Annotated in this window: 59 protein-coding genes and 1 tRNA gene (2 of these 60 running past the window's edge); 29 read left to right on the top strand and 31 right to left on the bottom strand. The window is 35.5% G+C overall.

The genetic code is table 11. From position 1 onward, the window contains the following. The 3 genes in view from egtB to IL45_RS11510 are tightly spaced (at most 6 nt apart) and all read left to right on the top strand, a layout consistent with a single transcriptional unit that may run on beyond the window. Positions 1–66, top strand: the 3' end of a protein-coding gene (gene egtB, locus IL45_RS11520) for an ergothioneine biosynthesis protein EgtB (protein WP_036584069.1). It extends 1101 nt beyond the left edge of the window; 66 of the gene's 1167 nt are visible here — the last part of the coding sequence; its start codon lies off the left edge, out of view; the stop codon is at positions 64–66. Then, positions 63–1028, top strand: a complete 966-nt coding sequence (locus tag IL45_RS11515; RefSeq protein ID WP_036584066.1) for an L-histidine N(alpha)-methyltransferase — start codon at positions 63–65, stop codon at positions 1026–1028. The genes egtB and IL45_RS11515 overlap by 4 nt, the downstream gene beginning before the upstream one ends. 6 nt (positions 1029–1034) lie before the next feature. Further along, complete coding sequence (locus IL45_RS11510; protein WP_036584064.1) at positions 1035–1316, top strand: DUF427 domain-containing protein; 282 nt, start codon at positions 1035–1037, stop codon at positions 1314–1316. 92 nt (positions 1317–1408) lie between these two features. On the opposite strand, the gene IL45_RS11505 is transcribed toward IL45_RS11510, so the two are convergent. After that, complete coding sequence (locus IL45_RS11505) at positions 1409–1921, bottom strand: lipocalin-like domain-containing protein (protein ID WP_160165402.1); 513 nt, start codon at positions 1919–1921, stop codon at positions 1409–1411. A gap of 271 nt (positions 1922–2192) precedes the next feature. Between IL45_RS11505 and rplM the strand changes: the two genes are divergently transcribed. The 12 genes from rplM to IL45_RS11445 all read left to right on the top strand — a co-directional run bounded on the left by rplM (position 2193) and on the right by IL45_RS11445 (position 16043). Next, positions 2193–2648, top strand: a complete 456-nt coding sequence (gene rplM, locus IL45_RS11500; protein ID WP_036584058.1) for a 50S ribosomal protein L13 — start codon at positions 2193–2195, stop codon at positions 2646–2648. A gap of 1 nt (position 2649) precedes the next feature. Then, entirely contained in the window at positions 2650–3036 is a 387-nt protein-coding gene (gene rpsI, locus IL45_RS11495) for a 30S ribosomal protein S9 (RefSeq protein ID WP_006796104.1), read from the top strand. Positions 3037–3233: 197 nt separating this feature from the next. Beyond that, positions 3234–4043: a 30S ribosomal protein S2 gene (gene rpsB, locus IL45_RS11490; protein ID WP_036584053.1), complete on the top strand. Its 810-nt coding sequence runs from the start codon at positions 3234–3236 to the stop codon at positions 4041–4043. 41 nt (positions 4044–4084) lie between these two features. Then, positions 4085–5047, top strand: a complete 963-nt coding sequence (gene tsf, locus IL45_RS11485) for a translation elongation factor Ts (protein ID WP_036584051.1) — start codon at positions 4085–4087, stop codon at positions 5045–5047. A gap of 123 nt (positions 5048–5170) precedes the next feature. After that, the gene (locus IL45_RS11480; RefSeq protein WP_036584049.1) at positions 5171–6055 is read left to right on the top strand and encodes a hypothetical protein; all 885 of its coding nucleotides are present in this window, start codon (positions 5171–5173) and stop codon (positions 6053–6055) included. 98 nt (positions 6056–6153) lie between these two features. After that, positions 6154–6861 (top strand): UMP kinase, encoded by a 708-nt coding sequence (gene pyrH, locus IL45_RS11475; protein WP_036584047.1) that lies wholly within the window; start codon positions 6154–6156, stop codon positions 6859–6861. Positions 6862–6905: 44 nt separating this feature from the next. Further along, positions 6906–7460, top strand: a complete 555-nt coding sequence (frr, locus tag IL45_RS11470; RefSeq protein ID WP_036584046.1) for a ribosome recycling factor — start codon at positions 6906–6908, stop codon at positions 7458–7460. A 149-nt stretch (positions 7461–7609) separates the two neighbouring features. Continuing rightward, positions 7610–9790, top strand: coding sequence for a DUF5686 family protein (locus IL45_RS11465; RefSeq protein ID WP_036584044.1), 2181 nt, complete (start codon positions 7610–7612; stop codon positions 9788–9790). 68 nt (positions 9791–9858) lie between these two features. After that, on the top strand, positions 9859–12255 hold the full coding sequence (locus IL45_RS11460; protein WP_036584041.1) for an efflux RND transporter permease subunit: 2397 nt from the start codon (positions 9859–9861) through the stop codon (positions 12253–12255). 103 nt (positions 12256–12358) lie between these two features. Next, a complete protein-coding gene (asnS, locus tag IL45_RS11455; protein ID WP_036584037.1) occupies positions 12359–13813 on the top strand; it encodes an asparagine--tRNA ligase in 1455 nt (484 codons plus the stop codon). Positions 13814–13973: 160 nt separating this feature from the next. After that, a complete protein-coding gene (gene rpoN / locus IL45_RS11450) occupies positions 13974–15431 on the top strand; it encodes an RNA polymerase factor sigma-54 (RefSeq protein ID WP_036584035.1) in 1458 nt (485 codons plus the stop codon). 9 nt (positions 15432–15440) lie between these two features. Further along, positions 15441–16043: a hypothetical protein gene (locus IL45_RS11445; protein WP_036584033.1), complete on the top strand. Its 603-nt coding sequence runs from the start codon at positions 15441–15443 to the stop codon at positions 16041–16043. Here the strand turns inward: IL45_RS11445 and IL45_RS11440 are convergent. From IL45_RS11440 to IL45_RS11400, 9 genes are all read right to left on the bottom strand, one after another. Then, positions 16038–16751: a porin family protein gene (locus IL45_RS11440; RefSeq protein ID WP_036584031.1), complete on the bottom strand. Its 714-nt coding sequence runs from the start codon at positions 16749–16751 to the stop codon at positions 16038–16040. The genes IL45_RS11445 and IL45_RS11440 overlap by 6 nt on opposite strands. An 85-nt stretch (positions 16752–16836) precedes the next feature. Continuing rightward, positions 16837–17325, bottom strand: a complete 489-nt coding sequence (locus tag IL45_RS11435; RefSeq protein WP_006796116.1) for an ExbD/TolR family protein — start codon at positions 17323–17325, stop codon at positions 16837–16839. Between the two features lies 1 nt (position 17326). Then, on the bottom strand, positions 17327–17953 hold the full coding sequence (locus tag IL45_RS11430) for an ExbD/TolR family protein (protein ID WP_036584028.1): 627 nt from the start codon (positions 17951–17953) through the stop codon (positions 17327–17329). 3 nt (positions 17954–17956) lie between these two features. Next, entirely contained in the window at positions 17957–18451 is a 495-nt protein-coding gene (locus tag IL45_RS11425) for a hypothetical protein (protein WP_036584025.1), read from the bottom strand. 26 nt (positions 18452–18477) lie between these two features. Further along, positions 18478–19269: a MotA/TolQ/ExbB proton channel family protein gene (locus IL45_RS11420; protein ID WP_006796119.1), complete on the bottom strand. Its 792-nt coding sequence runs from the start codon at positions 19267–19269 to the stop codon at positions 18478–18480. A gap of 275 nt (positions 19270–19544) precedes the next feature. Then, positions 19545–19629: transfer RNA gene (locus IL45_RS11415), tRNA-Ser, on the bottom strand. Positions 19630–19675: 46 nt separating this feature from the next. Then, on the bottom strand, positions 19676–20743 hold the full coding sequence (locus IL45_RS11410) for an asparaginase (protein WP_036584018.1): 1068 nt from the start codon (positions 20741–20743) through the stop codon (positions 19676–19678). Further along, positions 20733–21863 (bottom strand): 1-acyl-sn-glycerol-3-phosphate acyltransferase, encoded by a 1131-nt coding sequence (locus IL45_RS11405; RefSeq protein WP_036584015.1) that lies wholly within the window; start codon positions 21861–21863, stop codon positions 20733–20735. The genes IL45_RS11410 and IL45_RS11405 overlap by 11 nt, the downstream gene beginning before the upstream one ends. A 47-nt stretch (positions 21864–21910) precedes the next feature. Next, on the bottom strand, positions 21911–22678 hold the full coding sequence (locus IL45_RS11400; protein WP_200875713.1) for a TatD family hydrolase: 768 nt from the start codon (positions 22676–22678) through the stop codon (positions 21911–21913). A 72-nt stretch (positions 22679–22750) separates the two neighbouring features. On the opposite strand from IL45_RS11400, the gene IL45_RS11395 reads away from it, so the two are divergent. Then, complete coding sequence (locus IL45_RS11395) at positions 22751–23191, top strand: retropepsin-like aspartic protease (RefSeq protein ID WP_036584012.1); 441 nt, start codon at positions 22751–22753, stop codon at positions 23189–23191. Positions 23192–23246: 55 nt separating this feature from the next. Here IL45_RS11395 and IL45_RS11390 read toward each other — a convergent pair whose 3' ends face one another. Beyond that, positions 23247–24074, bottom strand: coding sequence for a DUF6252 family protein (locus IL45_RS11390; RefSeq protein ID WP_200875712.1), 828 nt, complete (start codon positions 24072–24074; stop codon positions 23247–23249). 124 nt (positions 24075–24198) lie between these two features. Here IL45_RS11390 and IL45_RS11385 point away from each other — a divergent pair, with 124 nt between their 5' ends. Genes IL45_RS11385 through IL45_RS11370 form a run of 4 tightly spaced genes read left to right on the top strand, consistent with a single transcriptional unit; the run spans position 24199 to position 27194 of the window. Next, on the top strand, positions 24199–24684 hold the full coding sequence (locus IL45_RS11385) for a 30S ribosomal protein S16 (protein ID WP_036584006.1): 486 nt from the start codon (positions 24199–24201) through the stop codon (positions 24682–24684). 9 nt (positions 24685–24693) lie between these two features. Then, complete coding sequence (gene rimM / locus IL45_RS11380; protein ID WP_036584004.1) at positions 24694–25224, top strand: ribosome maturation factor RimM; 531 nt, start codon at positions 24694–24696, stop codon at positions 25222–25224. 6 nt (positions 25225–25230) lie between these two features. Then, the gene (locus IL45_RS11375; protein WP_036584002.1) at positions 25231–25959 is read left to right on the top strand and encodes a tRNA1(Val) (adenine(37)-N6)-methyltransferase; all 729 of its coding nucleotides are present in this window, start codon (positions 25231–25233) and stop codon (positions 25957–25959) included. A 56-nt stretch (positions 25960–26015) separates the two neighbouring features. Next, positions 26016–27194, top strand: a complete 1179-nt coding sequence (locus tag IL45_RS11370) for an acyl-CoA dehydrogenase family protein (RefSeq protein WP_036583999.1) — start codon at positions 26016–26018, stop codon at positions 27192–27194. A 71-nt stretch (positions 27195–27265) separates the two neighbouring features. Here IL45_RS11370 and IL45_RS11365 read toward each other — a convergent pair whose 3' ends face one another. The 5 genes from IL45_RS11365 to trmB form a co-directional block, all read right to left on the bottom strand. Continuing rightward, positions 27266–27547, bottom strand: a complete 282-nt coding sequence (locus IL45_RS11365) for a NifU family protein (RefSeq protein WP_036583997.1) — start codon at positions 27545–27547, stop codon at positions 27266–27268. Positions 27548–27551: 4 nt separating this feature from the next. After that, on the bottom strand, positions 27552–28691 hold the full coding sequence (locus tag IL45_RS11360; protein ID WP_036583996.1) for an Mrp/NBP35 family ATP-binding protein: 1140 nt from the start codon (positions 28689–28691) through the stop codon (positions 27552–27554). A gap of 124 nt (positions 28692–28815) precedes the next feature. Beyond that, a complete protein-coding gene (locus IL45_RS11355; RefSeq protein WP_036583994.1) occupies positions 28816–29160 on the bottom strand; it encodes an MGMT family protein in 345 nt (114 codons plus the stop codon). Then, positions 29147–29776, bottom strand: a complete 630-nt coding sequence (locus IL45_RS11350; RefSeq protein WP_036583991.1) for a LysE family transporter — start codon at positions 29774–29776, stop codon at positions 29147–29149. Before IL45_RS11350 ends, IL45_RS11355 begins: the two co-directional genes overlap by 14 nt. After that, complete coding sequence (trmB, locus tag IL45_RS11345) at positions 29777–30445, bottom strand: tRNA (guanosine(46)-N7)-methyltransferase TrmB (RefSeq protein ID WP_036583988.1); 669 nt, start codon at positions 30443–30445, stop codon at positions 29777–29779. Between the two features lie 68 nt (positions 30446–30513). Here trmB and IL45_RS11340 point away from each other — a divergent pair, with 68 nt between their 5' ends. Continuing rightward, positions 30514–31626: a glycosyltransferase gene (locus tag IL45_RS11340; protein WP_036583986.1), complete on the top strand. Its 1113-nt coding sequence runs from the start codon at positions 30514–30516 to the stop codon at positions 31624–31626. Here the strand turns inward: IL45_RS11340 and IL45_RS11335 are convergent. Both IL45_RS11335 and IL45_RS11330 read right to left on the bottom strand, forming a co-directional pair. Further along, positions 31527–32621 carry a sensor histidine kinase gene (locus tag IL45_RS11335; protein ID WP_036583984.1) on the bottom strand — a complete coding sequence of 365 codons (1095 nt, stop codon included), beginning with the start codon at positions 32619–32621 and terminating at the stop codon, positions 31527–31529. The genes IL45_RS11340 and IL45_RS11335 overlap by 100 nt on opposite strands. After that, the gene (locus IL45_RS11330) at positions 32611–33297 is read right to left on the bottom strand and encodes a response regulator transcription factor (RefSeq protein WP_036583981.1); all 687 of its coding nucleotides are present in this window, start codon (positions 33295–33297) and stop codon (positions 32611–32613) included. The genes IL45_RS11335 and IL45_RS11330 overlap by 11 nt, the downstream gene beginning before the upstream one ends. A 223-nt stretch (positions 33298–33520) precedes the next feature. Between IL45_RS11330 and IL45_RS11325 the strand changes: the two genes are divergently transcribed. From IL45_RS11325 to IL45_RS11315, 3 genes are all read left to right on the top strand, one after another. Then, positions 33521–36121: a T9SS-dependent M36 family metallopeptidase gene (locus tag IL45_RS11325; RefSeq protein ID WP_036583978.1), complete on the top strand. Its 2601-nt coding sequence runs from the start codon at positions 33521–33523 to the stop codon at positions 36119–36121. A gap of 123 nt (positions 36122–36244) precedes the next feature. Continuing rightward, positions 36245–38161: a lamin tail domain-containing protein gene (locus IL45_RS11320; RefSeq protein ID WP_036583974.1), complete on the top strand. Its 1917-nt coding sequence runs from the start codon at positions 36245–36247 to the stop codon at positions 38159–38161. A gap of 85 nt (positions 38162–38246) precedes the next feature. Beyond that, positions 38247–39218 carry a LuxE/PaaK family acyltransferase gene (locus IL45_RS11315; RefSeq protein ID WP_036583971.1) on the top strand — a complete coding sequence of 324 codons (972 nt, stop codon included), beginning with the start codon at positions 38247–38249 and terminating at the stop codon, positions 39216–39218. A gap of 3 nt (positions 39219–39221) precedes the next feature. On the opposite strand, the gene tyrS is transcribed toward IL45_RS11315, so the two are convergent. Next, positions 39222–40520: a tyrosine--tRNA ligase gene (tyrS, locus tag IL45_RS11310; RefSeq protein WP_036583968.1), complete on the bottom strand. Its 1299-nt coding sequence runs from the start codon at positions 40518–40520 to the stop codon at positions 39222–39224. Positions 40521–40587: 67 nt separating this feature from the next. Between tyrS and IL45_RS11305 the strand changes: the two genes are divergently transcribed. Next, positions 40588–41604 carry an NAD-dependent epimerase/dehydratase family protein gene (locus tag IL45_RS11305; protein WP_235183342.1) on the top strand — a complete coding sequence of 339 codons (1017 nt, stop codon included), beginning with the start codon at positions 40588–40590 and terminating at the stop codon, positions 41602–41604. Positions 41605–41612: 8 nt separating this feature from the next. Here the strand turns inward: IL45_RS11305 and IL45_RS11300 are convergent, their stop codons facing one another. The 3 genes from IL45_RS11300 to IL45_RS11290 are packed head-to-tail and all read right to left on the bottom strand — an operon-like array spanning position 41613 to position 44094. After that, positions 41613–42032 (bottom strand): DUF4296 domain-containing protein, encoded by a 420-nt coding sequence (locus IL45_RS11300; RefSeq protein WP_036583963.1) that lies wholly within the window; start codon positions 42030–42032, stop codon positions 41613–41615. Further along, positions 42029–43369: a dihydroorotase gene (locus IL45_RS11295; RefSeq protein WP_036583961.1), complete on the bottom strand. Its 1341-nt coding sequence runs from the start codon at positions 43367–43369 to the stop codon at positions 42029–42031. The genes IL45_RS11300 and IL45_RS11295 overlap by 4 nt, the downstream gene beginning before the upstream one ends. Beyond that, positions 43366–44094, bottom strand: coding sequence for a polyprenol monophosphomannose synthase (locus tag IL45_RS11290; RefSeq protein WP_036583958.1), 729 nt, complete (start codon positions 44092–44094; stop codon positions 43366–43368). Before IL45_RS11290 ends, IL45_RS11295 begins: the two co-directional genes overlap by 4 nt. 74 nt (positions 44095–44168) lie before the next feature. On the opposite strand from IL45_RS11290, the gene IL45_RS11285 reads away from it, so the two are divergent. Further along, positions 44169–44822, top strand: coding sequence for a DUF4271 domain-containing protein (locus IL45_RS11285; RefSeq protein WP_036583955.1), 654 nt, complete (start codon positions 44169–44171; stop codon positions 44820–44822). 17 nt (positions 44823–44839) lie between these two features. Next, positions 44840–45580, top strand: coding sequence for a uroporphyrinogen-III synthase (locus IL45_RS11280; protein ID WP_036585301.1), 741 nt, complete (start codon positions 44840–44842; stop codon positions 45578–45580). An 87-nt stretch (positions 45581–45667) separates the two neighbouring features. Here the strand turns inward: IL45_RS11280 and pckA are convergent, their stop codons facing one another. Beyond that, the gene (gene pckA, locus IL45_RS11275; RefSeq protein WP_036583953.1) at positions 45668–47278 is read right to left on the bottom strand and encodes a phosphoenolpyruvate carboxykinase (ATP); all 1611 of its coding nucleotides are present in this window, start codon (positions 47276–47278) and stop codon (positions 45668–45670) included. 61 nt (positions 47279–47339) lie between these two features. Continuing rightward, a complete protein-coding gene (locus tag IL45_RS11270; protein ID WP_036583952.1) occupies positions 47340–47735 on the bottom strand; it encodes a DUF423 domain-containing protein in 396 nt (131 codons plus the stop codon). A gap of 53 nt (positions 47736–47788) precedes the next feature. On the opposite strand from IL45_RS11270, the gene IL45_RS11265 reads away from it, so the two are divergent. Then, positions 47789–49153 (top strand): saccharopine dehydrogenase family protein, encoded by a 1365-nt coding sequence (locus IL45_RS11265; RefSeq protein ID WP_036583949.1) that lies wholly within the window; start codon positions 47789–47791, stop codon positions 49151–49153. 66 nt (positions 49154–49219) lie between these two features. On the opposite strand, the gene IL45_RS11260 is transcribed toward IL45_RS11265, so the two are convergent. Continuing rightward, the gene (locus IL45_RS11260; RefSeq protein WP_036585298.1) at positions 49220–49906 is read right to left on the bottom strand and encodes a zinc metallopeptidase; all 687 of its coding nucleotides are present in this window, start codon (positions 49904–49906) and stop codon (positions 49220–49222) included. Between the two features lie 136 nt (positions 49907–50042). Here IL45_RS11260 and IL45_RS11255 point away from each other — a divergent pair, with 136 nt between their 5' ends. After that, the gene (locus tag IL45_RS11255) at positions 50043–50459 is read left to right on the top strand and encodes a group III truncated hemoglobin (protein WP_036583946.1); all 417 of its coding nucleotides are present in this window, start codon (positions 50043–50045) and stop codon (positions 50457–50459) included. Here IL45_RS11255 and IL45_RS11250 read toward each other — a convergent pair. From IL45_RS11250 to sov, 6 genes are all read right to left on the bottom strand, one after another. After that, positions 50434–52548 carry a hypothetical protein gene (locus tag IL45_RS11250; RefSeq protein WP_036583943.1) on the bottom strand — a complete coding sequence of 705 codons (2115 nt, stop codon included), beginning with the start codon at positions 52546–52548 and terminating at the stop codon, positions 50434–50436. The two genes, IL45_RS11255 and IL45_RS11250, sit on opposite strands and share 26 nt — an antisense overlap. 102 nt (positions 52549–52650) lie before the next feature. Then, positions 52651–53469: an energy transducer TonB gene (locus IL45_RS11245; RefSeq protein ID WP_036583940.1), complete on the bottom strand. Its 819-nt coding sequence runs from the start codon at positions 53467–53469 to the stop codon at positions 52651–52653. 102 nt (positions 53470–53571) lie between these two features. After that, the gene (locus IL45_RS11240; protein WP_036583938.1) at positions 53572–54300 is read right to left on the bottom strand and encodes an energy transducer TonB; all 729 of its coding nucleotides are present in this window, start codon (positions 54298–54300) and stop codon (positions 53572–53574) included. A 61-nt stretch (positions 54301–54361) separates the two neighbouring features. Further along, positions 54362–54778: a VanZ family protein gene (locus tag IL45_RS11235; RefSeq protein WP_036583937.1), complete on the bottom strand. Its 417-nt coding sequence runs from the start codon at positions 54776–54778 to the stop codon at positions 54362–54364. Beyond that, the gene (gcvH, locus tag IL45_RS11230) at positions 54771–55151 is read right to left on the bottom strand and encodes a glycine cleavage system protein GcvH (RefSeq protein ID WP_036583934.1); all 381 of its coding nucleotides are present in this window, start codon (positions 55149–55151) and stop codon (positions 54771–54773) included. Before gcvH ends, IL45_RS11235 begins: the two co-directional genes overlap by 8 nt. Before the next feature lie 62 nt (positions 55152–55213). Next, positions 55214–57671, bottom strand: partial view of a T9SS outer membrane translocon Sov/SprA gene (gene sov, locus IL45_RS11225; RefSeq protein WP_036583932.1) — the end only. It continues 4808 nt past the right edge of the window; 2458 of the gene's 7266 nt are visible here — the last part of the coding sequence; the start codon falls outside the window, past its right edge — the gene reads right to left on this strand; it ends in the stop codon at positions 55214–55216.

Below are 57671 nucleotides of genomic sequence, written 5' to 3'. Positions count from 1 at the left end.
AGAAACTTTTTTCATCCTAATTTAAGATGGCAATTTACGAGTTTGAGACTCGCACAATCTATATGACAAAGCAAGAAATATTTCAATTAGAATTTGAAAATCACGTAACAGAAGGGCTAAAAGCATTTCCTAAATTTTTAAGTTCCAAATACATTTATGATGACCGTGGTGATGAATTATTTCAACAAATCATGGCTCTTCCAGAATATTACCTTACCGAGGCAGAATACAATATTATCGATACTCATAAGGATAACTTAAGAAAGGTTTTTAACACTCATGGAGCGTTTGATCTGATCGAGTTAGGTGCTGGAGATGGTAAAAAAACTAAAGTATTATTAAAAGAACTAGTAACAAACAAAGTAGATTTTACATACATACCAATAGATATAAGTCAACACGCAATTGATGATTTAACTAACTCTCTAACCACATTATTACCAGATCTAGAAGTACAAGGAGAACAAGGAACATATTTTAAAGTCCTAGAAAGACTAGCCACATACAACAAAAGACCTAAAGTCATTATCGTTTTAGGATCTAACATAGGTAACCTTGACCATCCTCAAGCAATAGATTTTTTGATAAAAATCAAAGACGTAATGTCTGACCAAGATTTTCTTTTTATGGGGTTTGACCAAAAGAAAGATCCATTAACAATTCAGCATGCATATGCCGATTCTCAAGGAGTAACTCAAGAGTTTAATCGCAACTTATTACATCGTATCAACAAAGAAATGGACGGAGACTTTCCAGTCAATAACTTTGAACACTGGGAATCTTACGACCCAGAAACAGGCACTGCAAAAAGCTACCTGATAGCAACAGAACCTTGTGTTGTAGAAATTAAAAAGTTACAACTAAAGACGACTTTCAAAAAATGGGAAACCATACACTGTGAAATATCTCAAAAATATGATGACGATACCGTAGAGTGGTTAGCAAATAAATCAGGTTTAGAAATTGAAAAGATTTATGAAGATCATCAAAAGCTCTTCAAGGATTATTTATTTAAAATAAAAAAATAAAAGTTTATGAAAGCCATCTGGAATAATCAAATTATTGCCGAAAGTAACGATACTAAAGTTATTGAAAACAATCACTACTTCCCTAAAAACAGTATAAAAAATGAGTATTTTAAAAACAGCAACACTCAATCTAACTGTCCTTGGAAAGGACTAGCTAGTTATTACACTTTAGAGGTAAACGGAGAAACAAATAAGGATGCTGCATGGTATTATCCAGACACTAAACACGCTGCAAAAGAAATTGAAGGATATGTAGCTTTTTGGAAAGGCGTAACCATCTCTGAATAAAAGTAATTCTAACAAAAAGTCCATAATTAAGAAAATGTTTCTTGATTATGGACTTTTAAGTTAGTGACCTTCTCAGTCTACTAATGAAGATGTTAGATTTTGTTGTAAACGAAATCTAAACTCATAATACCACTAGCAGGAGTACCTGCCGCTCCACTAAAATATTGCGCAACGTCATTATCATCAACATTAAATGATAAGGTAGATGTGGTAAGTAGAACTTGTTGAGATTCTGTAGCTGTTCCTCCATTAACATTAACCGTGATTGTTAAAGTACCGTTTGCATAAGAATAAGTACCGCTTTCAACATTTGTATTACAAACTAAATTATTAGAAGCATCAAAACTAACCTCTGCAATTGTAGATGTAAAAGTACCATCTGCATTAAAGCTAATCGCCATGCTATCAAAACAATTAGTTTCATTAGTTAATTCCATATTTGTGATCATATCTTGATTTAAATCAACAGCAACATCGGCTGTAAGCGTACTTAACACATAATTACCAACAAGAGCTGCATTATTATTAATTGATTGATTTTCATCATTAGTACAAGCCGTGAAAGCAAATAATATAGCGATTAAGGGAAAAATTAATTTTTTCATCATTATTATTTTTGTTAAAGATAACAAATTATAATAATGTACTATTTTTGAAGCAATTAGCACAGCACAACCCTTGAATCTATTGACATCGAGACATCGTAGCGATATTACAAAACGTAATATTAAAATGAAAAAAGAAGAGCAAAACAATTAAAAGTGAAGAACAACTTTATTTTTTTTGAATCTCACTGCTTGTCAATCAAATATAAAATCATACATTTGCAGCCCGATTTTAACCATTGAAATCGTTACAATTTAAAACAGGTTCAAAGTGAATACGTTAAGTTACAAAACAGTTTCTGCTAATAGCGCTACAGTAAACAAAGAATGGGTACTTGTAGATGCAGCAGACCAGCCACTAGGTCGTATGTCTTCAATAGTTGCAAAACTATTAAGAGGAAAATATAAGACAAATTTCACTCCACACGTAGATTGTGGAGACAATGTAATTGTGATAAATGCTGACAAGGTGAAGCTTTCTGGTAATAAGTGGTCTGAGAAGACTTACATACGCCACACAGGTTATCCAGGTGGGCAGCGCAGCCTTACTGCTCAGGAGCTTTACGATAAAGACCCTACAAGAGTAGTTGAAAAAGCTGTGAAAGGAATGTTACCTAAAAACAAATTAGGAGCAGCAATATTCCGTAACTTAAAAGTGTACAGCGGCGCTGAACACGGTCAAGACGCACAACAACCTACGACTATCAACTTAAACGAGATCAAGTAAGATGGAAACATTACACAAAATAGGTAGAAGAAAAACTGCCGTAGCTCGTGTATACCTTAGCGATGGAGAAGGTAATATCACTATAAACAATAAAGACCTTAAAGACTACTTCACAACTGGTACTCTTCAATATAAAGTAAACCAACCGTTTGCTTTAACTGAAACTACTGGAACATATGACGTAAAAGTAAACGTATATGGTGGTGGAATCACTGGACAAGCAGAGGCTATACGTCTTGCACTTTCTAGAGCTCTAGTAGAGATCGACGAAGAGAATCGTCTAGTATTGAAACCTGAAGGCCTTATGACACGTGACCCAAGAATGGTTGAACGTAAGAAATTTGGTCAGAAGAAAGCAAGGAAGAAATTCCAATTCTCTAAGCGTTAATACTGCAAAGAAATTATCATCCCATTTGGTTTCACAATCAAATGGGATTTGTTCTTATATTTTTTTAATTTTTAATTTGCTGTCATCCCGATTGCCGTCGGGACCTAGTTTAGCATCTAAATGATTATGGCGATTTTCAATTCTATTGAAATGACCACTTAATCATTGCTATCTGACAGAACGTAAACTATCTAAACATGGCAAATAACACAGAAGTCAAGAATCTTCTTGACGCAGGTGTCCACTTCGGTCACCTTACACGCAAATGGGATCCAAATATGGCACCATATATTTATATGGAGCGTAACGGGATTCACATCATCAACCTTTACAAAACTAAAGCTAAGCTGAATGAGGCTAATGATGCTTTACGTAAAATCGCTGCATCTGGTCGTAAGATTCTTTTTGTTGCTACTAAAAAGCAAGCAAAAGACATCGTTGCACAACATGCAGGTGATGCTAACATGCCTTATATCACTGAAAGATGGCCAGGTGGAATGCTTACAAACTTTGTAACAATCCGTAAAGCTGTTAAGAAAATGGCTCTTGTAGATCGCATGAAGAAAGATGGTCGTTATGAAACTCTTTCTAAAAAAGAACGTTTACAAGTAGACCGTATGAGAGCTAAACTAGAAAAGAACTTAGGTTCTATTGTAGACATGACTCGTATGCCAGCAGCACTTTTCATCGTTGACACTGTACGTGAGCACATCGCTGTTAAAGAAGCATTGAAATTAGGTATTCCTATTTTTGCAATGGCTGATACTAACGCAAATCCTCGTGATATCGATTATGTTATACCATCAAATGATGATGCATCAAAATCTATCGATATTATAGTAAACTCTGCCGCCGAAGCTATTAAAGCTGGTCTTGAAGATCGTAAGAACGAAAAGAACAACGAGGCAGCAAAAGCTGAAAAGGCTGAGAAGGATGCTAAAGCAGCAAAAGCTGAAAAGACTGCAAAAGCAGCAAAAGAGGCTGTAAAAACTGAAGAAGAAGAATAAATCATAATCTCTGGGAATCCAGAATCTAAAATATTTTCAACATGGCAAAAATAACCGCTGCTGAAGTAGGAAAATTAAGAAAGACCACTGGTGCTGGTATGATGGACTGTAAAAAAGCCCTTGTAGAAGCTGAAGGTGATTTTGAAAAAGCAATTGAAATCCTAAGAAAAAAAGGTCAAAAAGTAGCTGCAAAGCGTGCTGACCGTGACTCTTCCGAAGGTGTAGTAGTTGCAAAAGTAAATGAAAGCAACACTAGAGGTGTTATGATTTCACTTAACTGTGAGACTGACTTTGTTGCAAAAAACGATGATTACGTTGCACTAGCTAATAAAATTGCTGATGTTGCTCTTAACACTAATACTAAAGAAGAATTGCTTGCTGCAAGCTTTGATGGTATGACCGTGGCTGAGAAACTTATCGAGCAAACAGGTGTAATAGGTGAAAAATTAGAAATAGGTGGTTTTGAAGCATTTGAAGCTCCATTTGTAGGTGCATATGTACACGGTGGAAAAATTGGTGCTTTAACTGGACTTTCTACAGCATCTGACAATTCAAGTGAAGTAGCAAAATCGGTTTCTATGCAAGTAGCTTCTATGGGAGCAACGACACTTTCTTACAAAGATTTTGATGCTGATTTTGTACAATCAGAAACTGAAGCTCGTATCGCTGCTATCGAAAAAGATAACATCGAGCGCGGACGTTTAGGAAAGGCGTTGAAAAATATCCCTCTTTTCATTTCAAGATCTCAAGTTACCGACACTGCTCTAGCTGAGGCTAAAGTACGTTTTGAAGAAGAATTAAAAGCTGAAGGTAAACCAGAAGCTATTTGGGATCGTATTATCCCTGGTAAACTTGAACGTTTTATCTCTGACAACGTTTCTTTAGATAAAGAACTTGCTTTGTTAGATCAAGATTTCATTATGGACGACAGCAAAACTGTTGCACAATATGTAGAGTCTAAAGGTGCTAGCGTTGTAGGATTCAAAAGAGTTTCTATCGCTTAATAAGCTTTCAATAGAATTTTAAAAATCCCATCTAAGATTTACTTAGATGGGATTTTTTTTGTTTATAATTTTGCTTTCGCGAAAGCGAAACTGTTATATCTATCTTATTTTTACCTTTGTATTATGCTCAAATACCTGATTCCACTACTAATAATAGCTGTTACTGGCTGCGCTAATCTGTCTAAGCCCGACACTACATCTTTTACATTTAAAAAGGTAAGTGAATTACCACCATCAATCAATGAAAGCTCTGGATTGATTATAATAGACGGTAAATTAATCACTCATAATGACTCTGGTAATATGCCCATGTTGTATCAATTAGATACTACAGGTATTATTACAGACTATATTAAATACAACTATCTTGCAAATCACGACTGGGAAGCAATCGCTCAGTCAAACAACGCAATACATATTGCCGATATCGGAAATAATCTAGGTGACAGAAAAGATTTAAAAATCTATAATATCATAAAAAACGGCATTTGGCAAGAAGATATTGATATAGACATATCTACCATTACATATTCAACACAAACGGATTTTAAACAACGTAATCAACAACATTCTTATGATGCAGAAGCTATAATCATCATAAATGAAGTGATGTATTTATTTTCAAAAGACTGGATCAATTTTACTACTTCAATTTACAGCTTACCACTTTATCAAGATACGTCTTTAAATAGCCATCAATCAATAAATACAAAGGGCCTCGTTACTGATGCTGCTTTTAATAATAATGACACAGTATTGTTATGTGGTTACAATCAAAGCCTTCAACCTTTTATAGCTCAATTAAAATTTAAAGATGGTAATTTCACTCTAATTAAGAAAGTAGATTTACCTATCGAAGGTGCGCAAATTGAAGCAATAGCCTATTACGGCAAAAATCAGAAAGACCAAGATGTTTATTACCTTACTAGCGAAGCTGTAAATGTTAGACTAGGAGATGATGAAGCAAAAGTTGCCGGAGAACTTTATAAATTGATCTGGCCCGAATAAAGAGAATAGATTACTAAACAAGAATAACACGAAGATTAAAATCGCACTCTGAATCAAAAAGGAATTCCTTTATATTTGCACAACCTCAGACACACCTTATGAAATACAATCGCATCCTTCTTAAATTAAGCGGAGAAGCATTAATGGGAAATAGACAATATGGTATTGATCCAGAACGTCTTTCAGAATATGCTCAAGAAATTAAAAAAGCTATTGACAAAGGGATAGAAGTAGCTATCGTTATAGGTGGTGGTAATATCTTTAGAGGTGTTGCTGGCGCTAGTGCAGGAATGGATCGTGTACAAGGAGACCATATGGGAATGCTTGCTACTGTTATTAATGGCCTTGCCTTGCAAAGCGCGCTTGAAGATGCTGGCATACCTACTAGATTACAATCTGCAATTAAGATTAATGAAGTAGCAGAACCTTTTATACGTCGTAAGGCGATGAGACATCTAGAAAAAGGTCGAGTAGTCATCTTTGGAGGAGGAACAGGTAACCCTTATTTTACGACAGATAGCGCAGCTGTATTAAGAGCCATAGAAATTGAAGCAGACGTTATTCTAAAAGGTACACGTGTAGATGGTATTTACACAGCAGACCCAGAAAAAGATGATAATGCTACTAAATTTGACTTCATAAGCTTTGATGATGTTTTACGTAAAGGATTAAAAGTAATGGACACCACAGCATTTACATTAAGTCAAGAGAATGAATTGCCGATCATCGTTTTCGACATGAACAAGAAAGGTAATTTGATGAAAGTTTTAAGTGGTGAAAATATAGGAACGAGAGTACAATTATAAATAGTGGCAATATATTTGCTAACCGTTAAGTATAAATTTGAGCTATGAACGAAGAATTAGAACTAGTTATAGATGCTTGTAAAGAAGGAATGGATTCTGCCATTGTACATCTTGAAAAGCAATTATTAAATATCCGTGCTGGTAAAGCTAGTCCAGCAATGCTAGGTAGTGTATTTGTAGACTATTATGGTAGCCAGACACCTTTAGGACAAGTAGCAAATGTTGCTGCTCCAGATGCCAGAACCATCACCGTCACTCCATGGGAGAAAGGCATGATTACAGAAATTGAAAAAGGTATCATGTATGCTAACCTAGGTTTAAATCCTATGAATAATGGAGAAAGCGTTATTATCAACGTACCAGCATTAACTGAAGAAAGACGTATAGATCTTGCAAAGCAATCTAAAAGTGAAGGTGAAGATGCCAAAATTGGTGTTCGTAACGATCGTAAAACTGCCATGAATGATTTGAAAAAGCTTGGTTTATCAGAAGATTTATTAAAAACATCTGAAGAAGAGGTACAAGAACTTACTAATGCTTATATCGCTAAGATTGATAAAATCGTAACGGTAAAAGAAGCAGAAATCATGAAAGTATAAACACATACTTTTTGTATTAAAACGCCAGCTATTTCGCTGGCGTTTTTTTTGATTGATAAATTTCTAAATAAGTAATAAGATTCTTTATTAGGGCATATGCTTCTTGTATTTTTATCGTTACTTAGTTAAGTATTATATTAATGTTCTCAATGAGGTACTGGCCTTTCATTTCTTTTCTTTTTTTAAGCATCGTTGTTCAAGCACAAAAAGATGTGACGCCTGCATTAGAAATAATTAAAACTTGTATTGAGAATAAGGATGTAAACAACCCTTTAGAGACTTTAAACACCTTTCAGTATGATAGCTATGAAAACCTTAAGATAGCAGGTAATCCCGAAGCTATTACGGGTTCCGGCTATAAAAAGACAGAACTAAGGAGAACATTACTTAAAACAGGAGTTTTTTTATCTGAAAAAACATCTGACATCGTAAACGATCAATCCCAAGGTTTTAAAGAACTTATCACGGCGGCTTTTATGCCTGGTTTTGAAACACCGGTTTACCCTATCTATAACATCAATTTTCAATCACGCAATTTATATCAAGACACCTATGTTGTTTTTGACCAGCATTATATCAATCCTATTTCTAATAATGGGCTCAATAGTTATAATTATGAAACGATAGGTGACACTTTAATTGAAAATAGAAAAATTAATATTATAGGATTTGCCCCTATTGAAACATCTATCTCTACCCTATCAGGCACTCTTTATATAGACCAAGAAACTAAAGCCATTGCAAAAGCTCATTATAATATCTATAAGGACTTAAGAGTTGAGACCAAACATGATTTTGTTTATGACTCCTTACACCATCTATGGTATTGTTCCTATAGTGAGTTATTCATAAAAAAGACAAATAACATTAAAGAAATTGAGCTTTTTGGTGGTCGTTTTGAGGTAGGAACACGCAAGCAAAAAGATATTGATAGTGAGACCGATGAGCTTTATCTCATAATGAAAAGGTATCAAAAAAACTTTAAAACTAACCGCAAGGTTAATTTTGGTCAAAAAGGAGTTTCCATTGAAATCCCAGAAACCTCCATTGATAAACCACTCAATTATTGGGACACATATCGCAATGAAGAACCTTTTACAACTCAAGAACTCGCTAACTTCATGCAGCTAGACAGCATCGTAATGGCTGAGAAAGTAACACGGAAACTTGAAGTCATAGAAAAGTTTAAGGTAGGTTATTATCCGGTAGGCTTCTTTGATATAGACCTTAAATACCTTATAAAATTTAATGAATACGAAGCCTTCAGAATAGGTGTAGGTGGCACGACCAACGATAAATTTTCTGAGAAATGGCGAGTGAGTGGCTACGGCGCCTTTGGGACCAAAGACAAGGTATTTAAACATAATATTACTTTGGGTTATAGAATTAGTGAAGAAAACAACACATGGATTAGCGCCTATAAAACAGATGATATTAATGAGTTTGCAGGAGCTAGATTTCTAACTGACGCTAGAGTTTACTCACTATTTGAACCACGACTCATTAACATCCCTACATTTTATCTATACAAAGAATACGGTGTATCATTACAACAACGCTTATTTCCATCTGTGATTAGTGAGTTCTCGCTTTCGCGAAAGCGTATTTCACAAACCACAAATTATGTGTTTGCACCTGATGGTAATCCATTTATCAACTATGTGTTAGCTGAGGCAACAATTGCTGCCCGTTGGAGTCCAAAAAGTGAATTCATGAAAACACCTAAAGGATACCAAGAAACAACAAAAGGATATCCAATTTTAAGTGGGCAAGTCACTAAGGGAATTCAAGGATTATTAGACAGCGACTTTAATTATTTAAAATTTTCTGGTAAAGCGTCTTATACCATCAATAGAATAAACGGTTCTAAAACAGCATTTTTATTAGAAGGTCATTATGCAAGTGGTGACGTACCGTTAAGTCATTTATTTCATGCTTATCCCAACGCACCTACTAAAGATGAAGTACTACAACGGTTCTCTGTAGCAGGCAGAAATAGTTTTGAGACCATGTACTTTAATGAGTTTTTCTCTGATCGTATCGCGACGCTACAAATGCGTCATAATTTTGCGCCATTTCATATAACTTCTTGGCTCAACCCAGAATTAGTAATTACCTCGCGATATGCTATTGGCGACTTCAATGATATAGGAGATCACCTTAATATCGATTTTAAGAGACTTAATAAAGGTTATACAGAATCTGGTTTTGAATTAAATAAATTAATTTACGGTTTTGGAATTAGCGCGACCTATCGATACGGCGCCTATCATTTGCCTCAATTTTCTGACAACCTAGCGCTTAAATTTACTTTCTACCTAGAAATTTAAAATTCATACTCTCAAAAATCTGTATAAACTATCTTTAAAACCTACCTTTGCAGCCCTGTTAAAGGACTATGCAAAAGTTATTTAGTTTTTCGTTTTGGAATGGCATCGCAAGAATCATTTTGCGTAATCGAGAGATTCTTTTAGGCCTTATAATTCTGGCCACCATCGGTCTTGCTACCCAATGGAGTAATATGCGATTTACCCATTCTGAGGCAAATCTGTTACCTGACAACCATCCTGTAAATCAAGAATACAGGCAGTTTCTAGAAAAATTTGGTGAAGAAGGAAACTTAATTATTCTAGGTATAAAAAATAGTGACCTTCTCACGTATGAAGATTTTAACGCTTGGAACTCACTTGCCGACTCTATTGAAAAATATGATGAAGTAGAACTTGTTCTATCTACATCTAACCTTCCAGTACTTAAAAAATCTGATGACGCCTCTAAGTTTATTATAGAGCAGTTATCTAAAGCTCCTTTAACATCTAAAGAAGAGCTCTCAGCATATAAAACAAAGCTATTTGGAGAGTTGCCATTTTATCGCAACCTTATATTCAGTGAAAAAGACTCAGTTCTTAGAACAGCGATTTACATCAAAAAGGATATCGTAAATAGCTCTATCAGAAAAGAGTTTGTACTTGAGAAATTCAATCCACTTATTGAGGATTATAAAGAAAATCACGGTCTATCAGAATTAAGAGTTTCTGGAATGCCATATATCAGGACGTTAAACTCACAGAATATAGTTGATGAGATAAGTATGTTTTTACTAGCAGCACTACTTATTACATCAGCAATTTTCTTTTTCTTCTTTAGATCATGGAGAGCTACCTTTATATCTATAGTCACTGTGATTATAGGTGTGATGTGGGCTTTCGGTTTTCTAGGATTGCTTAACTATGAGATTACTGTATTGACCGCTCTCATACCGCCATTAATTATTGTTATAGGAATCCCTAACTGTATTTTCTTAATTAATAAATACCAACAAGAAATTAAAGAACATGGGAACCAAGCTAAATCACTTCAACGTGTGATTACCAAAGTAGGTAATGCGACCTTAATGACTAATCTTACTACAGCTAGTGGATTTGCTACATTTATCTTTACCGACAGTACACTACTGAGTGAATTCGGAATCGTAGCCTCTATATGTATCGTTTCCATTTTTCTTTTAAGCTTAATGATAATCCCTATCATATACAGCTATCTACCAGTTCCTAAAGATAGACATCTAGAGCATTTAAGAAAGCGCTGGATAGGTACATTTGTAGACTGGACAGAGCGCATGGTAAAGGAAAATCGTATTGCTATATACATTACCAGCTTGATTGTATTAGTTATTTCTATAATAGGAATGTATCAAATAAGAGTTTCTGGTAGCCTTATAGAAGACATGCCCAAGTCTATGCAATTTTATAAAGACATTAAATTCTTTGAAGAAAGTTTTGACGGTATCATGCCGCTAGAAATAGTGGTAAATACTAAAAGCAAAAAAGGAGTTTCTAAGGCCAAGACACTTAAAAAACTAGATGAACTTGAGGCTCATATTATTGAAACACCAGAGCTGTCTAGACCTATGTCTATCGTAAGTATAGTAAAATATACTAAACAGGCATTTTATGGTGGTGACCCAGAATTTTATGACCTACCAACTACCTATGAACGCGTTGGTATTTCTACACTATTGGATGATAGCGGTGGTGATGCCATGCTTATGAAAAGCTATGTAGATAGTACAGGCCAATATGCACGCATAACGACGTTTATGAAAGACATGGGAACAGATCGCATGGAACGTGTAGAAGAGGATTTACGTGATGAAATTGCTAAGGTTTTCCCTGAGGAGAAGTATGAAGTTTTATTAACAGGTAAAGCACTCGTGTTTCAAAAAGGAACGAATTACCTGATTAATAATTTAATCATATCACTTACCCTTGCCATTATCCTTATTGCTCTCTTTATGGCATGGATGTTTAAGTCTGTGCGCATGATTCTAGTCTCGCTAGTACCTAATATTTTACCATTAATTATTACAGCTGGCTTAATGGGCTACCTAGGTGTCCCTATAAAACCATCAACTATTTTAGTATTCTCGATAGCCTTTGGTATATCTGTAGATGACACCATTCACTTCTTGGCAAAATATAGACAAGAATTAATAGCCAATAAGTGGCGTGTTAAGAAATCAGTTTATGCAGCTTTAAGAGAAACGGGTGTCAGCATGTTTTACACTTCTATTGTATTGTTCTTTGGATTTTCAACATTTACAATTTCTAGCTTTGGCGGCACAGTGGCGCTAGGTGCATTAGTCAGTGCCACATTATTATTTGCAATGCTTTCTAACCTATTATTACTTCCTAGTATGCTTTTATCACTAGAACGTAGTATTGCAAATGAGCGCACCTTTAAGAAACTACCTATACCTATCATCCATAAAGATGGTGATGATGAGCAAGAGTAATTAATATTTTGCTTTCGCGTAAGCATTATCACAACAATCCCTTTGATAATCATTGGCATTCCATGTCATAAAAATTATATTTGCTGTTCTTAAAAAATCGAGAATGCAACATCAAAGAATTGCCGCATTATTGCAAGCAGAACCTAGCATGCAGGAGATTACTGTAAAAGGTTGGGTACGTAGTTTTAGAAACGATCGATTCATCGCATTAAACGACGGATCTACCATTCATAATTTACAGTGTGTTATTGAGCCAGATAACTTTGAACGCACTCTTCTAGACCAAGTTAATGTAGCGGCAGCGGTTGCCGTAACTGGTACTCTAGTAGAAAGCGCAGGAAGCGGCCAGCGTGTTGAACTACAAGCAAAAAATGTTACCATATTAGGTACAGCAGATCCAGAAGAAGTTGCAAAAACAATTCTATCTCCTAAACGTCACAAACTTGAAACACTACGTGAGCAGGCACATTTAAGAGTGCGTACTAACACCTTTGGCGCAGTGATGAGAGTGCGTGCTGCATTATCTTTTGCAGTCCACAAGTACTTTCAAGAAAATGGATTTTATCAAGCACACACACCTATAATTACCGGTAGTGATGCAGAAGGAGCCGGCGAAATGTTCCGATTATCAACTTTAGACCCAAAGAATCCACCGCTCGATGAGGACGGAAACATAGACTACAAACAAGATTTCTTTGAAAAAGAATCTAACCTTACTGTTTCTGGTCAACTAGAAGCTGAGACATATGCTATGGGATTAGGACAGGTATATACTTTTGGCCCTACTTTTAGAGCAGAAAACTCAAACACCTCTAGACACCTTGCAGAATTTTGGATGATAGAGCCTGAGGTTGCATTTAACGATCTGGATGCAAACATGGATCTATCAGAAGACTTTATCAAATCAGTAGTAAAATATGCACTGGACAACTGTAAAGACGATTTAGATTTCCTTGAAAACAGGTTAATACAAGAAGACAAAAGTAAACCACAAGCTGAACGTAGCCCTATGGAGTTGCGCAAGAAACTAGAGTTTATTCTTAAAAATAATTTTAAACGAGTTTCCTATACCGAAGCTATTGATATTTTAAAAAGTTCTAAGCCCAATAAGAAAAAGAAGTTTAAATATCTTATTGAAGAATGGGGCGCAGATTTACAAAGTGAACACGAGCGTTACCTTGTTGAAAAGCATTTTGAATGCCCAGTAATTTTATTTGATTATCCTGCAGACATTAAAGCATTTTACATGAGATTAAATGACCCAGATAGTGAAGGTCGTGAAACGGTGAGAGCTATGGATATTTTATTCCCAGGTATAGGTGAAATAATAGGTGGATCACAACGTGAAGAACGTTATGAGGTACTTAAAGATAAAATGGACACCATGGGCATTCCTGAAGAAGAACTATGGTGGTATTTAGAAACACGAAAGTTCGGTAGTGTTACACATAGTGGTTTTGGTCTTGGATTTGAAAGATTAGTAATGTTTGTTACAGGAATGAGCAACATTAGAGATGTAATACCTTATCCTAGAACACCTGGAAATGCAGAGTTTTAAATAATTATCGCATAACATTTACTAAGTCCCAAAACCATACTCTGGTTTTGGGACTTTATTTTTAATTAAGTACCCTACACCAGTATTAGTTTATATTTAATAAACAAACTGCCTTTATAAATAAGGCTTTTGTTATTTTTACTAGGTAATTAATAATCCCATGCTTAGACAGTCGTTAAATTTCAAGCTATCACAAAAGCTTTCTCCTCAACAAATCCAGTTGATGAAGTTGATTCAATTGCCTACACAGGCATTTGAACAACGTGTTAAACAAGAGTTAGAAGAGAATCCTGCCCTAGATGATAGTAAAGACAGTCTAGATGACGATTATGATGAGTTCTCTAATCAAGATGAATATGGGGACGAGAACGACACTATTGAAGCAGATATCAACGTCGATGAATACCTAAGTGATGATGATATACCAGAATACAGAACTCAAGCAAATAATTACAGTGCAGATGACGATGAGAAAAGTATTCCATATGCCTCTGGGACATCATTTACACAATCTTTAACTGATCAATTAAATACAAGAAGATTAAGCGAGCAACACTATGGAATAGCTCAATTTTTAGTAGGTAGCATAGATAATAGTGGATACATCCGTAGATCCATGGAAGACATCGCAGACGACCTCGCTTTTACCATGAACATCTACACAGATGTCTTAGAAGTTGAACAAGTTCTAAAAGTGGTACAACAGCTAGATCCTGCTGGTGTAGGAGCTCGTGATTTACAAGAGTGTTTATTAATTCAGCTTTCGCGAAAGCGTAATAATGAAAGCACTGAGCTAGCGATGAAGTTAGTAGGTGAATCATTTGACGCATTTAGTAAAAAGCATTATAAAAAAATACTAGAAAAATACCATATTGATGAAGATGAGCTGCGTGATGCTATAGAAGAAATAGAACACTTGAACCCTAAACCTGGTAGTGCCTATGCTGGTGGTAGCACCAGAATGGTGGAACAAGTAGTTCCTGATTTTACAATTCGTATTAAAGATGGTGAATTAGAACTTACTTTGAATGGTCGTAACGCGCCAGAATTGCATGTCTCTAGAGATTACTCTAACATGTTAAAAGGTTACAAAGAGGCTAAAGAAAAAAGTAAATCCCAAAAGGATGCCGTTATGTTCATTAAACAAAAGTTAGATGGCGCAAAATGGTTCATTGAGGCTATTAAACAACGTCAGGAAACACTTTTTATGACTATGTCCTCTATTATGTATTATCAGAAAGAATATTTCTTAACAGGTGATGAACGTAATTTAAGACCGATGATTCTTAAAGATATTGCAGACGAAATAGGAATGGATGTGTCAACCGTGTCACGAGTAGCAAATTCTAAATATGTAGACACACCGTACGGTACTAAATTGATTAAAGAATTCTTTTCTGAATCCATGACCAATTCTGATGGTGAAGAAGTATCTACTAGAGAAATTAAAAAAATACTAGAAACCGTTATAGGTGAAGAAAGTAAGAGAAAGCCATTGACCGATCAAAAACTAGCAGAACTGCTTAAAGAAAAGGGATATCCTATAGCAAGGCGTACTGTTGCAAAATATAGAGAGCAATTAGACATTCCTGTCGCACGCTTACGCAAGGAAATTTAAAAGAAAGTCATGAAAGGTTTTTTGAGGTTCTGGAGTTATCTAGTTAACCCATTATTTGTCCCAGCAGTTGTTGCTTTATGGTACTTTTTAAATGTGTCCTTCACCGACGGTACGATTATAGAATTGAAAATGTATTTAATTCTAGTATTAACGGCTGTTCTTCCGATGCTAATATTTGCCATTTTAAAGCTGTTAGGAGTAGTTAAAAGCATTCACCTACCAAATATTAGAGAACGACGTACACCGCTAGCCACATATGCTATCTTATTGCTTATTTTAATAAGAGGTGGCTTTAATGACTTCACTGATTTACCTCTTTACTATTTTTTTGTTGGTGTACTCATTGCAACGATTGTAGCCTTTGTTATGACTATAGCACATTATAAATTGAGCTTACATATGATGGCGATGGGTGGAGTAATAGGATTTAGCATCATGCTGCACGCGAGCATTGAGACACCATCAGTACTATCAATAGCAATTCTATTTATACTTTCTGGATTAACAGCAACATCTAGATTATCCATGAAGGCACATAAAGGTCATGAATTACTCTTTGGTTTCATTACTGGACTGATTGCACAAATAACGACAGGCATATACTTCTTATAATAAATAAAATTCTATCCCAAATTTTATAGGCTGCAAGTTGACAGACTCTCCATTAATCTGGGCTGATTTATCGAATAACGTATTTAAATTGTATTGAACAAAAGCGTTAAAACTACCATTCCCCAAAGTAAGAGTTGCGGAGTACCTAAACTTGTTAAGTTCTGGAATACTAGTTTGTACTACAGTGTTATTAGCTTGTTCAAATCGCGCTTTATAATAATAAATATAACCTAGTTTAATACCAGTGTAAATACGCCAGAAATTATACTTAGTTGCTGTAGAAGTTCTCCATCTATATTGAATAGGCATTTCAATTAAATTAGTATTCAATCTATTTGATTTATAATCAACATCGGAATCCAAGATGGAGTATATGGAATTACCATCCTCATCTTCACCTATAAACAGGTTTGAATTATAAGTGTTAGTAGAGAAGCCCAGCCCAACGCCTATCGCTTTATTACGACGTTTATTAAGAGGCATATCTCTGATAAAGCCTAAATGTAAACCTCCGGAAAATCCATTTTGTGTAAAATCTGCCGGTTCATTATTGATAAGATTAAAAGATAAGCCTATGTAGAACTGATCTTCTCTATACAGAGAATCGACAACAGTAGGAATAGCGTTTTCCTTTCTATCATCCTCACTACTTTGTGCATTTCCAGAAAAGGTCATTAAAAGACCTAATAGAATCATAAGTTGTTTCATGTAGTAAAGATATGAATTTGAAACGTCGCTAATAAAAAAAGCCGTTTCAATAAGAAACGGCTTCTAGATATGAATAAGAGAATTATTATCTTCTCTTTATGTTATTCATTGGATCACCTTGATTAGAAGTGTAAGTAATTTTAAGTGCTTGCGCTTTTCTTAATTCTTGCTTCACATCAGTAAGAACACCTACTTTTGCATTTCTATCAACCTTTAAAGATACCATCATCTGATCTTGTAAATTTTCTGGCATTGCAGATCTTTTAGTGTTAACGTAATTATACACATCATCAACACGAGAAATTTTATCACCTAATTGCACCACATCACTAGTACCGAAGGTTTTCTGATAATTAACACCTGGCTTACCTATATAAATATTAACCAGTTTATTTTTATCTTCTAACTTCTCCACTTGATTTGCGGCAGGTAATTGATTTTCTACAAGCATCTCATCATCTCTCATCACGGTTGCAACCATGAAGAAAAATAAAAGCATGAATACGATATCTGGTAAAGATGCTGTCGATACTGGTGGTAAATCACCACTCTTTTTCTTATTAAACTTTGACATATTATCCTGCTACTTGTGGTTCTGCCTCAGAAAGATTTCTTGGATAAAGCTCTCTTATGACGTCTAATCTTTTCTCTAACTCTAAATACTCAGGTGTCTCCTTATCTGCCTCTTGTGTATCCTTATATCTAGCATACATAGATTCATAAGTCTCACCATAACGTTGCGTTGCCGCGCGGTTTCTAAGTATCGTATAAGCCCTTACCAACTCATTAGTTACAGTTATGTAATAATTATAAGTTGCTTGTCTATCATTAACTAAAGAAACAATGGCTTTTTTAGGATTATCAGATGAATCAGGACTTCTTTCGCCCTCACAATAAGCACATCCACTTTTACCTTCACCACCACCGTTATCTATAAACGCTACTGCGGCATCAGTTAAATCCTTCAACTCCATTAACTCTTCTTCAACTAATAGTTGATTGTCCTTATTCACCAAAACCTGAAAAATATTTTTCTTCTTAACTGGTGGTGGTGGAGTCTTCTCATCAACTTCTGGCGGCAGCTTACTTACAATCCCACTATCAACTTCAATAGTAGTAGTTACTAGGAAGAAAATCAAAAGTAGGAAGGCAATATCTGCCATTGATCCTGCATTTACCTCAGGTGCTGCTCTTCTAGCCATAATTTATCTATTTAATAATTTGCTTACTCCAGTCCACAAAATTGAACCTACTGCAAGAACAGCGACGATATAGAAAGTATAGATAGAAGCTCCTACTAATTTAGAAGTGTCTGCCGTTAATGGTTCACCTTCATCTAACATCACTAATTGTCCAGTTCCAGGATCAGTTACTGCATCATCTGCAAAACCGAAATATGCTATTAAACAAATAGCAACAAGTATACCAACTGATATTAAAGAACGCTTTAATACAGCTGGGCTACTAAAAATCCCTTTCAAAACAAAGAATAAAACTAGACCGACAGTAATAGCCATTACCGCATATGCTAGATACATCATAGGTGCCAGTGTCGCATTTTGCAACGCACCATCATTTGTTAAATCTGCTGCTTCTGCTTGGATAGCCTCATCTCCTACCGAAATCGTATAGAGAAAGAAACCAGCTGCGATAACACACAGCAAAAGCGCTAGATATTTAAATACTTTATGTAATACCATGATTTAAATCTGGTTTAAAGGGTTAATTACAGCTTTCCATTCTTGTAGTCTACAAGAATATCAATAAGTGTTATAGAAGCATCCTCCATGTCGTTTACAATACTATCGATTTTTGCAACGATGTAATTATAAAAGATTTGAAGTATAATCGCTACGATAAGACCAAATACAGTTGTTAATAGTGCTACTTTAATACCACCAGCCACAAGTGCAGGCTCCATAGCTCCAGCAGACTGGATATTATCAAAAGCATCAATCATACCTAATACCGTACCCATGAAACCAAGCATCGGTGCTAGTGCGATAAATAAAGAAACCCAAGAAACATTTTTCTCTAACTGTCCCATTTGAACACCACCGTAAGCTACAACAGCTTTCTCTGCCGCTTCAACACTTTCGTCTGCTCTATCAAGACCTTGATAGTAAATAGAAGCAACAGGTCCTTTTGTATTTCTACAAACCTCTTTAGCCGCTTCAACACCACCACTCTTAAGAGCGTCTTCTACTTGTGCTGCTAATTTCTTAGAGTTAGTAGTAGAAAGATTTAAATAAATAATTCTTTCGATAGCGATTGCTAAACCTAAAATAAGACATATCAATACAAATGACATGAATACTGGACCACCTTCTATAAAACGCTTTTTAAGCTCTTGGTGGAATGTGATCTCTTCAGTAACGTTAGCCGAAGCATCGTCATCCTGAGAAATAATAGTTGTAATTGCGCTAGTTGTAGTTGCAGTTGTGCTAGCATTTGCAGTTGTAGATAGACCTAACATCATTACTACAGCCATGAACAAAATTGAAAGTGATCGTTTCATTTTAAGATTTATTGATTTATTTGAATTTTCGAGTCAAGGGGTAAATATATAATTTATCTCTCAAAAAACAGAACTTCTATTATTATACCAATGTTAATTATTATTAATTAACAAGCCTAACTTCTGAATAACAGCAAAATAACGGCTTTTGAAGTAACGAAATCTTTCTCCATAAGACTTGAATTATAGAGAAAACAAGCATAAATACTCCGATATAATTAATAAGACGGTACAATAAAAAACCCTTCAAGCCATGAAGACAAGAAGGGTTTTTGCAGAGAGGAAGGGATTCGAACCCTCGAAACGTTGCCGTTTACACGCTTTCCAGGCGTGCGCCTTCGACCACTCGGCCACCTCTCTAATTGACGACAAGATTACAAAAAATTAACCTTATCATAAGAATATTTTAAACACTTATCTCTCCTCTTAATGAAGTTTCAAAATATTTTTTAAAATCACCAGTTTCTGGCATATATGCTAACAAATACATCATTTTAGCAAGCGCAGCCTCTGTAGTAATATCATAACCTGACACCATGCCTAATTTTTTTAAGGCTACACTGGTTTCATATTTCCCCATATCAACTGCACCGCCACGGCATTGCGTTACATTAACGATTCTAACATCCTTCGTCAAGGCTTGCTTTAATGCGTCTATAAACCAACTTGAAGTAGGAGCATTACCGCTACCATAAGTTTCTAGAATTATACCGCGCAAACTTTCTATTTCACATATAGCCTTAACCACCTCTTTGGTAATTCCAGGAAATAACTTCAGCACCACAACTTTAGAGTCCATTTCGGGTCTATATATCATTTTAAGCGGACTCAATTCTAAGGAATCTTTTTTTGCCATCGATACGCGATCAAAACCACCTTTCCATAACAACTGTCTATCAATATTTAAATGAACACCACTTATGGCTAGCGGCGGATAATTAGGAGAGCTAAAAGCTTCAAAATGCTCTGCATTCATTTTAGCTGTTCGATTTGCTCGATATAATTGGTATTCAAAATACACGCACACCTCTTTTATTATAGGCTCATCATTATCCCATTCACTCGCCAACTGAATACTCGTAATCAGATTTTCCTTGGCATCTGTTCGCAAATCTCCTATAGGAAGTTGTGATCCCGTTAATATCACTGGCTTAGTAAGATTTTCAAACATAAAACTCAATGCGCTACCAGTATGCGACATAGTATCACTACCATGCAACACTACAAAACCGTGATAGTCATCATATTTTGCATTAATTATATCACCCAGAATCTTCCAGTAACCCAAATCCATATCAGAAGAATCAATAGGTTCATCAAAAGAAGTAGTTTCTATCTGACAATCCAATTGCTTAAGTTCTGGTATATGGAATAGTAGCTCAGTAAAGTCAAAAGATTTTAAAGCACCTGTTTCTGGATCTTTAATCATCCCAATAGTACCACCAGTGTATATAAGAAGTATTCTAGGCTTCATCTACAACCGCCAGTTTTTCCTTATTAAAGACAGGTCTAGCATACATCATTAGAAAACTTTCTACGGCTTTCTCATCTTCAACATTAACTCTGAGTCGCAAACGGCGTTCAAAATAAGCTAGATCTTGATCCGTATAATACTCGCCATATTTCTTTTTGTTTGACACTAAATCATAAGCTACGTAATTAGTAGGCCATAATTTATAATTAGATTGTATAGTATCATCCAGCTGACTTACTATTTGTTGTAAAACTTGATTAGTGCCTGCAGCCGTATCATTTGAGAAGATTAGAGGTTTTCCAGCTGCAATGTGTATATGTTTTTTTTGCCCTAAAGCTCCTTTTAAAATACTATTGAAGTCCTCATTCTCTGACTTGATATACTCCTCTTCAGCAGCTTTCGCTAATAATTCTGGCACTTTTAATATATCAGTAGGATCATATTCATAAGAAATACTTACCGGCACTATTTTAAGATCATTAAGATACTCATGCACTGGCATATTACCAGACGCAAGGCCAATCATTTTAAGCACCCCTTGTTCGGTTACATCATTACCATCTTTAGTCCTTCCTTGCCTTTGCGCAATCCATACACTTCTATTCTCTTCTTGGAGTAATGTCCTGATGTATTCACTTAGCTTTTTACTACTTAACAAGGTTTCTCGTGGACCTACACCTCTTTTAACAATAAAATTACGTGTCAATTTACTTAACGCATTAACAAATGGTCGTTGCACGAGATTATCACCAATGGCACTGGCTGTTCTAATTAAATCATGATCAAACAGTTTCACATTAAGCAAACAAGTATCTAATATAATATCTCTATGATTTGAAATATACAGATAAGACTGATCTTTTTCTAAATTCTCAAATCCTGAAGTTGTTAATCCCGCAGAACTTTCTTTTAAAATTCTCATTACAGATTCCCTAATCACATCTCGTTGAAAATCATTAATCGATTTACAATTCAACACGATTTCCTTGACCTCTTCATAAGGCATGTCTGGAAAAGTATATTGAAATAGAGTTTTAATCATTGGGTGACGCACTGCACTTTGAAGCGCAATATTCACCTCGGCATCATTAAAAAATCTTATGTCATCAAATTGGGCCAATATATTTCTAGTTAAGTTAGGGGCTGTAAATGTAAGTATCTCAACACTTACACTCCGAAGATTTTAGTAGAATTTAAGGTTGTTACCTCGGCAATGTGCTCTATACCGGTATCGTAAACCTCTGCCAATTTCTGTGCTACAAGCGCTATATAAGCACTTTCATTACGTTTACCTCTATAAGGAACTGGCGCGAGATAAGGTGCGTCCGTTTCTAAAACGATGTGTTTTAAATCAATTTCACTTAAAAATTTATCAATCTTTCCATTTTTAAAAGTGGCAACACCACCTATGCCTAAACTCATATTTAAATCCACAGCTAGTTGAGCCTGCTTAAATGAGCCCGTGAAACAATGAAATATACCATTTAAGGAAGTGCCGCGATAAGATTCAAGCACCTCAAAAACCTCATCAAACGCATCTCTACAGTGGATTGCAATGGGAAGTTCACGCTTAATAGACCAGTCAATCTGAGTTTTAAACGCCTCAATTTGTTGAGACTTAAACTCATCACTCCAGTATAAGTCCAAACCTATTTCACCAATCGCAACAAATTGTTCTTTATCCAGCATCTCATGAACATGCGCTAGCTCTTCTAGATAGTTCTCTTTAACATGCGTCGGATGTAAACCAGCCATCAAATGTACATAGCTAGGATAATCCTTTTTCAATTTCAGCATCGCTGGTGTATAAGTAGAGTCAATAGCCGGTACAAAAAAACGTTCCACACCAGCATCAATTGCTCGTTGCATCATCTCTTTTCGGTCTTCATCAAATGCTTCGCTATATAAATGTGTATGTGTATCTGTTAAAATCATTTTACAAAAATAAAGATTTGTTTGAAGTACGCTTTCGCGAAAGCGTATTTATATTTACCACAAACTCAACTCATGTTTTCACTTAAAAAAACACTAGAAAGTCGTGGATACTTATCACACACTATCCGACTATCTGAAAAAAGTGGCCATATTATAACCAAAGCATCTATTAACGGACATACAGGACGTTTTATAATAGATACTGGCGCCAGTGCAACTTGCTTAAATCAAGATTTATCAGAAAGATATCAATTGCAATCTGAAAAAATGAATCAAGAAATAGGTACCGCAAGCGGATCCTTAATTCCACAAATCGCACATAACAACATTATGCAATTAGGGGAATGGATTGATAACGATTGCAGTCTACTAACCATGGATATGAGTTTTATTAATCAGGCTTTAAAAGCCGAAGGAATGCGTAGCATTAACGGCTTACTTGGTGCAGACTTTTTAATAAAATCTAAAGCTATTATAGATTATTCTGGTAAAAAAATCTATCTAAAAAATTAACTCCATAAAAAAAGCCTCTTAGTTCAAGAGGCTTTTTTTATTTAAAGATTTTTACTTAATAAAACACAGTAAAAGCTCCGTTTGTAATATTGAAATCATTAGGCGGTCCTGTCATAAAAGAGAACGTACCTGTTACTGAACCAGCAACCGCATCTACCGCTGTAATATCTAATGTACCAGATATTGCCGGTGTAGGTGTACCACCAGATATATAATTTGCCGTATACATGCCTGAACTAGCAAATGTATAAGAACCTACCGTGATAGTCTCGGGAAAAGTTAACACAATTGAATTAGCTCCATTTGATGCATTTACCACAATAGAACCACCTGCATTAATAGGGGAAATAACAGTAGGTGTAAAAGCTACTCCATCAACATCAGCAGCAAGACTACTAGCAGTAGCACTACTTCCAGGCCCTATAGGACTACCAAATGGTACTTGAAAGATAACACCTTGACGCATGTATAATGAATCTGCATTCATAGGTAAATAGCTCACAAAAGAAAAAGTACCTGTTAAAGTTCCAGCAGGTGTACCAGCAGATAATACTACCTGACCAGTACCAGCTCCTTCATTTGTTGAATAAACGTCTGTATTATTAAATGTGTAGACAGCCTCGTTTGGTGATCCAGAACCTAGCGGATAGGTACCTGCATTTGCAGACTCTAGATTAAATTGAAGTTGTTCAATTCTATTCAAACCAGTGATTGTCACTGAGCCATCTGCGTTTGCCACAGCAGTCATTTGAGTAGACTTAAAAAAATCACCGTTGCGTACGGCCTGGATTGCTGGGATGTTATCATCCTCTAAATTGTCTTCACAAGCGGTAAATGCAAATAGCGCAAGTGAATAAATAAAAAGCTGTTTAATCAATCTCATTCTTAAAAATGTGTTTGAGCAAATGTAAATAAAAATAAAAGATATGCTGCTCATTATTAAAATAAGTATATTTTTGCACACTCAAATTAATAACTAGGGTCGGGCACCCACAAATTTTAATGATATGCCAGTAAAAATTAGATTACAGAGACACGGAAAGAAAGGTAAACCATTCTATTGGATCGTTGCAGCAGATGCACGTTCAAAGAGAGATGGTAAATATCTAGACAAAATAGGTACTTACAACCCTAACACTAACCCTGCGACAATCAACCTTGATGTTGACGGAGCTGTAAAATGGTTAGAAAATGGAGCACAACCTACAGATACTGCTCGTGCAATTTTAGGTTATAAAGGAGTAATGCTTAAAAAACACCTTAAAGGTGGTGTTAAAAAAGGAGCATTTACTGAAGAGCAAATGGAAGAAAAATTCAACGCTTGGACCTCTGAAAAAGAAGCTAAGATTGCTGCAAAAGCTGGTGGACTTCAAAAAGATGCTGATGCAGCTGCTGCTAAAGCACTTGATGCAGAAAAAGCTATCAATGAAGCTCGTATCGCTGCAAATGCACCTGTAGTAGAAACTGCAGACGCATCTAGCGAAGAAGAATAAATTATAGTCATGCGTAAGAAGGATTGTTTCTACGTAGGTACTATAGTAAATAAATTTAGCTTTAAAGGTGAGTTGCTTGTCAAATTAGACACTGACGAACCTGAGCTATTTACAGAAATGGAATCAGTTTTTATCGAAATCGGTAAAAACTTGGTTCCATTTTTTATTGAATCTAGTCAACTACACAAATCGCTCCTATTAAGGGTTAGGTTTGAGGACATCGATGATGAAGCTGCTGCAGACGCATTAATGAAACACGACTTGTTCCTACCACTTACAGCTTTACCACCATTAAAAGGAAATAAATTCTATTTTCATGAAATCATCAATTACAAAATGGTTGATGTAAACTATGGAGAAGTAGGGATTATTACCGGAGTTAATGACACTACATCTCAAGCCTTATTTGAGGTGGAACAAAATGGGATAGAAATATTAATCCCGATGAACGATGACTTCATAAAAGAAGTAAATCGTGAGACTCAAACCATTACCGTTGAAACGCCTGATGGTCTTATAGAAATGTACCTTACAGAATAATACTATATGAGCATTTTTAAATTCAAAGAATTTGAAGTAGCTCAAGATCGTTGTGCTCAAAAAATAGGTACAGATGGCGTACTTTTAGGAGCATGGGCCAGCGAAGACAGCACTCCAGATCCCGATCGTATATTAGACATAGGAGCTGGAACTGGTGTTATTTCTTTAATGATGGCACAACGTTTTCATAGCGCACAGATAGAAGCTGTAGAACTAGATGAAGACGCTTTTGAGCAAGCCGCTACTAACTTTGAAAACAGCCCATGGGGTGATCGATTGTTCTGTTTTCATGCTTCGTTTCAAGAGTTTTTTGAAGAAATAGATGAGACTTACGATTTAATCATAAGCAATCCACCATTTTTTAACTCTAGTAATATTACAACAGACACCGATATTAAAAAAAATCGAGAGCAAGCACGTTTTGATGATGCCCTACCCTTTGAGGAACTCATCTATGGAGTTTATAAGTTACTAGATGAGGATGGGATTTTTGCATGTGTTATACCTATCGACAGAGAGCGTCATTTCTTAGGTATTGCGGCACATTACAAACTCTTTCCAGCTCGAATCACACATGTTAAAGGGACAGAATCTAGCCCAATCAAGAGAAGCTTATTAGAATTACGCTTTTGCGAAAGCGAGATAAAACCAGACCTACTCACTATTGAAATAAGTAGACACCTTTACACTACAGACTATATTAACCTAGTCAGAGATTTCTATTTAAAAATGTAAGCAACACTTTGAGCATCTGACTTAAGAAAAGTATATTTACGAAAACGATTGAAACGATGAAACCAGACTTATTTGAAGCACCAGATTATTATAACCTGGACGACCTTTTAACTGAGGAACATATAATGATACGTGATGCTGCCCGTGCATGGGTCAAGCGTGACGTTTCCCCTATCATTGAACAGGCAGCACAAGATGCAAAGTTTCCTAAAAGTATTATTCCAGGACTTGCTTCCATTGGTGCATTCGGACCTTATATACCAGAAGAGTATGGTGGAGCTGGATTGGATCAGATTTCATATGGTTTAATCATGCAAGAAATAGAACGCGGTGATAGTGGAGTGCGCTCTACTGCATCTGTTCAATCTTCTTTAGTAATGTATCCTATATGGAAATATGGTACTGAAGAGCAAAAACAAAAATTTCTACCTAAATTAGCTAGTGGTGAGTTTATGGGGTCCTTTGGCTTAACAGAGCCAGATCATGGATCTAATCCTAGCGGAATGGTTACTCGTTTTAAAGATGCTGGTGATCATGTCATACTTAACGGTGCAAAACTATGGATATCTAACAGTCCATTTTGCGATGTTGCTGTTGTATGGGCAAAGGATGAAAATGATCGTATTCATGGCCTTTTAGTAGAACGTGGAATGGAAGGATTTACAACACCAGAAACCCATAATAAATGGTCTTTAAGAGCAAGTGCTACAGGAGAATTAATTTTTCAAGATGTAAAAGTTCCTAAATCAAATATTTTACCAGGGCGCAGTGGACTAGGCGCACCATTAAGTTGTCTAGATAGTGCCCGTTTTGGGATTGCATGGGGCGCGATAGGTGCAGCTATGGATTGCTATGACACAGCACTAAGATATTCAAAAGAACGCATACAGTTTGGCAAACCAATCGCTGGTTTCCAATTACAGCAAAAGAAGCTCGCAGAAATGATTACTGAAATCACTAAAGCCCAATTGCTAGCTTGGCGATTAGGTGTACTGCGTGAGCAAGGAAAGGCGACTAGTGCTCAAATCTCTATGGCTAAACGTAATAATGTAGAAATAGCCATCAACATAGCTAGAGAAGCAAGACAAATGTTAGGTGGTATGGGAATTACTGGCGAGTATAGCATTATGCGTCACTCTATGAACCTAGAAAGTGTTATAACTTATGAAGGTACTCACGACATTCATTTATTAATAACAGGTTTAGATATTACTGGAGAAAACGCCTTTTCTTAATTACTAATAGACAAATTACATCATAAAAAAAGCCGATTCATACGAATCGGCTTTTTTATGCTTGATAGAGTTTACAACTCTATATTATCACGATATTCTTCTTTTAAATCCTGACCAGAAATGTCTATTACACTTTCTATTTGAGGAGCGTGTTTCTTAACGGTGAGTTCCACACCAGACTTTAAAGTCATCTGATTTACATGACAACCGACACAAGTTCCCAACAAGCGTACTGTGACATATTTATCATCTTTAATATCTACGAGCTCGATATCACCAGCGTCGCGTTGTAAAAAAGGTCTGATTTCTTCTAGCCCAGCTTCAACAGCGGCCTTAAGTTCGGTTCCTGTCATAATTTTATTTATTTACTGCACTACAACCTGCCATAGTTGTTATTTCTATCGCTCTCGTAGGTGGTAAAGCACTGTTGCGTCGCACAGTTTGCTCTACAACGTTTTTAGTGATCTCTGTAAAAGCAGATTCTATTTCAGTTCCTTCTTGCATAGCCGCCGGACGACCTACATCACCTGCTTCTCTTATACTTTGTAATAAAGGTAACTCTCCTAAGAATGGTACTTTAAGATCTTCTGCTAGGTGCCTTGCTCCATCTTTACCAAAAATATGATATTTATTCTCTGGTAATTCTGGTGGTGTGAAATAAGCCATATTCTCAATGATCCCTAATACAGGTACATTTATGCTTTCTTGTTGAAACATTGCAACACCTTTACGAGCATCTGCAAGAGCAACAGTCTGTGGAGTACTAACAACAACAGCACCTGTTAATGGTAATGATTGCATTATTGATAAGTGAATATCTCCCGTACCTGGCGGTAAATCGACTACTAGAAAATCTAAATTACCCCATGCAGCATCAAAAATCATCTGATTTAAAGCCTTTGCAGCCATAGGTCCTCGCCATACGACCGCCTGATCTGGTTGTGTAAAGAATCCTATGGAAAGGATCTTAACCCCATAACTCTCCACGGGCTTCATTTTAGATTTACCATCTACATTAACCGATAGTGGCTTTTCATTTACTACATCAAACATTATGGTAGCACTAGGACCATAGATATCTGCATCTAGTAATCCTACTTTAAAGCCCATTTTTGCAAGTGACACTGCTAGATTTGCAGTTACGGTAGATTTCCCTACACCACCTTTTCCAGAGGCCACAGCGATAATATTATCAATACCAGGAATCGCTTTTCCTTTAATTTCTGGAGCCTTGTTTTCAGTAACAGGTGCTTCTACTTTAAGATTTACTTTAATCTGAGCTTTTTCATAAACCTCTTTATGAATAGCTTGTAGAATAGAAACCTCTGTCTTTTTTTTAGCTTGTAAGCTAGGATTATCAATAGTGACATCTACCACTACCTCATCTCCAAAAACGAGTACGTTTTTAATGGCACCACTTTCTACCATATTTTGTCCATGACCAGGAACCGATATGGTTTCTAGCGCCTTCATTACTTGTTGTTTTTCTATTTTCATAGCTTCTTTAGAATACTACAAAGATAAGCAGCAAGACACTTAATTAAAAGCAATCTAAATAAGAAACTGATAATCTGTTGTTAAGAATTACGCTTTCGCGAAAGCGAAGTCAAAATAACCTCTATTATTCTTTAAAATCAGGTAACTCTAGATTAGGATCCCAATAGATTTCTTTGAAATTTTGAATTTGATCCTCGATTACAGTGATCCCTTCACTTTCTAAAAGTTGTTGCATAAGATTAGTGCCCTGAAAATGGTGCTTACCCGTTAATAAACCATTGCGATTTACAACGCGTTGCGCTGGTATGCCTGGCACATTGTGACTAGCATTCATAGCATACCCTACTGTCCTACTACTGCGCGGCGCACCAATATATCGTGCTATGGCGCCATAACTAGTGACACGACCATAAGGAATTAGTCTTACTACCTTAAAAACACGATCATAAAAATCATTAGAAGATTTCATAAATACGTATTAAAGTGAATAAGGCAATGACCATGGTTAAAGCGGAAAGTAGATAATTGATTTTACTAGCAAATGTATGACTGTCAAAACCAAATTTCTTAACATATTTGATGTATGCAAACAGCATCATAAAAGTCCCCATAGAAGCACCTAGTATAAACAAATGAGCCATGGGATATTCAAAGGTAAATAGACCGCGACCTGCAAGGAACGAGCTAAAACCTATGTAAAAAGGAATCGGGAAAATATTTAATGCTGACAAAATAATACCTTGACTAAAAAGCTTTACATCTGATTTATCTACTGGTTGTATTTCTGGAGAATTATCCAGTCTAGCTTTTATAAAAAAGAAAATAGATAAGGCTATAAAAACGGCAATCGCAAATTTTTCAAGAGTAATTAAAATCTCTGGATTATCATTAAGCAATTTAGAAAAAAACACTCCTACATAAACCTGCGCAATTACAACAACAGCGGCACCTAAGGCAAATACGACTGCGGCTCGTCTACTTTGTTTTACACTTATTTTAGCAGCTGTTAAATTCAATAATCCTGGAGGAATGACTCCTACAAAACCGACACAAAAACCAAAAATAAAATGTAAAAACGTAATCATTTATCGCAGTCTAAATTTAAGGTAAGTTATGGCTTTACCTTGCTCAAGATACTGCTTTTCATAAAAAGTCTGGGTACTTACTACTTCTTCAGGCGCTTCAGTGTGTGTATAGATGTCATGATGCGCAAAGACAATATCTTCACCTAGTCCTTGCAATAAACCCAATGTATAACCATGCATAAACTCAGAATCTGTTTTGAGATTAATAAATCCACCTTCTACAAGAATGTTTTTATACTTAGATAAAAATTCTGGATTAGTCATGCGGTGCTTAGTGCGCTTATATTTTATTTGTGGATCTGGAAAAGTAATCCATATTTCATCTATCTCATTCTTTCCAAAAGCATACTCAACTAGTTCTATTTGAGTTCTCAAAAAAGCGACATTAGTGAGTCCTTCCTCAATAGCTGTTTTTGCACCACGCCAGAAACGAGCACCTTTTATATCTACACCTATAAAATTACGGTTAGGGTATTTGCGTGCTAGGTCAATGGTATATTCTCCTTTACCACAACCTAATTCTAAGGTTATAGGATTATCGTTTTTAAAAAATGTAGCCCATTTACCTTTCCACTCAAAAGCAGTAGTCATCTCTTCCCGAGTAGGTTGAATAACGTTATCGAATGTTTCGTTTTCGTTAAATCGCTTTAATTTATTCTTAGATCCCAATACAATTATTTAATAGATGGATAATTAATCCTTAAACCCTTATGGTTTAAAGACACTTATATTTGAATATGCAAATATCTAAAAACATTCTGGTTGCACCACTAAATTGGGGATTAGGTCATGCAACTCGTTGTATTCCTATCATCAATGCTATTATCAGAAATGGTGACAACCCTATCATAGCAAGCGATGGAATGGCTTTAGAACTATTAAAAAAAGAATTTCCGAGATTAAAATTTATTGAATTACCTAGTTATGAGATTTCGTATCCAGAAAAAGGACAATTCTTAAAACTTAAATTACTTAAGGACTCTCCTAAAATCTGGAATGCTATACGTAAAGAACACTTGATGCTAGCTGAGTTAATTGCGCATCATCAATTAGACGGTGTTATATCGGACAATAGATTAGGCTTGTATAGTAAAATTATTCCTAGTGTGATTATCACACATCAATTGCAAGTATTATCGGGCTCAACGACTTGGTTAAGCACCCAACTACACTTGCATTATATAAAAAAGTTTGATTATTGTTGGATACCCGATGTAGATGGTATACAGAATTTATCTGGATTATTATCTCAACATACCGATGACGATATTTTTAAAGTTTATCTGGGACCATTAAGTAGGTTTGAACGCAATCCTAAATCACAGATAAAATACGATTTAATGGTTCTTCTCTCTGGTCCAGAACCTCAACGTAGTATTTTAGAACGTAAATTATTAAGCGAAGTGAAACGTTTTAGTGGCGAGGTACTTTTTATTGCAGGTAACGTAAGTGGAAAACAACAAATGGAAAAGAAAGGTGATATCACCTATTATAATTATTTATCTACCGAAGGATTACAAAAGGCTCTAGATCGCAGTGATATCATCTTAAGTCGCAGTGGTTACACTACCATTATGGATCTACATAAACTAGGGAAAAAAGCTTTCTTTATACCTACACCTGGACAGTTTGAACAAGAGTATCTCGCTCAATCATTAGATGATCAAGGCATTGTTCCTTTTGCCAGTCAAGAAGATTTTAAAATTGAGATGTTAGAAAAAATAAAACTTTATAAAGGATTAGATTCTATCTACTCTTCAACTACTACTTCAATATCTGATATATTATCAGAGACTTTTTCTAACGTAAACGAAAACTCCGAACCGATACCAGGCTCACTATCCACATAGATGCTCTCATTATGGGCTTCTATAATGTGTTTTACTATAGCTAGACCTAAACCAGATCCACCTTCACGACGAGAACCACTTTGATCTACTCTAAAGAATCGCTCAAATAATCGTGGTATAAATTCTGCCTTAATTCCCTCGCCATTGTCTGTAACTCTAACGATCACTTTATTATTTATAAGATCTTCAATGGCTATCTCTGTTGTACCGTTTTGCTTACCGTATTTGATAGAATTAACAACTAGATTGGCAATCACTTGTTGTATGCGTTCTTGATCTGCAAAAACTATAATAGGATCTGTATAATCCATATCAAAGGTTAGAGAAATGTTCTTTTTTGCGGCCTTCATCTCAAATTGATCAAAGACTTGTTGCACTAATTCTACAATATCAAAATCTATCACCTCTAGAGACATGTCGCCTACCTCTAGCTTTGTAATCATGTCCATATCTTTAACGATATAGGTTAGTCGTTCCACACCTTTTTGTGCTCTTTGTAAATACTTTTTACGTATGGCTTTATCTTTATGAGCTCCGTCAATAAGTGTGTCAATATAGCCTTGTACTGTAAAAAGTGGCGTTTTAAGTTCGTGAGAGATATTACCTAAGAATTCTTTTCTATAAGCTTCTCTAACTTTCAAAGTTTCAATTTCTATCTTTTTATCTTTTGCAAATCGCTCTACCTGCTCTGTTAATGTACGCATATCTGTCGCAATCTCTCGATCTGTAAAACTGCTGGTTTCTAAAAGACTTACATCCTCATAAATCTTTTTAATACGACGATATATAAATCGCTGTACACGATATTGTATTATAAAAAAGGAACTAGAAAAAAGAAGCAAAACCATGATCAGTTCATGCCACCATTTTTTAAACTCAAGATCAAAAATAAGATGGAACAATAGCAATAATAGACCAAAAACTATTGTAATAAATAGAGATGATCTAATTGCAAATCGATAGCTGCGTTTAGTATTAGAAGAGTTATTTGACATATTTATAGCCTACACCTTTTACGGTTTTAAAGCTATCGTCACCTAGTTTTTCTCTTAGTTTTCTGATATGAACATCAATAGTTCTACCACCTACAATAACTTCATTACCCCATACCACATCGAGAATCTCTTCTCTTTTAAAAACCTTTCCAGGCTTTGAAGTAAGTAATGAAAGTAGTTCAAATTCTTTGCGTGGCAAAATAATTTCTTCTTTCTTAAAGATGATTTTATATTGATCTTTATCGATAACTAGGTCACCTATCTTAACAATATTACCTTCATCACCTTTAGGCATCGTATTGCGACGCAATAAAGATTTTACTTTAGAAACTAATACGCGTGGCTTGATAGGTTTTGCAATATAATCATCTGCACCAGCATCAAAACCGGCGATCATTGAATAATCCTCACCACGTGCAGTTAAGAACGTAATAATAGTATGATCTAATTCTGGAATTTTACGGATTTGCTCGCAAGCTTCAATACCATCCATGATAGGCATCATAACGTCTAGAATGATCAAGTCTGGCTTTTTCTTCTTGGCCTTTTGAACACCTTCTTTTCCATTCTCAGCTGTAAAAACTTGATAACCTTCGTTTTTCAAATTATAGCTTACGATTTCTAGAATATCTGGCTCATCATCTACCAATAAAATCTTTGCAATAGCGTCTTTCATCTTAGTGTAAAGTAAGCTGCTAAGTTAATAAGTTTATCAGCAATTAAAATTAATTGATTGTTAGCTTTAAGTTAAGCGATATTAAATCTATGCTCTTTTTTGAGAGCCGCTTTCGCGAAAGCGAAATTTCATAAACCAGTTACATGAACAAAGTCTTGTGATAGAATTATGAGATTCAAGACGTATATTGGGACTTTAATACTACGCAGATTATCAATTATATATGAGAATTTTAATATCCCTATTTATAACAATCACTTGCTTACAGGCCACTGCACAAGAATATACCAGTATAGCGAAAGAATTTTTAAATCAAAACAAAAGCACTTATCTTTTTGAAGTTCAAGATATTAACGAACTAAAAGTCACTACAAGCTCTTTTTCAAAAAGTCTGAATGCTCAGACCGTTTATATATCTCAATACTATCAAGGGATTGAAATTGCAAATAGCTCTTCTATGTTCTTAATTAAAGATAATGAGGTGATTAGTAGCTCCATTTCATTTGAAAAGAACATTATTAGTAAAATAAACTCGACCAATAACGCTATTGAACCAATAACTGCAATTCATCAAGCTGCTAGCTCGATGGAATTAAATTTTAACACCAATACGTATGCTACTGGAACCGATCAAAACGGCATATTACATTTCTCAAATAGCTCTTTATCATCAAAACCGATCAAGCTTAATCCTATTTATATTAAAACTGAAAATATATTAAGACTCACCTGGCAAGTCTACATAGAAACTAATGATAATCAACACATGTATTTATTATACATTGACAGTATATCTGGTGAATTAATTAAGGAAATTGATTTAGTAATTAGTTGTAACTTCAGTCATGATGAAGAAAATCAACATCAACCACGTCATAGCAGCTATTTTACAGAGACGTTTAGTACACAAACAGCTACTACTTTCATGGACAATTCTCAATATAACGTTTATGCTCTTCCATTAGAAAGTCCTAATCATGGGAATGAATCTATAGTAAATAGTCCTGCAGATCCAGTTGCATCACCTTTTGGATGGCATGACACTAATGCTGTTGTAGGACCTGATTTCACTATTACAAGAGGAAATAATGTATTTGCTCAAGACGACTTTGATGGCGATGGATCCACTATAGGTGCATCACCAGATGGTGGGATTACACTAGACTTTAGTTTCCCACAGCAGCTGGACGTTCCTGCTAGAGATAATATTAATGGATCAACTGTTAACCTATTCTATATGAATAACATGATGCATGATATTTGGTATCAGTACGGATTTGATGAAGCCAGTGGAAATTTCCAATCTAATAACTATGGTAATGGTGGTCTAGAAGGAGACTTTGTCGTTGCAGATGCTCAGGATGGTAGCGGATTTAATAACGCAACCTTTGGTACTCCTGGAGATGGTGGTAATCCTAGAATGAATATGTTTTTATGGAACGCGCCTACCACTGGTGGAGTAAACCCTTTAACGATAAACAACAGTAACCTCGCTGGCAGTTATGATGGTGAGCCAGCAGCTTTCGGCAATAGTTTACCGAGTCCTAATAGTCCTTTAGTATCAGATTTAGCCTTGGTTATAGACGATAATTCCGGAGGTGTATCTACAGACATTAGCGATGCTTGTGATGTTATTACAAACGGCCCATCATTAAATGGAAAAATTGTAGTAATGCGTCGTGGTAATTGCCAATTTGGGACTAAAGTTCTTGCTGCGCAAAATCAAGGAGCTATTGCCGTGATTGTAGTCAATAATGCTGCGACTGCACCTATCGCGATGGCACCAGGGAATGACGGAAATCTAGTCACTATTCCATCAATTATGATTAGTCAAAATGATGGTAATTCTTTAATTGCAGCATTACAAGGTGGCACGACTATCAACGCTAGTTTGAACAATACGGGTCTTTTTAGAAAAGATGGTAGTTTAGATAATGGAATTGTAGCACATGAATATGGGCATGGTATTTCAACACGATTGACAGGTGGTCCTGCAAACCCTAGTTGCTTAAGTAATAATGAACAAATGGGTGAAGGCTGGAGTGACTGGTTCAGTCTTATCATTACTATAGAACCAGGAGATTTAGGTACCGATATAAGAGGTATAGGAACCTATTCTACAAATCAATCTGTAACTGGACCTGGAATTAGAAATTTTCCTTATAGCACTGATTTTAATATCAATCCAGTAACATTTGGCGACACTAACAATGCAAACTTTTCCGCACCACATGGGATTGGCTCTATATGGGCTAGTATGCTATGGGATCTATCCTGGAGATTTATAAGTGATTATGGATATGATCCTGATCTGTTTAATGGAACTGGCGGAAACAATATTGCAATGCAACTAATTATGGACGGCATGAAACTACAGCCTTGTAATCCTGGCTTTGTAGATGGTAGAGACGCCATTCTACAGGCAGACATGATTGCAAATGGCGGTGTTAACAGTGATAGAATATGGGAAGTTTTTGCAGCCAGAGGTTTAGGTTTTAGCGCTACACAAGGAGACAGCAACAACCGATTTGATCAAATTGAAGCATTTGATACACCAGCACCTCTAAGCAATGATAATGAATCCATTAACTCTTTCAATATCTTCCCTAATCCTACTAACGGACTAGTCTCAATTGCTTCATTGAATCAAGTCAACAATGGTCTTCTTACCATATATGACTTCAATGGAAGAATTGTTTTCAATAAAACATCAAACTTTAATGAAATAGTAAAAGTTGATTTAAGCTCTTTGAAAGCAGGAATATACTTAATCTCAATATCTGGAGAGGACATTAATCACGTAGAGAAAATCGTCGTAAAATAGACAAAATCCGTTGTGTTAAATGGTTGATTAATTTATTACATCTGATGTTATGTTAACATTAAATCCCTTAAAGTCAAGACTGCAGGATTATGAATAATGTATATTTGCAAAAAACAATCAGAGATGAAACAAATTTACTTTACGGTTGCAATGTTCTTCGTTGCAGCAATTTCTTTCGCACAACAACCTATAATCACTTCTATAGTTGATGGTACTTGTACAGGTGGAACACCAAAACTTATCGAAATTTATGCAAATGGAACTGTAGATTTCACACAGTTTACATTAGAGAAATCTGCAAATGGGGGTGCTTTTGGTACTCCATTTGATTTGACACCTTTTGGAACTCGAACAAATTCTTTCGTTTATGTATACTCAGGAACTGAAGCTTTATTAAATAGCGAATTCCCTGGCATTGTTGCTGCAGACTATCAAGCAGCTGGAACAGCAAACAACAATGGAGATGATGCTGTACGTATTATTGAAAGCGCTACAATGACTGTTATTGATACTTACGGAACTCAAGTAGACGGAACTGGAGAAACTTGGGAATATTTAGATTCTTATGCAAAAAGAGTAGATGGTACAGGTCCTGATGCTACTTTTAATCAAGCAAATTGGGTGACAAGCACTCCTAATACTTTAGATGGTCAGTGTGGATCTACAACATTTGAATCAATAATTGGAACAGGCTCTTACTCTTCAACTCCTAACACTAACCCTACAGTAACCATTACCGCTCCTGGAAATGGTAGTAGCCTACAAGGAGGAACAACTAGTGTAGATGTTACATGGACAGCGCTTAACTTACCTGCAGGTGGAACTTTTACGGTAACTGTAAATGGAACGGCAACTGCGAATGCTACATCGCCTTTTGCAGTAGCAGTAAGTGATGGTATGGCTTATGCTGTAACAGTTGACATGTTAGATGGCGCAACCGTACTTGCTACAGACGCTACTAGCTTTGACGTTTCTTTCCCATGTGATTTACAATTAGCGACTATAACTGAAACTTGTCAGACTTCAACATCTGGTGTAGATTTATATGATGTAACTATCGATTATACCGGCGGTGGTACTTCTACTTATACAATAGATACGGCAGGAAATGGAACTATTGCTGGAGACAATCCATCAACGGTTGCAGCTGGTCAAATTATGATTACTGGTGTTACTGAAGGTGTTGACTTTACAGTTACAGTAACAGGTGACCCAGCAAATAGCGCTTGTAATTTATCTCGTAATATTTCAAGCCCAGCTTGTTTAGCAAACGTTACATGTGCAAATCCTGGTGATATTATTTTAACAGAGATCATGCAAAACCCAAATGCGTCCCAGGATAATGAAGGTGAGTATTTTGAGGTTTACAATACGACAAGCGCACCTATCGATATGTTAGGTTATGAAATAGTTGATCTTACTAATTCTGGAGAAAACTTTACGATTGTTACATCTGTCATAGTTCCTGCAAATGGATATGCTGTTTTTGTAGCGAATGCAAACACAACATTAAACGGTGGAATTACACCTGATTATGTTTATGATGGAACTTCTACTTTCTTAGGAAATGGATTAGATGAACTATCGATTCAGTGCGGCGGAACAGTAATCGATGAAGTATCTTGGGATAACGGCGCTACATTCCCTGACGGTAATGGCGCTAGTATGGAACTTGCAGTATCAAAGTATAATGCGACAGACAATGATCTAGGTGTTAACTGGGGACTTGCAACAAGTACTTTTGGCGCAGGTGACTTAGGCACACCAGGTGCTGTAAACGACTTTACATTATCAAATGAGCAGTTTACTAAAAACAGCTTTAAATTATTCCCTAATCCAGTTTCTGGTAATGAAATCAATATCTCTGTAGAGAATGGTAATCCTGTAGATGTCATTATTTACTCTGCATTAGGACAGCAAGTTATTTCTCAAAAAGCAGTAACTAACTCTATCAATGTATCTTCATTAAATGCTGGTCTTTACATTGTAAAGATTTCTCAAAATGGAAATTCACAAACTAGAAAGTTAGTCGTTCAATAAGAATTACAAAACTTTTATAAATCAAGCGCCGCAGTGTTACTGCGGCGCTTTTTTATTTACTTTTGAAATCAATAAACACTTCCTATTGTTTCAGTCAGTTTTTAATATAACATCATCATCTAATTTTGAAGAATTGGCACTAGCCATCTTTAAACATCAATTAGATCACAACGCTGTATATCATAAATACTGTCATTTAATAGGTAGAACGACACCACAATCGGTAGATGAAATCCCATATCTTCCAATTTCGTTTTTCAAGAGCCACCATATTGTTAGTAATACTAATAAGTCAGAAATTACTTTTACCAGTAGCGGAACCACAGGCATGACCACATCTAAACATCATATCACTGATACTGGTGTATATGATTTAAGTTTGGATAAAAGCTTTGACATCACTTATGGTAATCATGAAGATTATGCTGTACTCGCCTTACTACCGCATTACTTAGAGCGCAGTGGATCTTCTTTGGTTTATATGGCACAACGCTGGATAGAAAAGAGTAAACATCCATCTAGCGGCTTCTATCTTAATAATATAGATGAACTTGCACAAGTGCTTAAAACCTTACAGCAAAATAATCAAAAGGTCATTCTTATAGGAGTCACCTTTGCGCTACTTCAACTAGCAGAAAAGTTCCCTCAAGAATTATCTCAAACCATCATCATTGAGACTGGTGGAATGAAAGGCATGCGTAAGGAAATCATTAAACAGGAGCTGCATGATATTTTAAAGTCCGCTTTCGCGAAAGCAAGCATACAAAGTGAATACGGCATGACAGAGCTATTATCACAAGCCTATGCTAGCGATGGTATTAATTTTACCACGCCACCATGGATGAAAGTGACTACTCGAGACACTAATGATCCATTGAGTTTATTAAAATCCTCAAAAACTGGTGGACTTAACATAATAGATCTAGCTAACTATAATTCCTGTTCCTTTATTGCTACACAAGATCTAGGTAAAGTATTACCCGATGGCACTTTTCAAGTTCTAGGAAGGTTTGATCAGTCTGATATAAGAGGCTGCAATTTGATGGCTGTGGAATAACTTTTACTTCACTAACACTAAAAAGTAATTACGTTTACCACGTTGAAGCAACAACATATTCTCTGCAATTAAATTATCAGTGGTAATTACTGTCTCCGCGTTTATTTTATTCTTATTGATAGAAAGACTATTTTCTTTAAGAGCACGACGTACCTCACTGTTTGACGGCAAGAAACTTGTTAAGTCTGCCATGAGAGTTACAGGATCTACACCATCCTTTAAAGCATCTTTAGCAATTTCGGCTTGTGGAACACCTTCAAAAATATCGAGTAAAGTTTCTTGATTAAATTCACTCCACTGCTCTGGAGTTACCGTTTTACTAAATAATATTTGCGAAGCTTTAAGAGCGGTATCATAAGCCTCACGACCATGCACCATAACTGTCACTTCTTCTGCAAGACGTTTTTGCAAAACTCTATAGCCAGGATCTTTTGCATGCTCTTCAATTAAAGACTCACAAGTTTCTTTATCCAAGAATGTGAAAATTTTAATCCAATTTATTGCATCTTCATCAGTAGCATTAATCCAGAATTGAAAGAACTTATAAACCGATGTTTTATCTGTATCCAACCAAACATTTCCAGACTCTGTTTTACCAAATTTAGTTCCGTCTGCCTTGGTAACTAATGGTGTCGTTAAGGCATACGCTTTACCACCTAATTTACGACGCACTAATTCTGTACCAGTTGTTATATTTCCCCATTGATCGCTACCACCTATTTGTAGCTTACAACCCATATTTTCATAAAGATGAACATAGTCATAACCTTGAAAAAGTTGATATGTAAACTCTGTAAAGCTCATTCCTTCGCCTTCACCTTGAACACGTTTCTTTACAGAATCTTTAGCCATCATGTAGTTAACAGTTATGTGTTTCCCTACATCCCTAGCAAAATCTATAAGGCTAAAGTTTTTCATCCAGTCATAGTTATTCACTAGAACAGCTTTGGTCGCATCATCTCCTTTTTCAAAATCGATAAATCTGGATAATACAGACTGTACACCAGCAATATTTTTATCTAATATATCTTGAGTCAACAAATTGCGTTCATCACTTTTACCAGATGGATCGCCTATCATACCTGTAGCACCACCTACTAAAGCAATAGGTCTATGACCTGCACGTTGCAAATGCATCAATAAAATGATTTGCACCATACTACCTATATGTAAAGAATCTGCAGTAGGATCAAAACCTATATATCCTGTAACAACTTCTTTTTCAAGTAATTCTTCAGTTCCTGGCATGATATCATGTATCATACCTCTCCATCTTAGTTCTTCTGCAAAATTGTAAGCCATCTCAAAATATTTAAGCTGCAAATATATAGGCTTTACCGCACTTTTAAGAGTATTTAAAGCGCGGTTTATGTACTTTTACCATATGATTTTAGTAACTGGCGGCACTGGACTAGTAGGTGGACATTTGTTATATCGCTTTTGCGAAAGCGGAACTCCAACAAGAGCGATATATCGAGATCTTAAGAGTATCGATAAAACACGTGCTATATTTAATTCTTATGGTGCTAACAAAGATCAGTTAGTTGACGAGATTGAATGGGTACAAGGTGATATTCTAGAAATACCAAGCCTAGAAGAAGCCATGGATGGCATTACACAGGTTTATCACTGCGCAGCTATTGTAGATGGCGCTCCTTTCTGGCAAATGAAGAAGGCTAATGTAACAGGAACTTCTAATGTTATCAATACCGCGCAAGCTCATCAAATAGAGAAACTATGCTATGTAAGTAGTATAGCAACGCTGGGCGAACCAGTAGGACAACGAGCTATAAATGAAGAAGACTTTTTTAATCTAGACGCAAAAAACAGCAACTATGCCATTTCAAAATATGGTGGCGAGATGGAAGTATGGCGTGCTACTCAAGAAGGGATGAATGTTATTATAGTTAATCCTGGTGTTATTATAGGTGAAGGAAATTGGGAAAGTGGATCTGGAAAATTATTCTCTCAAACTTATAGGAAACAACCTTTTTATACCGATGGATCCAGTGGTTTTGTAGACGTAAGAGATGTTACCAACGCGATGATACAACTTATGAATTCTGATATCGTAAATGAACGTTTTATTATCGTTCAATCATCGATTCATTATAAAGAAATTTTAAGTAAAATAAGTCATAGCTTAAAAAAGAAAGCACCTAAGATCATGGTCCCTAAATGGATATTATATCTCATATCTGCAACAATGAAGATAGGCCACTGGATAGGTTTTAATAGAGGCCTAGAACGTGCTACCGTTCAATCATTAACCTCTCACAGTAAGTATGATGGTTTAAAGATTAAAGAGCATGTAGATTTTAACTACACACCAATTGATAAAAGCATCCAGCGAGTAAGCGATTACTACTTAAAAACTTTAAAATAAGAAGAAGCTTATTTTACAGACTCTAGAACTTTATCAATCTTATTTTTTGATATAGAGTCTAATTGGGGAACAGCTTTATTGATATTATTTTGTCTTGCTGTCACGCTATCTTTAATGACTAGTAATTTTTTATCAACTAAGTCTAAAACTTCAATAAAATCCTCTACCCTATCTGCGTAATAATTAAAATTGTTCTTAAATGAGATACTGTCAATACCGTGTTTTTGATAAACGTATTGATCCGGTATAATTCCCAAATCGACAAAAGATTTACGATTAGAAGTCATAGAACCTTCAATTAAATAAACATCTGTCATTATAGAAGCCATTTTTTCAGTATCAAAAAAAGGATCTGGCTTTGGTGTTCTTTCTATACCAGAGCAAGCTCCTATTATCAATAAACTTAAAATCGCTAACAACTTTCTCATCGTTGAAAAGTAAGCGCTTGAGCATTTTTCACCTGATTTACCTTGAAATTTTGATATGCTAGGTGACCATTTACAAACGTATGAGTGATACGACTATTAAAGGTAACACCTTCAAAAGGTGACCACCCACATTTTGCCAATATATTATCTTTAGTTACCGTCCATGGATTATTGGGATCAACAAGTACAAGATCTGCTTTGAAGCCTTCTCTAATAAAACCACGATCTGCAATACCAAACAACAATGCTGGATTATGGCACATTTTTTCTACTACTTTTTCAATCGATATTTTCTCTTTTGCAACAAACTGCATCATAGCCGGTAAAGCATGTTGCACTAATGGTCCACCACTAGGACACTTTAAATAAGAATTAGATTTCTCATCAATAGTATGAGGCGCATGATCTGTGGCAATTACATCGATACGATCATCTAGTAATGCCTCCCATATTTCTTCACGATCCTTTGCTGTTTTCACAGCTGGATTCCATTTAATTAATGAACCTTTTGCAGCATAATCTTCATCACTAAACCACAGATGATGTATACAGACTTCTGATGTGATTTGCTTATCCTTAATAGCCTTTTTATTATTAAAAAGATTTGTTTCTTTCCCTGTTGAAAGATGGAATACATGAATCCTACCACCCGTTTCTTTGGCTAATTCAACTGCTCCAGAACTACTTAGATAACAAGCTTCTTCACTTCTTATAATAGGATGTTGCTCCATAGGGATATCATCTCCATAGGTATCAATAGCCTGCTGTAAATTAGCTTTGATGGTTGCTTCATCTTCACAATGTAGTGCTATTCTCAACTTTACGTTAGAAAATATTTTTTTAAGCACTTCTTTATCATCAACCAGCATATTACCAGTAGACGATCCTAAAAACAGCTTTAACGCAGGCACTTTAGTTACATCTACCTTAAGAATTTCGTCTAGATTATCATTCGTCCCACCAAACATGAAAGCATAATTGGCATAACTATCTTTAGCAGCTATAGCCATTTTATTTTCCCATTCTTTAATGGTTGTCGTTTGTGGAGAGGTATTAGGCATTTCCATGTAGGTGGTAATTCCTCCGGCGACCGCAGCTGCACTTTCAGATTCAATATTTCCCTTATGAGTCAATCCAGGCTCTCTAAAATGAACCTGATCATCTATAACACCTGGTAATAAGTATTTACCTTCTGCATCGATAATAATTGTATTACCATCTTTGGCACTTATACTTTCAGAAATCTCTTTTATAACATCACCTTCAATAAGAAGATCACCATTTCTAGTGATTCCATCAGTAACAATCTTGGCATTTTTAATTAACGTCTTTCTCATATATCTAGTTTCCCTAATAAACTACTTATCTTCATTTTTAAAACCCCAAAAACGGCTTCACTTATAATACCGCCGCTCATCTTAGAATGACCTCTAGAGCGGTCTGTAAAAATTACTGGCACCTCAACAATCTGAGCTCTAAGTAACCACGCTTTAAACTTCATTTCTATTTGAAATGCGTAGCCTACAAATTTAATCTTATTCAAATTAAATTTTCTTAATAAACTAGCTTTATAACATACAAATCCTGCTGTAGTATCGTGAATTTGCATTCTAGTAATCCATCTAACATATTTTGAAGCTCCATAAGACAGTAAAATACGTGACATAGGCCAGTTTACCACATTAACACCTTTTACATATCTACTTCCTATAGCAAGATCTGCACCAAGCTCACAGGCGGTGTAAAGTTTAAATAGATCTGCAGGGTTATGTGAAAAATCTGCATCCATTTCAAATATGTAATCATAATCTCTAACTAGAGCCCATTTAAAACCATGTATATAAGCAGTACCTAGGCCTTGTTTCCCAGCTCTTTTTTCTAAAAAAAGTCTATCAGAAAAACCTGACTGATAATCCTCTACAATCGCAGATGTACCATCTGGTGAATTATCATCTACAATTAATACATGTACATCTTGATAAAGAGAGAACACAGACTCAATTATCATGGATATATTTTCCTTTTCGTTATAAGTAGGAATTATTACAATTGATTTCTTCATAGAGTTGGTAAAAATAACGAAATAAATAGCCTAGCTGTACTAACGAAAAACAAAAGAACTTATTTTTACAACCTATGGAACTGAGAGAATCATATATAAATAACTGGGCTACCATAGTTATCGCATTTTGTCTGTTACTATTAGTAATTGCAAAGTGGATTTACAAAAGTGAATTTTATCACTTACTAAGTGCTGCGATAAGTAATCGATACATTAAAGTCTCTAGGAACGAGAACCCAAATCATGGTCTCAGAATCATTACAGTGACCGTATACACTATTGGTTTGGCTTTATGGATTACAAAACTATCCTTTACTGAAGGTCAATCATTATTAGATTTTAAGACATTTACACTCATCTTAACTGGACTAACCATATTTATTCTTGCAAAGCGATATTTCTCTATGATGATTGCGTCTTTAATGAAGTTTGATGAGATATTAGAATTAATCGAATACCATCGAAATACTTATAGAGCCGTCTTAGGTATATTACTAATTATTGTTAATCTATTAATTTATTACACCTTTCATGATTCTATAGTAGCGGTACGATTGATAAGCTTTGTAAGTATTTTCATGTTTGTTATTTATAATTTTATAATCCTTTATACCTATTCAAAGTCACTACTTCAACACTCTTTTTATTTTATTTTGTATCTTTGCGCGCTTGAAACAGCACCCTATCTACTTTTATATAAGTATATTATGCTGTCTAGAGCCTACTAATAAAGAAAAGAATGCCTATGAAAGTGAAGACAATTTTAGTTTCCCAACCTGAACCTAAAATGGAAAATTCACCCTATCAGACTTTAGTAGATCGTACTAAGGTTAAGATAGATTTCCGTTCGTTTATACATGTAGAAGGTGTTCCTTCTAAAGAAGTACGCGAGCAAAAAATAGACATTAGCAAGTTCACTGCCATTGTTTTAACTAGCCGTAATAGTGTCGACCATTTCTTCAGAGTTGCCGAAGAAATGAGATATAAAATTCCAGACTCGTTGAAATACTTCTGCCAAAGTGAAGCTGTTGCTTATTATTTGCAAAAATATGTAGTGTACCGCAAGCGTAAAATTTATGTTGGTAAACGTACCTTCAAAGAACTAGTTCCTCTTATTAAAAAGCATAAAAACGAAAAGTTTTTAATCCCAAGTTCTGACAAACTTCAAGATGAAGTACCAGAACAAATGGATGCTTTAGGAGTAGTGTGGACCTCGGGAACTTTTTTCCGTACCGTAATAAGTGATCTTTCTGATCTAGCAGACGTGAAATACGATATTTTAGTATTCTTCAGTCCTAGTGGAATAGAATCATTGTTTAAGAATTTTCCTGAATTTACTCAGGATAAAACACGAATCGCTGTTTTTGGAAATACTACTATGAAAACTGCCGAGGACATGGGACTACGTATCGATATACAAGCTCCTACACCTGAGTCTCCTTCAATGACTATGGCTATTGAAAATTACATTAAAGAAGATAAATAACATTACGCTTTCGCGAAAGCGTAATGTTTAAACACAAAAAAGTCCCTTAGATAAAGGGACTTTTTTTATATAATAAAGTTGATACAATTAATACTTCAGTGGTGCTCCTGCCATTATTTCTGAAGAAGCATAATCTTCAAATTGTTTGAAGTTATCTCTAAATGCATTAGTCAACTTTGATGCGGTTTCATAATAACCTTCATCATTTTTCCATGTTGCTCTAGGACTTAAAACATCTGTAGGGACATTTGGACAAGTACGTGGTTGTGCAACACCAAAAACAGAATGCACGTGATAATTGTCCTTATTTGCAGCCTCTAGACTACCGTCCATTGCTGCTGTAATCATCGCTCGAGTATATTTCAACTTCATTCGCGAACCAACACCATATGGTCCACCGGTCCATCCTGTATTTACTAACCATACATTAACACCTGTTTCTTTCATTTTCGCACTCAACATCTCAGCATACTTTGTAGGGTGAAGAGGCATAAATGGGGCTCCAAAACAAGCAGAGAAGCTAGGAACTGGCTCTGTAATACCAGCTTCTGTTCCTGCTACTTTTGCAGTATAACCACTAATGAAATGATATGCTGCTTGACCAGGAGTTAATTTAGATATAGGAGGCAATACTCCAAAAGCATCTGCAGTTAAGAAGAAAATATTCTTAGGATTATCTCCTACAGAAGGTTTCTTAATATTGTCGATATGGAAGATAGGATAACTTACTCTCGTATTTTGGGTAATAGATGTATCCTTAAAATCTACTGTTTTATCAGCGTTCAAGATAACATTTTCTAAAATCGCACCAGGCTTAATAGCATTGTAAATTTCTGGCTCACCTTCTGCATCCAGATTTATCACCTTTGCATAACAACCACCTTCAAAATTAAAAACATCGTTATTTGAAGTCCAGCCATGCTCATCATCACCAATCAATGCTCGATCTGGATCTGTAGAAAGAGTTGTTTTACCTGTACCACTTAAACCAAAAAAGATGGCTGTACTTCCATCTTTTCCTACGTTTGCGCTACAGTGCATAGGCAAAGTATTTTTATACACAGGCAAAATAAAGTTGAGCGCACTAAAAATTCCTTTTTTGATTTCGCCAGTATAACCGGTTCCACCTATTAAAGCAATCTTTCTAGAAAAATTAAGAATAGCAAAGTTATGCTGTCTTGTACCGTCTTGATCAGGTACTGCCATAAATCCCGGTGCATTTATAACAGTCCATTCTGGAGAGAAATTCTCTAACTCTTCATTCTCTGGCCTTAAGAACATATTATAAGCAAACATGTTAGACCACGGATACTCATTAATGACTCTAATATTGAGTCTATAATCTTGATGTGCACAGGCATACGCATCTCTCACAAAAACATCTTTACCATCCAGGTAAGAGGTCACTTTATGAAGTAATGCATCAAATTTATCCGATTCAAAAGGTATATTGATATTACCCCACCAGACTTTGTCCTCGGTAACCTCATCTCTTACAATGAAGCGGTCCATCGGCGATCTACCAGTAAATTCACCGGTGTTAACAGCGAGTGTGCCGTTTGCGGTTTCTTTACCATCATAGCTAGCAACACTAATCTTTTGCAGCTCTGCTGGTGGTAGTTGATAATTAATTTTGGAATTTTTAATTCCCCATTCTTCTAACGAAATCGTTTTCGTAACTAAGGTATTTGAACCCATGATTATCCTTTTGTTTAGCTAAGGTTTAGGATGCAAAAATAGAAATCATATATCTCTCTCCCTATCTATTAACAGAATTATTTGAAATAATTTTCCACAGAAGCACAATCCAACCAGAGATAAGTAGCAATCCACCTATAGGAGTTACTGGCCCGAGAAAAGAAAAATCAATGTTCCACAAGTTTGTAGTTGTTAACAGGTAAATACTAATAGAAAACAGAATAACACCAATGGTAAATAAATAAAAAACAACTTTTTTAGTCTTATCGCTTATAAGCGGAATAGAAGCTAATAATATAAGTGCTAGGGCATGATACATTTGATAACGTACACCTGTTTCAAAACTTTTCAACTGGTAGATTGTTAGATATTTCTCTAAGGCATGCGCTCCTAGAGCTCCTAAAACAACAGCTGTTAATGCATATATAATACCTACAATCAATAACTTTTTAACCATTTGTATATCTATTTATAAGAAGTCTTTTAAATTGCCTCAAAATTACAACAGATATGCGTGATATACTGATTATAGGAGCAGGTAAATCAACTGGAGTGCTAGTCGATTACCTTTTAAAAAAATCAGAAGAAGAGAATTTAAAGCTCTTGATAGCAGATAAAAATATAGATCAAGCAAAATTACTAGGCCAAAATCATAAAAATGTTGAAGCTGTTCAACTAGATATTTTTAATGAAGACCAGCGTAAATCTTATATAAAAAAAGCATCGATAGTTATATCAATGTTGCCTGCAAGGTTTCACATTGAAGTGGCGAGAGATTGCATTGCTTATGGAAAATCAATGGTTACCGCCAGTTATGTAAGTCCTGAAATGCAAGCCTTAAATGAAAGTGCTATAGAAAAAAATCTTGTCTTTATGAACGAGATAGGTGTTGATCCTGGTATCGACCATATGAGCGCCATGCAAGTGCTAGATAGAATAAGATCACAAGGTGGTAAAATCTTATTATTTGAGTCCTTTACCGGTGGATTAGTTGCCCCTGAAAATGACGATAACTTGTGGAATTATAAGTTCACTTGGAATCCTCGTAATGTTGTTACCGCAGGTCAAGGTGGTGCGGCAAAATTCATTCAGGAAGGTCAATACAAATACATACCATACCATAAGTTATTTAGAAGAACAGAATTTCTAGATGTAGATGTCTATGGTAGATTTGAAGCTTATGCTAATCGTAATAGTTTAAAATACCGTTCGGTATACGGACTCGATGACATCCTCACATTGTATCGAGGCACCATGCGTCGTGTAGGTTTTAGCAAGGCTTGGAATATGTTCGTACAATTAGGAATGACTGACGATACTTACACCATTGAAGATTCTGAAAATATGAGTTACCGGGATTTTGTGAATAGCTTTTTACCATATTCACCTACAGACTCTGCAGAACTTAAAATGCGTCACGTTCTAAAAATTGATCAAGACGATATCATGTGGAATAAATTAGTAGAATTAGATTTATTTAATGCTACTAAGATGGTAGCATTAAAAGAAGCTACACCTGCACAGATTTTACAAAAAATCTTAGAAGACTCATGGACTCTTCAAGATGGAGAAAAAGATATGATTGTTATGTATCATAAATTTGGATATGAGATTAATGGTGAAAAGAAGCAGATAGACAGTACGATGGTGTGTTTAGGTGATGGCAATATGCAAACTGCCATGGCAAAAACAGTTGGTCTACCTGTTGCAATTGCCGCTCTTAAAATCTTAAATGGCGAGATCACCTCACCTGGAGTACAAATACCTATTACAGCGCCTATTTACGAGCCTATTTTAAAAGAGCTGGAAGATTATGGAATACGCTTTCGCGAAAGCGAAATAGAATATCTGGGATACAATCCCTTAAGTTTATAAGTGACATTAAATAAAAAGGAGGATGGTTTTAAATCATCCTCCTTTTTTAATAAAATTCTGTTTTATTTATCGTCTTCTTAGAAAGATTGATATGAAATATAATAAAGTTGCTAATGAGCCTATTGCCGCTACTAGATAGGTGCGCGCAGCCCATTTAAGGGCATCTTTTGCACCGGCATGCTCTTCTTGAGTCAACATGTTTTCATTCTCTAACCAGGCTAGTGCTCTATTACTAGCATCATACTCCACTGGTAAAGTTACAAAGGCAAATAAAGTACCTACTGCATACATAATAATACCTATTAAGAGTACGGTACTACCAAAGGCAGATGCCGCTGCTAGTGCAAGTCCACCCATAATTACATATTGTGAATATTTAGACGCAATGCTTACTACAGGAACCAACTTAGACCTCATCCCTATCCAGCTATAGGCTGTTGCATGTTGTATAGCATGACCTACTTCATGTGCCGCAACTGCTGCTGCTGCTGCATTACGTTCAGAGTATACAACTTCACTTAAATTTACGGTTTTATTAGAAGGATTGTAATGATCTGTTAGTTGACCTTTTACAGATATTACCTTAACATCAGTAATACCATTATCATCTAACATTTTTTGAGCAATTTCTGCACCACTCATACCGTTTTTTAAATGAATTTGAGAGTATTTTTTAAACTTACTTTTAAGCTTGTTACTTACAAACATGCTCAGTAAAAAAACTGCTCCACCGATTATATAGTAACCCATCATTCCACCCATGATATTTTTATTTTTTAATTATTATTTAAAAATAGCTCTTATAAATGACTCTTTAAAAAAAGCAAAACCATTTTATTAAACTTACTTTTGAAAGTGTTTATTCACCTTTTTAATCGACCATTGTATCATGACCTCTACATCGCTCCTTAACTCTAGAGAACAAATCGCTTTACTAGTTAACGAGTTCTATAAAAAGGTTCGTAAAAATGAGCATTTAGGCCCCATTTTTAATAGTGTAATCAACGATTGGCCTGCACATCTTAATCACTTGACTGATTTCTGGGACACTAGCTTATTAAGAGCAAAAAGCTATCATGGCAATCCTATTGAAAAGCATCAAGAGGTTGATACTGCAGTTAATCATTCTATTGAGATGGAACACTTTGGAATATGGCTGCAATTGTGGTTTGACACGATTGACAACTATTTCCATGGAGAAATTGCACAACTTGCTAAAAACCGAGCTCGTAACATGTCTACATTTATATTTTTAAAAATCTTTGAGGCTAGAAAATCATCTAGCGATCAAAAGACCAGTTCATAATATCAGTGCGCAGCCCTATATTTAACCATGTCGTATTTTGTTCTTGTACATTTCCAATTTCAAAATGAGGATCAAAATCTCTATAAATGATCTGACCATAAATCCTCAATTGGCTCGCTGGATTAATTAAATAACCAGCTTCTAACTGTGCATACATAAAAGTTACTCTGTTTCCTTGACCTAACTCGTTACCATTATCAGCAATACGATCATCTTCACTACGGTATATGTCGCCACCATAAAAAGCGTTATCAATCCCATCATTAATATCTAGTCCTCTTTCACCTAACGTGAATTGAGCATTACCATACCACCTATCTTTAGTATACCTTCCTATGAAAGTAGTTTCATAAAAGTTTGCGCCCCATGGATGTGCTAGTGCTTGATTACTGTTAGCATAGTTAAGGACTACCGTGTTGTGACTGTATGTATAAGGACGTACTCTGTTATATTCTGCCTGTAACATTAGGTCTTTTACTTTAAATGCATTTTGCCATTTAAGACCTAGCTGATATGCACTTTTATTTTGATAACTACCATCACCGTTCACTACAGATGCTCCAGAAAACTCATCCAATACTAACTGTGCATAACCTGTAATTCTATCTGTAAATTTATACTTTGCTGTGGCTCCTATTAAAGCATTTCCTCCACGAGAGCCAGTTTGCAGCTCAATGGCTTGATAAAATATAATAGGATTCAAGTAATTGAAATCAAAGCCACGTTGATTATCATCTTGCCACAAAACGCTTTCAAAGAGCCCTATATTGAGCTTTTCTGTAGCATTCCAACTTAAATAATGATGCACCATAAATTTTGTACGGAAAGAATCATCTGCAGTTACCTCAGATCTTACATCTCTTAAAGATGTGTATAAAACCGTGTAATCCAACTTCCAAAACTTAGCATTTACTTTTGCATATGGAAACGGTTGTGAATTATCACTAAGAACTAAAGATCTATAACCATCACCTATAAAATGTTGTCCATGACCTAATTGAAGATCAAAGTACTTACTAGGTTTATAATTGATATAACCAGTAGCTACTGGATAGTCATAAATAGTATCTCCACCATCTTCTGCAATACCACGTCCAGGCACAATGCCCGGATTCCCACCATCCGGTGCACGACTTTCTATTTCTCTGTTGAAATAGCCAGCAAAACGTCCTTGACTTTCTTGAATACTAGCGCCAAATGTTATTTGTTTACCTATTCCACCACTAACATTAACCAATCTGGTATTGTTAAAAGTATTAATATCATCACCACTATCCTTACCTATTTGCAAGTCAACTCCTGGATCTATTACAAACCAATAATCATCACCAGCCAATTCAAAAAAGTGCTCATTCCACCATTTTTTACCTAGCCACGTAGATTCATCTTTCATTAATGACGATCTCTCTGCCTCAAGATCAAAGTATTGATCCACATAAGAAAACGTATAAGGTTTGACGGCTGTATGAGCGTTATTCCCTATTCTATTCATAGCCGCTTCATATCGATGATATCGCTGGTTTGATAGTGCTATTAGCCCATTAGACTTAAGCTGTTGACCATTATATTGATTTGAAATAATTTGTGGATATTCTTCATTTGCTTTCGCGAAAGCGATACTATCTAAAGCGTTTGAACTTTTTTTAACCACACTATTTTCTTGCTCTTTACCATTAAATACCTGAAAAGAACCATCAGGTGTCATGGGAACTGGCACTCTTAATACAAATTGCATGTATGTAGGGTTACCATTATAAGTAGGCGCTGCAATTACCGGCAGCTTTTCAAAAGAATTTTTCACTGCAGTAGTAAGCTCTGCATAAACTGCATCAAAACGAATGGGAATGAATCTACCTTCACGATTCACTTCAAATCGTAATGTCACTTTCTCACCAGCATTTAATGGAAGTTGCTGAGGATGCTTATAATTTTCATATAAAGAAGAATATAAGTTTTTGTAAAAACAATCCTCTAATTCATTAACAGGCAAATCTTTACACTCTTCAAAATATGGGAATTTTTCCACTGGATTTTGAGCTGTCAAGATTCCTAAACTAAATAAACTGATAATCAGAAATAGATTCTTCATTGTAATCACTGCATTAAGCGGCTAAGATACTTGTTTTATAGGAGTATATAAATAGAAAAAGTCACAGCAAGCTGTGACTTTTTTATAAATAAAAAACTGTTATTATCTATTCATTTTAAATCTTATTGGTAAATGAAAATAAACACTCACCGGATCTCCATTTATTTTACCAGGTGTAATTTTAGGCAGTTTACCTATGAGTCGATACGCCTCTTTTTCAAGAATAGCATGTGGCGCTTTAACTTTCACATCTATAGGTAGACCTTTCTCATTAATGGTAAATAAAATGTCAATCTTAACGATTTCACCATCATCTAAATTTAATTCATCGGCAAGACCTTTATTAAATTTACGTTGTACAAACCGTTGCATCTTATCATTAAAACACTTGCGACGATCTACATTATTATCTAATGATTCACAGCCAGGATATAGGGGCATTGAATCGACACCATCCATAGTCGTAGTAATTGAAGTTTTAGGAGCCGGCTTTTTTGTTTTTACTGGTGCACTCTCTTTAGGTGAGTCGTCAACTGGTGTATTATCTGATGGTGTATCAACAGGCTCAATAGGTTTTTCTTCTGGAATTGGGTCCGGATCAGGTGTGTCATCTGGAACGACTACTGGTGGTAATTCGTTATTGGGTTTTATAACTACCTCTGGCTTTGGTTTGTTAGGTACGATTCTAAACGTAGGATTAGTCCAGTCTGGATCTGCGATATCTGTATTAAAAACTACGACTCTTTCAGGTTCTACAGTTTGAGTAGTGAGTTCGATCACCACAAAAGCTAACAACAAGGCTGCTATCAGACCTATTTGAAAGTTAATAACTGGATTAACTTTAACGTTGACTTTCTTTTTGTCAAAACGATCTTTCTTAGAAGGTGTTGCAGCACCTTCTTTAAATAAATTAGTTTTCATAATTAATGGTTTTATGTTATTATGAAAACACTTCAAGAAACATACCATAAAAAAAGCCGAACATTAAATGCTCGGCCTTTTGATATGATAAAAGGTTTTTCTTTAATCCTGTACTTGGAAAATAATAGGTAATGCATAAACTACAGTTACTGCCTTACCACGCTGCATTCCTGGGGTCATTTTAGGAAGACTGTTAATTACATCTGCCGCTTCTTGTTTCAATCTAGGGTGAGGCGCACGAGATTGAACTCCTACCACATTACCTTTTGAATCAATTTTAAATTGTACAGTAATTTTTTGACGACCTTCTAGACCCAATTCATTTGCAAGACCAGTATCAAATTTGTTATCCACAAATCTTTTGATTTTCTCGTTCATACATTTTTTACGATCTTCATTAGTTTTCATCTTCTCACATCCAGGATAAACTGGTACCGATTCAATGATAGCAAATGGAACTTCAGCGATTTCTTCAACAACACCTACTTCTTCAGCTACCTCTTCAACCTCAACGATCTCTTCTTCTTCGGTCGTTTCAGTATTTTCAATGATAACCTCTTCGATTTCCACTTCGTCTTCAACTACTTGAAGAACTTCAGGTGCTGGTGGCGGTGGTGGTGGTGGCGGTGGTGTATTCAACATCATAGTAATAGGCACTTCTTCTTCTTCAACAAAAGCTTCTGGCTCTACATACTCTTCAATTTCTGTTACTTCTTTTGTTTCATATTCAAGACCTTGCCATGATAATAATAACATAAAGGCAAGTCCCATTAACACGTACAATTTAATGTTAGTACGTAAATCTGATGATTCTGATTTCTTAATTTCCATAGTAGGATAAAATTTGAAGGCTAAAAATAAATAAAAAACCTAAACATGTGAACAGGTTTCTTCATGAATATGTGTTAAATCTTTTAGATAACAACCATATCAATGTAATTGCAAGAATAATGCCAATAGTATTTGCCACTGCATCTATAAAATCCATAGTTCGATTAACAGCAATATACTCTTGTGCAAACTCAACGATAACTCCTATTAAAAATGAAAAAACAGCAGCCGCTATTGCAATAGTCCTAGACCATGCAGTGACCATATCCTTCCATGTAAATTTAAAATGAGATTGTTGTGTTAAGAATCTGCTGTAAAAGAAAAAATACCATAATAATGCCATTATAAAATAAGCACCACCATGGTATAATTTATCTATGTTATTTATATTCACTGAAGGCGCTGGACTATCACTAATTGAAAAATAAATAATCAATCCAGTATAAACTGGCGCTATCCAGTAGAATAATTTAGCCACCTATTAATTCTTTATAAGCTTCAGCAGATAAAAGCGCGTCTAACTGAGAGGCATCAGAGAATGACATTTTAATCATCCATCCATCTCCATAAGGATCAGAATTCACTAGTTCTGGCTCATCTTCTAACTTCTCATTGAAATCTGTGATCTCACCAGATAATGGTAGAAATAGATCAGAAACTGTTTTCACAGCTTCTACTGTTCCAAAAACTTCTTCTACATCTAGCGTTTCATCCACGGTTTCCACCTCTACATAAACGATGTCACCTAATTCACTTTGTGCAAAGTCAGTAATACCTACAGTGGCAGTATCACCTTCAATACGAATCCACTCGTGATCTTTAGTATATTTTAATTCTGCTGGGATATTCATAATTTTATTTTAATGGTGGTAAATTTAAGATATCTCTCAAAGATATAGGCAATGATTTTTTACTAATTACCAAAGGTATATCTCAATGTAATACCGCTTCTTATTGTAGTTTGTGGAAAAGCAGTAGATATCGCAAATTCTGAGAATGTATGATCATAATAGAATATGGCTGTAAATGCCTGACTTAAATTATAATCTGCAGTAAATTTAAGACCATATATGGTCTGACCAGCGGTAGCCTGACTAGCATCTGTGAAAATTCCATTTTGTAAATTTTCTTCGGTTCCTAGATCTAAATATCTAATGATAGTTACATTATCCCTTACAGAGCCATCTAGTCGCATGTTTAAATCACTTTTAATGATCTGACTGCGTCCACCGACATTAGTTTTAAACTTGAGATCCTTGATACGATAACCTAACCCTAGAATAAATTCGTTACCATTTATTTCAGTCAATAAATTATTATCAAAACTTAAAGAAACGACTCTATCTTTTCTTACCTCTGCTGCAATCGACACAGAGTTTTTCATCTCAAAGTCCAATTTAATTAACGGACTGAACTGCTCTGATAAGTTGACATTGAAAAAGAGATTACGCGACTTAAAGTCTCCTGTCTGGTTTAAAGCATCAGGACTTTGATCACTATAGGTTAAATTCCTATTACCAGGAGAGTAATCTAGATTTGTTTGAAATTGATTGATTGTATAACTAGACCTATATCCATGATTTATGGAGAATCTACGGAATCTTTTTCTAAACCATTTAAGGTTCATCAATCCTGTGTATTTAAGCGTCCAATTAGGTAAAGGAATATCCTTAAAAGCACTCGTCTTTTGATCTTTTGCATCTCGACCTTCATATGCAGCTAGGAAAGCCGGCAATAACACATCTTGACTATTCCTACTAAAACCTTCTGGATAACCATCTGCGTCACGAGAATATGTTGTATTACCATAAAACTGTTCTGCTAGACGCTCAGCGATAACAAGTCTATTATTTCTAAAATTATCGAAATTCTTAGATTCACTAATGGTGCTTTTATTAAAGGCAGTACCTATCATGTTTGTAGTAATACTATAATTACCAAAAGTGTTAGGTGTCAATGATTGATAAGTTAAGTTCTCTGGATCTACACGATAATTCTCAGTATAGGTTTCTTGATACGCTCTATTTCCAACCAAATCAATTTTTAAATCTTTCAATAAATCAACGTTGACATTAATATCTAATTGACGGCTTTCAACCTCGCTGTATTGTTGATTAAAATCTTGAAATAAAGTTAACCATCCTTTTCTAGCAGCAATATCTCTAATCTCTGCTTGAGACCCAAATGTAAATCCAGTTGTTGGCTTTAAAGTACCTATAAATCCAATAGCTGGCGTGTAACCTGGTAAAAATATACCATTGTTTTCTTGGTAGTTAATTTGCGCTCTTTTTACAGAGGTAGCAATACCGATTAATGTGTTGTAAGCCTTATTACCAAAATTTTTCTTCGGCGTTTTATCTTTTTCATCCTGTGCATTTGCTGCACCTGGCGTTGATGGTCTTGCGTTTCTAGACCTTGTATTATTACGGCTACGAGCCCTATTAGCAACAGGACCAAACTTGACTTTTTCAAGCCCTACATATTTGTATAATTTATCTAAATCTAGCGTTGTGTTTATGCGGTGTGTGTTTGCATTTTGAACTGTGTTTCCTAAATCAGGAATCCCGTCTAGCTGCGCAAATTGTTGTGAGTTACGTTGCCAGTTGAAGTCTGCGGTGTAAGTGTAGCTCGCTTTCGCGAAAGCGAGAAACGGAAACTTATCTAGTGGCAATTTATAGGTTGCTTGAAGTTGCTGTGAGTGTGAGTTAGGAATACCTTCATCTAAAAAGTCTGTCCATATCCCATAACTTTCATCGATTGAATCATCATCATTAATGTAACTGCGTATAACGCGATCATTATTTGCAGATAAATTGAATTGTAAAGATTTTGTAATATCCCAATTGATGGCATATTGATGATTCATGGTATAATTGCGATTAGACAATGGATCTATAGTAATATTTTGAGCATCAGGAATCCCATCACCATCAGTATCTACTGGGTTGGTATCCAGTTGAAGGTCTCTAAACTTCTGTGTATTGTATTGTCTTAAAATATTACCGCTGGCAGCAAAACTATTAGGTAATAGATTTACATTAAAATCTTTCAAGAATTTTAAATAACTATTATCGCCTACTAACTTTTTAAACGGCTCTACTTCTGCTTTAGGAAACGCATAATTATATGTTGTTCCTACATTAACGGATTGATCCTGAAATTTCTCAATTTCAAAATTGCGTTGATCTGTCTGGTTATAAGAACCTGAAAAGGTGAAATTCTCGATATCATAAGGCATAGGCTTTGAATCTCCAGTGCGTTCTTTACGGACACCTATAAGGTTTACACTTTGACGCATGGTATAATCTTCAGATTGTTCCCTAATGATATCGCGCTCTGCATCACTATTAGCGTTATCTAGCCTTGTCTCC

The sequence above is a fragment of the Nonlabens ulvanivorans genome (assembly GCF_000732625.1).
Classification (GTDB): Bacteria; Bacteroidota; Bacteroidia; order Flavobacteriales; family Flavobacteriaceae; genus Nonlabens; species Nonlabens ulvanivorans.
The sequence above is the reverse complement of the archived record's forward strand: the minus strand, read 5'-3'. Positions and strand labels throughout refer to the sequence as shown.

Bases quoted from the DNA above. Each gene is read 5' to 3' on its own strand.
- IL45_RS11425 (WP_036584025.1), bottom strand. From the start codon at position 18,451: ATGGTATTACATAAAGTATTTAAATATCTAGCGCTTTTGCTGTGTGTT.
- IL45_RS11515 (WP_036584066.1), top strand. From the start codon at position 63: ATGACAAAGCAAGAAATATTTCAATTAGAATTTGAAAATCACGTAACA.
- IL45_RS11480 (WP_036584049.1), top strand. From the start codon at position 5,171: ATGCTCAAATACCTGATTCCACTACTAATAATAGCTGTTACTGGCTGC.
- rimM (WP_036584004.1), top strand. From the start codon at position 24,694: ATGCGTAAGAAGGATTGTTTCTACGTAGGTACTATAGTAAATAAATTT.
- IL45_RS11340 (WP_036583986.1), top strand. From the start codon at position 30,514: ATGCAAATATCTAAAAACATTCTGGTTGCACCACTAAATTGGGGATTA.
- gcvH (WP_036583934.1), bottom strand. From the start codon at position 55,151: ATGAATATCCCAGCAGAATTAAAATATACTAAAGATCACGAGTGGATT.
- IL45_RS11295 (WP_036583961.1), bottom strand. From the start codon at position 43,369: ATGAGAAAGACGTTAATTAAAAATGCCAAGATTGTTACTGATGGAATC.
- IL45_RS11430 (WP_036584028.1), bottom strand. From the start codon at position 17,953: ATGGCTAGAAGAGCAGCACCTGAGGTAAATGCAGGATCAATGGCAGAT.
- rpoN (WP_036584035.1), top strand. From the start codon at position 13,974: ATGCTTAGACAGTCGTTAAATTTCAAGCTATCACAAAAGCTTTCTCCT.
- IL45_RS11335 (WP_036583984.1), bottom strand. From the start codon at position 32,621: ATGTCAAATAACTCTTCTAATACTAAACGCAGCTATCGATTTGCAATT.
- IL45_RS11280 (WP_036585301.1), top strand. From the start codon at position 44,840: ATGAAAGTGAAGACAATTTTAGTTTCCCAACCTGAACCTAAAATGGAA.
- pyrH (WP_036584047.1), top strand. From the start codon at position 6,154: ATGAAATACAATCGCATCCTTCTTAAATTAAGCGGAGAAGCATTAATG.
- rpsB (WP_036584053.1), top strand. From the start codon at position 3,234: ATGGCAAATAACACAGAAGTCAAGAATCTTCTTGACGCAGGTGTCCAC.
- IL45_RS11265 (WP_036583949.1), top strand. From the start codon at position 47,789: ATGCGTGATATACTGATTATAGGAGCAGGTAAATCAACTGGAGTGCTA.
- IL45_RS11370 (WP_036583999.1), top strand. From the start codon at position 26,016: ATGAAACCAGACTTATTTGAAGCACCAGATTATTATAACCTGGACGAC.
- IL45_RS11350 (WP_036583991.1), bottom strand. From the start codon at position 29,776: ATGATTACGTTTTTACATTTTATTTTTGGTTTTTGTGTCGGTTTTGTA.
- pckA (WP_036583953.1), bottom strand. From the start codon at position 47,278: ATGGGTTCAAATACCTTAGTTACGAAAACGATTTCGTTAGAAGAATGG.
- IL45_RS11440 (WP_036584031.1), bottom strand. From the start codon at position 16,751: ATGAAACAACTTATGATTCTATTAGGTCTTTTAATGACCTTTTCTGGA.
- IL45_RS11260 (WP_036585298.1), bottom strand. From the start codon at position 49,906: ATGATGGGTTACTATATAATCGGTGGAGCAGTTTTTTTACTGAGCATG.
- IL45_RS11375 (WP_036584002.1), top strand. From the start codon at position 25,231: ATGAGCATTTTTAAATTCAAAGAATTTGAAGTAGCTCAAGATCGTTGT.
- rpsI (WP_006796104.1), top strand. From the start codon at position 2,650: ATGGAAACATTACACAAAATAGGTAGAAGAAAAACTGCCGTAGCTCGT.
- IL45_RS11365 (WP_036583997.1), bottom strand. From the start codon at position 27,547: ATGACAGGAACCGAACTTAAGGCCGCTGTTGAAGCTGGGCTAGAAGAA.
- IL45_RS11400 (WP_200875713.1), bottom strand. From the start codon at position 22,678: ATGATTTTAACAGATACACATACACATTTATATAGCGAAGCATTTGAT.
- IL45_RS11445 (WP_036584033.1), top strand. From the start codon at position 15,441: ATGAAAGGTTTTTTGAGGTTCTGGAGTTATCTAGTTAACCCATTATTT.
- IL45_RS11285 (WP_036583955.1), top strand. From the start codon at position 44,169: ATGGAACTGAGAGAATCATATATAAATAACTGGGCTACCATAGTTATC.
- IL45_RS11390 (WP_200875712.1), bottom strand. From the start codon at position 24,074: ATGAGATTGATTAAACAGCTTTTTATTTATTCACTTGCGCTATTTGCA.
- IL45_RS11250 (WP_036583943.1), bottom strand. From the start codon at position 52,548: ATGAAGAATCTATTTCTGATTATCAGTTTATTTAGTTTAGGAATCTTG.
- IL45_RS11290 (WP_036583958.1), bottom strand. From the start codon at position 44,094: ATGAAGAAATCAATTGTAATAATTCCTACTTATAACGAAAAGGAAAAT.
- IL45_RS11510 (WP_036584064.1), top strand. From the start codon at position 1,035: ATGAAAGCCATCTGGAATAATCAAATTATTGCCGAAAGTAACGATACT.
- IL45_RS11360 (WP_036583996.1), bottom strand. From the start codon at position 28,691: ATGAAAATAGAAAAACAACAAGTAATGAAGGCGCTAGAAACCATATCG.
- IL45_RS11505 (WP_160165402.1), bottom strand. From the start codon at position 1,921: ATGAAAAAATTAATTTTTCCCTTAATCGCTATATTATTTGCTTTCACG.
- IL45_RS11465 (WP_036584044.1), top strand. From the start codon at position 7,610: ATGAGGTACTGGCCTTTCATTTCTTTTCTTTTTTTAAGCATCGTTGTT.
- IL45_RS11240 (WP_036583938.1), bottom strand. From the start codon at position 54,300: ATGGAAATTAAGAAATCAGAATCATCAGATTTACGTACTAACATTAAA.
- IL45_RS11395 (WP_036584012.1), top strand. From the start codon at position 22,751: ATGTTTTCACTTAAAAAAACACTAGAAAGTCGTGGATACTTATCACAC.
- IL45_RS11330 (WP_036583981.1), bottom strand. From the start codon at position 33,297: ATGAAAGACGCTATTGCAAAGATTTTATTGGTAGATGATGAGCCAGAT.
- IL45_RS11325 (WP_036583978.1), top strand. From the start codon at position 33,521: ATGAGAATTTTAATATCCCTATTTATAACAATCACTTGCTTACAGGCC.
- frr (WP_036584046.1), top strand. From the start codon at position 6,906: ATGAACGAAGAATTAGAACTAGTTATAGATGCTTGTAAAGAAGGAATG.
- IL45_RS11255 (WP_036583946.1), top strand. From the start codon at position 50,043: ATGACCTCTACATCGCTCCTTAACTCTAGAGAACAAATCGCTTTACTA.
- IL45_RS11245 (WP_036583940.1), bottom strand. From the start codon at position 53,469: ATGAAAACTAATTTATTTAAAGAAGGTGCTGCAACACCTTCTAAGAAA.
- tsf (WP_036584051.1), top strand. From the start codon at position 4,085: ATGGCAAAAATAACCGCTGCTGAAGTAGGAAAATTAAGAAAGACCACT.
- IL45_RS11410 (WP_036584018.1), bottom strand. From the start codon at position 20,743: ATGAAGCCTAGAATACTTCTTATATACACTGGTGGTACTATTGGGATG.
- IL45_RS11420 (WP_006796119.1), bottom strand. From the start codon at position 19,269: ATGAAACGATCACTTTCAATTTTGTTCATGGCTGTAGTAATGATGTTA.
- IL45_RS11355 (WP_036583994.1), bottom strand. From the start codon at position 29,160: ATGAAATCTTCTAATGATTTTTATGATCGTGTTTTTAAGGTAGTAAGA.
- IL45_RS11435 (WP_006796116.1), bottom strand. From the start codon at position 17,325: ATGTCAAAGTTTAATAAGAAAAAGAGTGGTGATTTACCACCAGTATCG.
- tyrS (WP_036583968.1), bottom strand. From the start codon at position 40,520: ATGGCTTACAATTTTGCAGAAGAACTAAGATGGAGAGGTATGATACAT.
- IL45_RS11305 (WP_235183342.1), top strand. From the start codon at position 40,588: ATGTACTTTTACCATATGATTTTAGTAACTGGCGGCACTGGACTAGTA.
- IL45_RS11460 (WP_036584041.1), top strand. From the start codon at position 9,859: ATGCAAAAGTTATTTAGTTTTTCGTTTTGGAATGGCATCGCAAGAATC.
- IL45_RS11270 (WP_036583952.1), bottom strand. From the start codon at position 47,735: ATGGTTAAAAAGTTATTGATTGTAGGTATTATATATGCATTAACAGCT.
- IL45_RS11320 (WP_036583974.1), top strand. From the start codon at position 36,245: ATGAAACAAATTTACTTTACGGTTGCAATGTTCTTCGTTGCAGCAATT.
- IL45_RS11300 (WP_036583963.1), bottom strand. From the start codon at position 42,032: ATGAGAAAGTTGTTAGCGATTTTAAGTTTATTGATAATAGGAGCTTGC.
- IL45_RS11385 (WP_036584006.1), top strand. From the start codon at position 24,199: ATGCCAGTAAAAATTAGATTACAGAGACACGGAAAGAAAGGTAAACCA.
- asnS (WP_036584037.1), top strand. From the start codon at position 12,359: ATGCAACATCAAAGAATTGCCGCATTATTGCAAGCAGAACCTAGCATG.